This window comes from Streptomyces sp. NPDC001980 (genome assembly GCF_040296885.1).
Classification (GTDB): Bacteria; Actinomycetota; Actinomycetes; order Streptomycetales; family Streptomycetaceae; genus Streptomyces.
The window spans coordinates 57,672-113,471 of record NZ_JBEOYD010000007.1 but is presented as its reverse complement, the minus strand read 5'-3'; the positions used below and the strand labels follow the sequence as shown (position 1 = coordinate 113,471).

Genomic DNA, 55,800 nt, shown 5'->3' with positions numbered 1-55,800 from the left:
GTGCCTGCCGAGTTCACCGAGTACGGGCCCGCCGCCCAGGATCCCGAGACCATGGCGCCCGACAAGATCGCCGCCAACCGTGACCAGTGGGTCAAGACGTGGACGTCACTCGTACTGAAGTAGCCGCAGCAGCCGGCCGGCGCGGGAGCGCGGCGCGGCTCGGGCTGATGCTCGGGCCGGTCGCGTTCTTCGCCGTCTTCTTCGCCTGGCCGGTCGCGGCGATCGTCACGCGCGGGCTGAGGGTCGACGGGGTGTGGCGGTTCGGCCGGATCGCCGATGTGGTGGCGCAGTCCGACATCCGGCATGTGCTCTGGTTCACCACCTGGCAGGCGCTCGCCTCCACCGCGCTCACCCTGCTGGCCGCGCTGCCCGCCGCCTATGTCTTCGCCCGCCTCGACTTCCCGGGCAAGCAGGTGCTGCGGGCCGTGGTGACGGTTCCCTTCGTGCTGCCGACGGTGGTGGTGGGGACCGCGTTCCTCGCGCTCGTCGGGCGGGGCGGCCTGCTGGACGAGCTGTGGGGCGTACGGCTCGACACCACCGTCTGGGCCATCCTGCTGGCGCACGTCTTCTTCAACTACGCGGTCGTCGTACGGACCGTGGGCGGGCTGTGGGCCCAGCTGGACCCGCGGCAGGAGGAGGCCGCCCGGATGCTCGGCGCGTCTCCGCTCGGCGCCTGGCGGAAGGTCACCCTGCCCGCGCTCGCGCCCGCCGTGGCCGCCGCCGCGCTGATGGTCTTCCTGTTCACCTTCACCTCCTTCGGCGTGGTGCAGATCCTCGGCGGGCCGACGTTCTCCACCCTCGAAGTGGAGATCTACCGGCAGACCTCCGAGATCTTCGACCTCTCCACGGCCGCCGTCCTCACCCTCGTGCAGTTCGCCGCGGTCGGCGCGATCCTCGCCGTGCACGCGTGGACGGTACGGCGGCGGGAGAGCGCGCTGAGGCTGGTGGACCCGGCGGGGACGGCGCGCCGGCCGCGCGGGGCCGGGCAGTGGACGCTGTTCGGCGGGGTCCTCGCCACCGTCGCCGTCCTCCTCGTGCTGCCGCTGGCCGTGCTGGTGAGGCGGTCGCTGGACGGCGGGTTCGGGTACTACCGGGCGCTGGGCGATGCCGACGGCGGGACCTTCCTGGTCGCGCCGATCGAGTCGGTCGTCAACTCGCTGCAGTACGCGGTCGTCGCCACCGCCGTCGCGGTGGTGATCGGCGGGCTCGCCGCCGCCGCGCTGGCCCGGCGGGACGCGGGGCGCCTCGTACGGGGGTTCGACGCGCTGCTGATGCTGCCGCTCGGGGTGTCCGCGGTGACGGTCGGCTTCGGGTTCCTGATCGCACTCGACAAGCCGCCGCTGGACCTGCGCCAGTCCTGGATCCTCGTCCCGCTCGCCCAGGCGCTGGTCGGCGTGCCCTTCGTCGTACGGACCATGCTGCCCGTGCTGCGTGCCGTGGACGCGCGGCTGCGGGAGGCGGCGGCCGTGCTCGGGGCGTCGCCCTGGCGGGTGTGGCGGGAGGTCGATCTGCCGTTGGTGCGGCGGGCGCTGCTGATCGCGGCGGGCTTCGCGTTCGCGGTGTCGCTGGGGGAGTTCGGGGCGACGGTGTTCATCGCGCGGCCCGACAACCCGACCCTGCCGGTCGCCGTGGCCCGGCTGCTGTCCCGCCCCGGAGATCTCAACTACGGCCAGGCGATGGCCCTTTCCACGATTCTGATGGTGGTGTGCGCGGTGGCGCTGCTGGTCCTGGAGCGGCTGCGGACCGACCGGACGGGGGAGTTCTGATGCCGCTTCTCGAACTGGAGCAGGCCACCGTGCGGTTCGGCGGGCGGGCCGTGCTCGACGCCGTGGGCCTGGAGGTGGCCGAGCACGAGGTGGTGTGCGTGCTCGGGCCGAGCGGGAGCGGCAAGTCGACATTGCTGCGGGTGGTGGCGGGGCTGCAACCGCTCGGCTCCGGGCGGGTGTTGCTTGACGGCCATGACCAGGCGCGGGTGCCGGCGCACCGGCGGGGCGTCGGGCTGATGTTCCAGGACCACCAGCTGTTCCCGCAGCGGGACGTGGGCGGGAACGTGGCCTTCGGGCTTCGGATGCGGGGCGCCGGAAAAGCGCAACAGGCCGAGCGTGTGGGCGAGTTGCTGGAGCTGGTGGGACTTCCGGGGGCGGCCCGGCGGGCCGTCGCCGGGCTCTCCGGCGGTGAGCAGCAGCGGGTCGCGCTCGCGCGGGCGCTGGCGCCCCGGCCCCGGCTGCTGATGCTCGACGAACCGCTGGGGCAGCTCGACCGCTCGCTGCGGGAGCGGCTCGTGGTCGAACTCCGGGAGCTGTTCGGGCGGTTGGGCACCACCGTGCTGGCGGTGACGCACGACCAGGGCGAGGCGTTCGCGCTGGCCGACCGGGTGGTGGTGATGCGGGACGGGCGGATCGCCCAGTCCGGCACGCCCCTGGACGTCTGGCAACGGCCCGCGGACGAGTTCGTGGCCCGTTTCCTCGGCTTCGGCAACGTGGTCCCGGCGACCGTCGAGGGAACGGTCGCGGTGACGCCGTGGGGGAAGCTGCCGGTGCCCGAGGGCTCGGCGCAGGGCCCGCGGACGCTGCTGGTGCGGCCGGCGGGGGTACGGCTCGTCGCCGCCGACGCGGGGCTGCCCTGCACGGTGGCCGCCCGCACCTTCCAGGGCACCCATGTCACCGTCCACCTCCAGCCCCAGGACGGGCCCCGCCTGGAGGCGGCCTGCGCGCTGCGGGCGGCGCCGGAGGCCGGGGACGCGGTGGGCGTCGAGTTCGACGCGGCGGAGACCGTCGTACTGGACTGAGGGCTTCGCCGGTACGGCCGAGGCCCGTCCCCCGGGGATACGGGGACGGGCCTCGACGGTGTACGGGTGAGCGGCGCGTCAGTTACCGCTGTGCGCCCCACGACGGCGCATGCCGAACCAGACGGCGCCACCGCCGACCACCACGAGCGCGGCGGCGATACCGGCGATCAGGCCGGTGTTGGAGTTCGCACCGGTCTCGGCGAGGTTCGACTCACCGACGGCCGGGGACGGGGCGTTGTCCGACGTGGTCGCCGGGGCGGTGGTGCTGTCCGAGGCCGACGGGGTCGGGGAGTCCGACTCGGCCGGGGTGGTCTCCGTGGCGGACGGCGACGGGGTGGTCGTGTCCGAGGGGGAGGGGCTGGAGCTCTGGGTGGACTTGCACGCCGTCGACGGGGTGGTCAGGTTGGGCGTGATGTCCGTGTCGATCTGGATCTTGCCACTGTCGACCTTGACGTGGACGCGGTACGTCGCGTCGGGCGCCCAGTCCTCGGAGAAGGTGACCGTCGTGCCTGCCTTGGAGCCCTTGACGGTCTGGGCGTCGCCGACCTGCTTCGCGTCGGCGCCGTTGCTCTCGAGGAAGACGGTGATGGTGGCCGGAGTACCTGAGGCGTCGATGTCCTTGACGTTGATGACACCGTTGGAGCCGTCGCAGGTGGCTTCGGCGGAGAACTCGGAGATGTTGCACGCGAGGGCGCTGCTGGAGACGCCCAGGACCAGCGCGGCCGACGCGGAGGCAACACCCAGGATGCGCACGGAACGACGTGCACTGCGGCGGGATATGGACACGTTTGTCCTTACTGAGTGCATAACTGCGGGGGGTAGTGAGGGAATTGACGCAACCGTGAGGTGAGGCATCAGAATCCCCTAGAGGCTCACAGGTCTATAAGCGCTCCGTAAGTAGTGTCAATGCATATGCGGTCCACGGGCGTTGACTTTGCCTGCTTATTAATCGCTGAGACGTTTCAGCGCTTGTGAAGCTTGCTCGATCCGGTCAACCAGGGCGATACGGGACGCCATCGCGCGCTCCCCCGCGAGCGAGGTCAGCAGCTGCCAGGCCGGCAGTTTCTCGCTCCAGTGCGCCTCGTTCACGAGCACCATCGGGGTCGGTTCGCCCCGTGACTCGTAGTAGTTGGGCGTCGCGTTGTCGAAGATCTCCTGGACGGTCCCGGCGGCGCCCGGCAGGAACACCACACCGGCGTTGGAGCGGGCCAGCAGGCCGTCCTCGCGGGTGGCGTTGGCGAAGTACTTGGCGATGTGCGCGGCGAAGGCGTTCGGCGGCTCGTGGCCGTAGAACCAGGTGGGGATGCCGACCGACGGGCCGCCGTCCGGCCAGCGCTCGCGGACCTCGAAGGCGGCGCGCGCCCAGTCGGTGACGGACGGCCGGAACGACGGTGCCTTGGCGAGGAGCTCCAGCGCCTCGTCCAGCATCCCGTCGTCGAAGGGCGCCGCGTACGCGCCCAGGTTCGCCGCCTCCATCGCGCCCGGGCCGCCGCCGGTCGCCACCGTGAAGCCGGCCCGTGCCAGCTCCCGGCCGAGCCGGGCGGCACCGGCGTACTCCGCGGTGCCGCGCGCCATCGAGTGCCCGCCCATCACGCCCACCACCCGGGCGCCGACGAGGAGTTCGTCCAGTGCGTCGGAGACCGCGTCGTCGTGGATGGAGCGCAGCATCGAGCCGAATATGTCGCCGTCCGCCTTGGTCTGCTGGAACCAGGCGTACGAGCGGGCGTCCGGGGTCGCCTCGTAGCCCGCGTCGAGCGAGTCGAACAGTTCATCGGGCGTGTAGACGAAGGCGCGGTAGGGATCGAAGGGGAGGTCCGGGACCGGCGGGAACACCAGGGCGCCGGACGCGCCGGCCCGGGCGGCGGCCTCGGGGGACATCGGGCAGCCGAGGAAGACGGCGCCGGTGGTGTCGGTGGTCAGCAGAACGTCCGTACGGCCCGTCAGATCGACGGCCTGGACGCGGTACTGGGCGAGCGTGCCGTGCGCGGCGACGACCTCGTCGAACTCGGCGAGGGACTCGATCTCACGGTCGCGGGCGGCCCGGTGCTGCGGCGCGGAGCCTGGCTGGACGGGGTGCGGCTGGGCGGGTGTCGGATGCACCCGCCCATGCTAGGCATCAGCCCCGCACCGCGGCCGGGAGACATCCGTCTCCCGGCCGCGGCGGGGCGATCAGTGGTGCCTGGGCGGCCTCACAGCAGCTGTCGGTTCAGCGCGTCGGCCTCCTCGGGGGTGAGGGCGTAGTTCCAGGCCTGGACGTGGCTGACGGCGCCCGGCACGAAGTCGGTGGCCGCGCCGTTGTACCGGCCCCGGCCGACGGTGAAGGCACCGGAGGAACTCCAGGAGGTGGCACCGGTGACGGTGGCGGCGAGGGTGCCGTTGACGTACAGCTTGGCTGTCTGGGTGGTGGCGTCGTAGGTGCCGAGGAGTTGTGTCCAGGTGCCCGCGGTGGCGCCGGCCGCGTAGGCGTTCCAGAAGTCGGTGCCGGCGGTGTCGCTCTTGCTGAGGCTGAACGACCAGCCGGGGGTGCCGGCGTAGTCGTTGTACTGGAGCATGAAGGGACTGGTCTGGGCGCCGTCCTGGGCGGCGATGGTGGCGTTGTGGCTGGGCAGGGAGGACATGTCGACCCACGCGGAGACGGAGTAGCTGCCGGTCGTGTTCAGCGCGCTGCTGGCGGAGGCGGCGTAGCCGCTGGTCCCGTCGAGGCTCAGCACCTCGCCGCGGGTCGTGTCGTTGGTCCAGGTGGTGCCTCCGCTCAGAGTGAGCGGATTGTTGCCCACCGTGGAGTCGGCCGTCGCATAGGCGGTGTCGGTGGGCGCGGTGTCGTTGGCGAAGGTGTAGCCGTCGCCGTCGCCGTCGTCCAGGTTCCAGGAGTTGTGCGGAGAGTTGTAGGCGCCGACGATGGCGCCGATGCCCGCCGGCTTCGGGTTGATGTGATCGAAGCTGTCGGCGCCGGGCGCCAGCTTCTCCTCGCCGTTCGTGGTGTCGATCGTGGCCAGGGCCGAGTCGACGTCGGTGACGAAGACGGGCGGGGTGTCCCACCAGCCACCGAGGTTGTAGCTGCGCAGCCAGTCGTTCACCGCCGAGCGGTACTGGTCGACGGTCGTGGTGCAGGGGTCGTTCACCGGGGACGACGTCGATGTGCCGCCGCCCGAGTAGCCGTCGCACGCGGACGCACCCTGGGAGGCCGACCAGCGGACTATGAGGACAATCTGGACGAGGACGGGAACATCGTCGTCGACGACGGCGCGGACACGCCCCCGGGTCTCTCGACCACCCAGGACGATCTGTCGAAGATGCACTATTCGAGACGGCCGAACTGGCTCCCGGGCGGTCAGTCCAAGGACCCGCTCTGGGTCATCAGGGGCAATGTGCTCTCCTCGCGCGGGCTGGCCGGACGGCAGGAACGCGACAACAGGTTCCACGTCATGCTCGGGCCGGACGAGAACGGCGTGTCACCCGACGGCTACAACGGCCGGATCCAGTCCACCCAGGGCGACTGGATGGCCGTCGACGCCCAGTCCATGGAGGAGGTCCAGGCGTTCCTGACGGAAGTCGAAGGCATGGAAGAGCAGCGGCGCCGGGCAGACCGCCCGGACGGACCCATTGGTGGTGAGGACTTGGTCTGGAGACTGGAAGACGGCATGGAGCTCAAGGATGTGCTGGCCGACTGGCTCGACGACGACGTCGCGGCGTACCGGCTCGGTGTCTTTCTGGGCGTCTTTCCGCGTGACCAGACGTTCTCCTCGGTGAAGCGGATGTTCTGGATCGACGGATATCCCCTGGGAGACATGCTGTTGGACATTCTTGACCGCATGGCGCAGGCCGGAGTGCTGCTCAAGAACGAGGACGACGTGCAGTACAAGTGGAATCCGGCGCCGACCGACCTGTCGTGAAGGCGCCGTGGGCCGCATGGGCCGGGCTCGTCCGCTCGGCCCATGCCAGGCACAGGGATTACGCTTCGCGGGCTCAGCCCTGCACCGCCGCCGGGTCCATCCACACGACCTCCCAGCTGTGGCCGTCGAGGTCCTCGAAGGAACGGCCGTACATGAAGCCCTGGTCCTGGACGTCGTCGTTCGCCGTGCCGCCGGCCGCGACCGCCTTCTCCACCAGCTCGTCGACCTTCTCGCGGCTCTCCGCGCTCAGGCAGATCAGCACCTCGCTGGTCTTCGTCGAGTCGGCGATCTCCTTCTTCGTGAAGTCGGCGTAGCGCTGCTTGCTCAGCAGCATCGCGATGATCGTGTCGCTGATCACGACGCAGGAGCAGTCGTCGTTGCTGAACTGCGGGTTGATCGAGTAGCCGAGCTCCGTGAAGAACTTCCGCGACGCGGCGACGTCGTCGGTGGCCAGGTTCACGAAGATCATCTGCTGGTACATGGGGTCTCTCCCTCGGGTGTCGTGCCGTTCGCGGGGATAGACCGGGGGGCGCGGCGAAAGTCATCGCCGGGTCCGGATTTTTTCGTACGGCTCGTACGGCCTCTCAGCGGGCGAGCGGGAGAGCGGCGAGCTTCGCGATCAGCAGGGTGAGGGGGCCGAAGAGGGCCAGCAGCGCACCGGCGCGCAGGGCCGCCGCGCTGCGCAGCACGGTCGCCGGAGCGCCCAGGCGGAGCAGGGCCGCGGTGGTGTCGGCGCGGGACTGGCGGGCCTCGACGGCGGCGGTGAGCAGGGTGGCGACCGTGCAGCCGGCCACCACGAGGCCGCCGAGGGCGGTGAGGGGGCCGAAGGCGGGGGCGCTGCCGTCGTCGCCGTAGAGGGCGGTGGCCGCGAAGGCGGCCGACGCCACCGCGCAGACGACGCCGAGGGGGCGGCCGATGCGGGTGGCTTCCGCCATCAGGACGCGGCCGGCGAGGAGGCGGCGGGCGCCGGGGCGGACGGACTGGAGGAGGCGGCCGCAGAGGTGGGTGAGGCCGGGGGCGGTGAGAACCAGGCCGAGGGCGGTGAGAGCCCAGCCGGCGAGGACGCCGGCGGGGCCGCCGGCCAGGCCGCCGGGGAGGGTGGTGTGCGGGGCGGTTTCGGTGACGCCGGCGTAGGACTCCACGGCGAGGCCTGCGGCGAGGACGGCGATGCCCCAGGGGAGGCCGGAGGGTGGGGCGGCAGTGGGTTGGGCGGCGGGGAGGTCGGGGAGCGGGGCCGGGGTGTCGTCGGTGAGGTCGGCTGGGGCCGGGGGGTGGGATTCGCTCACCGGCGCTTGCAGGGTGCCGTCCGCGCCCACCCGTGCCGCCCCAGCGGCACGACTGCCCGCGGGCTGAAGTGGTGGCTGGGTGCCCTCAGCGGGTTGGGTGCCGGTCGTCGGGCCGCGGAAGAAGCGGGCGCCGAAGCGGCCGTAGGTGCCGAAGGTTTCGGGTTTTGCGGTTCTGCCGTAGGCGCCGAAGCGGCCGTAGATGCGGGTGCGGGTGCCGGGGTGGGGCAGGTCGCGGGGGCGGAGGGTCAGGGCGACCGTCGTGGAGGCGAGGACCGGGAGGGTGGCCAGGAGGGTGAGGGCCGCCGGGACGGGCAGGGACTTGTCGGCTGCCAGGAAGTCCTTCGCCGCGCCGTCGAAGGGCATGCCCGTGAGGTCGCCGCGCAGGTGGAGGAAGACCAGGAGGGCCAGCAGGGAGCCCAGGGTGCAGGCGAGGGCCGTGTTGAGGGCGGCGATCGCCATCAGGCGGGCAGGGCCCAGGCCGAAGGCGGAGAGACCGGAGCGCGGCTTGGCGCCGGGGTCGGTGCGGGCCACCGCGACCGCGAGGTACACCGTGCTCGCGGCGGGGATCGCGCACCAGGACAGGCGCAGGAGCGCCGCCGTCGAGTGGTCCGGGTGGGCCAGCGCGTAGCCGAGGGCGGACAGCAGCAGGAAGCCCGTGCCGGCGGCCGCCGCGGCCACGAGGAGGCGGCGCAGGTGCACGGTCGGCCGGGCGGTGCGGGTCAGACGGAGACTGAGCACTCGGCCCGGCCTTCCGCTTCGGGGACCGGCGGCAGGTGGACCGTGTTCACCCGGCGGCCGTCCAGGAGATCGACCTTGCGGTCGGCGAGGGCCGCCGTCTCCGCGTCGTGCGTGGCGAGGACGACCGTGATGCCGTGCGAGCGGGCCGCCGTGGTGAGGGTGCGCAGGACGTGGGCGCGGTCGGCGCGGTGCAGCGGGGCCGTCGGCTCGTCGGCGAAGAGGACCGTGGGTGCGGGGGCGAGGGCGCGGGCGATGGAGACGCGCTGGCGTTCGGCCTGCTGGAGCTCGGACGGGTGCTTGCGGGCCTTGTCGCCGACGTCGAGGCGCTCCAGCCACTCCAGCGCGGCCACCTTGGCCCGGCGGCGGCCGGTGCCGCGCAGCATCAGGGGCAGGGCCGTGTTCTCCCAGACGTTCAGCTCGGGGACGAGGGTCGGGGCCGGGTCGATCCAGCCGAAGCGGTCGCGGCGCAGCCGCTCGCGGGTGAACGGGCCCATCCGGTGCACGGCCTTGCTGTTGAACCAGACCTCGCCGCCCTGCGCCGGGACCAGACCGGCCAGGCACCTCAGCAGCGTCGTCTTGCCGCTGCCGCGCGGGCCGCTGACGGCGAGGATCTCGCCCTCCCGCACGCCCAGCGAGATGCCGGTGACACCCGGTGAGCCGTCCGGGTGGCTGAAGTGCAGGGCGCGTGCCCACAGCACGTCGTTGTCCGGCGGGGCCTCCATGGGCGTACACCTCGGTTCTGATCCGTTTTGCCGTGCCTTCCCACGTCCGGGGGAACGAAGGCTGGGCCGATCGGTCACGTGCACGCTAGGCAGGTCCGCGAGCGGAGCCCGGACAGCACGCGGCCCCGGGCCGCCGTTCTCACTCGAACGGGCGGCGCCGGGGCCGGATGATCAGACCGCTGATCCGACGATCAGAGCTTGGTCCACGCCTCCGTGAGGGTGGCGCGCAGGATCTGCTCGATCTCGTCGAAGGTCTCCTGGTTGGAGATCAGCGGCGGGGCGAGCTGGACGACCGGGTCGCCACGGTCGTCGGCACGGCAGTACAGGCCGTTCTCGAACAGGGCCTTCGAGAGGAAGCCGTACAGGACGCGCTCGGTCTCCTCGTCGTTGAAGGACTGCTTGGTCGCCTTGTCCTTGACCAGCTCGATGCCGTAGAAGAAGCCGTTGCCGCGGACGTCGCCGACGATCGGCAGGTCGTGCAGCTTCTGCAGGGTGGAGAGGAAGGCGCCCTCGTTGTCCAGGACGTGCTGGTTGAGGTTCTCGCGCTCGAACAGGTCGAGGTTGGCGAGGCCGACCGCCGCGGAGACCGGGTGGCCGCCGAAGGTGTAGCCGTGCAGGAAGGTGTTGTCGCCCTTGTAGAACGGCTCGGCGACGCGGTCGGAGACGATGCACGCGCCGATCGGGGAGTAGCCCGAGGTCATGCCCTTGGCGCAGGTGATCATGTCCGGGACGTAGCCGAACTTGTCACAGGCGAACATCGTGCCCAGGCGGCCGAAGGCGCAGATGACCTCGTCGGAGACCAGGAGCACGTCGTACTGGTCGCAGATCTCGCGCACGCGCTGGAAGTAGCCGGGCGGGGGCGGGAAGCAGCCGCCGGCGTTCTGGACCGGCTCCAGGAAGACCGCGGCGACGGTCTCGGGGCCCTCGAAGAGGATCTGCTGCTCGATCTGGTCGGCGGCCCAGCGGCCGAAGGCCTCCGGGTCGTCGCCGTGGATCGGGGCGCGGTAGATGTTGGTGTTCGGGACCTTGTGGGCACCGGGGACGAGGGGCTCGAAGGGAGCCTTGAGCGCCGGGAGGCCGGTGATCGACAGGGCGCCCTGCGGGGTGCCGTGGTAGGCGACCGCGCGGGAGATGACCTTGTACTTGGTCGGCTTGCCCTGCAGCTTGAAGTACTGCTTGGCGAGCTTCCAGGCGGTCTCGACGGCCTCGCCGCCGCCGGTGGTGAAGAAGACCTTGTTCAGGTCGCCCGGGGCGTGGTCGGCCAGCCGCTCCGCCAGCTCGACGGCCTTCGGGTGGGCGTACGACCACACCGGGAAGAACGCCAGCTCCTGGGCCTGCTTGAAGGCGGCCTCGGCGAGTTCGACGCGGCCGTGACCGGCCTGGACCACGAACAGACCGGCGAGACCGTCGAGGTAGCGCTTGCCCTTGTCGTCGTAGATGTAGGTGCCCTCGCCCCGGACGATGGTCGGGACGGGCGAGTTCTCGTACGAGGACATGCGGGTGAAGTGCATCCACAGGTGGTCGTACGCGGTGCGGCTGAGGTCCTTCTGGGTCACGGTTATCGGGTTCCCCACATGTAGGTCTGCTTCTTCAGCTTCAGGTAGACGAAGCTTTCGGTGGAGCGCACGCCGGGCAGCGCCCGGATGCGTTTGTTGATGACGTCCAGCAGGTGGTCGTCGTCCTCGCAGACGATCTCCGCGAGGATGTCGAACGAGCCCGCGGTCATCACCACGTACTCGACTTCCGACATGGCCGTCAGCGCGTCCGCTATCGACTCGACATCGCCCTCGACGTTGACGCCGACCATCGCCTGCCGGCGGAAGCCCACGGTGAGCGGGTCCGTGACGGCGACGATCTGCATGACGCCCTGGTCCAGCAGCTTCTGGACGCGCTGGCGCACGGCCGCCTCCGACAGGCCGACGGCCTTGCCGATCGCGGCGTACGGACGGCGGCCGTCCTCCTGGAGCTGCTGGATGATGGCGAGGGAAACGGCGTCCAACTGCGGGGTGCCGTTCCTGGACTCGCGGGACGAGTCCCTCTGGTCTGCGCTTCGACTGGCCACGACCTCACTGTGCACGACGTCTCGACGGTTCCGCAAGGCCGTATCGATGAAATTCGTTGTTTGAGGTGTCGTGGATTGCGGATTTCGCAGACGCGGCGGCCGTGGGGGTGTTGAAAACGTGGGATCTCGGATTACTGTGGGTGTCTCAGTCAATGGACACCCGAACTTGGAGGGCCGGCAGTGAGCACCGAGCTGCGTCGTCTGCGCAATTACATCGACGGTGAGTTCCGGGACGCCGCCGACGGACGGACCACCGAGGTGGTCAACCCGGCGACCGGCGAGGTGTACGCCACCGCCCCGCTGTCCGGCGAGGCCGACGTCGACGCGGCGATGGCGGCCGCGGCCGCCGCCTTCCCGGGCTGGCGCGACACCACGCCCGCCGAGCGGCAGAAGGCCCTGCTGAAGATCGCGGACGCGTTCGAGGAGCGGGCCGAGGAACTCATCGCGGCCGAGGTGGAGAACACGGGCAAGCCGACCGGGCTCACCCGCTCCGAGGAGATCCCGCCGATGGTCGACCAGATCCGGTTCTTCGCCGGTGCGGCCCGGATGCTGGAGGGCCGGTCGGCCGGCGAGTACATGGAGGGCATGACCTCCATCGTCCGCCGCGAGCCGGTCGGCGTCTGCGCCCAGGTCGCGCCGTGGAACTACCCGATGATGATGGCCGTGTGGAAGTTCGCCCCGGCCATCGCCGCGGGCAACACGGTGGTCCTGAAGCCGTCGGACACCACCCCGGCGTCGACCGTCCTGATGGCCGAGATCATCGGCGGGATCCTGCCGAAGGGCGTCTTCAACGTCGTCACGGGCGACCGCGACACGGGTCGTGCGATGGTCGAGCACCCGGTCCCGGCGATGGCCTCCATCACCGGTTCCGTGCGGGCCGGCATGCAGGTCGCCGAGTCCGCGTCCAAGGACCTCAAGCGGGTCCACCTGGAGCTGGGCGGCAAGGCGCCGGTCGTCGTCTTCGATGACCTCGACAGCGCAGCCATCGCCAAGGCCGTCGAGGACATCTCCGTCGCGGGCTTCTTCAACGCCGGCCAGGACTGTACGGCGGCGACCCGTGTCCTCGTCCAGGAGTCCATCCACGACGAGTTCGTGGCCGCGCTCGCGAAGGCCGCGGCCGAGACGAAGACCGGGCAGCCGGACGACGAGGACGTGCTGTTCGGGCCGTTGAACAACCCGAACCAGCTCAAGCAGGTCGCCGGTTTCATCGAGCGGCTCCCCGCCCACGCCAAGGTCGAGACCGGCGGGCAGCGGGTCGGTGACAAGGGGTACTTCTACGCGCCGACCGTCGTCTCCGGCCTCAAGCAGGACGACGAGATCATCCAGCGGGAGGTCTTCGGGCCGGTCATCACCGTCCAGTCCTTCACGGACGAGGACCAGGCCGTGGAGTGGGCCAACGGCGTCGAGTACGCGCTCGCGTCGTCCGTGTGGACGAAGGACCACGGGCGGGCGATGCGGATGTCCAAGAAGCTGGACTTCGGCTGCGTGTGGATCAACACGCACATTCCGCTGGTCGCGGAGATGCCGCACGGCGGGTTCAAGAAGTCCGGGTACGGCAAGGACCTGTCGGGGTACGGGTTCGAGGACTACACGCGGATCAAGCATGTGATGACGTCGCTGGACGCCTAGTCCTTTCGGAGGACAGGGGACGGGTACAACTGCGCGGCCCCGGACGGGAGTTCACCGTCCGGGGCCGCGCTGTTCCCCCTGTTTCCCCCGCTGTTTCCCCGCCGTGGTGGTCAGACGCTCTCGCCGGCACTGTTCAGCGAGGGCTTCGCGGATGTGCCGGCCGGGTTCGGGAAGGTGATGCCCACCTGCTGCAGGATCGGACCGCAGACCTTGACGGCCTTCTTGTAGCCGGACGCCGTCGGGTCGAACTCCCCCTTGGTGACCTTCACCTGAAGGACGACGCGTGGCTGCGTCCGACGAGGGTGTGGGTTCCGCTGCGGCGGCTGCACGGGCCGCGTACCCCGCTCACACTCCAGCAGACGATCGTGGACGTCGCCCTCGCCGATCCGGACCCCTCCGAGGCCGGGCTGCGCGCGGCCCTGCTGCGGGTGCGCGCGGCCGGACAGGAGCAGGAGCGGCTGATCGACGCGCTGTTGACGCCGGCGCGCAGCCAACGGGGGCTGGAGGCGAGGGAGTACGTCGATCTGGCGGCAGTCGTCCGGGGCCGGCTGCCGGGGCGCTCGGACACCGGGGCGCCGACGACCGCGTACCCGCGCGTCGAGGCCCGACTCGAATCCGCTCCCGTCCTCGGCGATCCGCAGCTCATCGAGCGCCTGGTCGCCAACCTCACCGACAGCGCCGTCCGGCACAACCTCCCGGCGGGGGAGCGGGGCTGGGTCAGCGTCTGGACCGGGCTCGACGCACAGGGATGTCCCGGCCTGCCTGACGGTGGAGGTCGGCCTGCCCCGGTACGCGGCACCCGCCGTCCCGGCCCCGGCGCCCGCCCTGGCCGGAGCCTCGCACCGGGCGCGCGGTGTGTGAACAGGCGGTTACTTCAGGGGTAACCGATCGACAAGGTGTCCGGTCCACGTTCGGGTGCTCGACGCAGCGTCGATTGTCCGATCACCGGCGTCGGCGGCATGCTTCGAGGGTGCCCCAGACCTCTCCTCGAACGCCCGCGCTCTCCCGCCGCTCCCTGCTGCGCGCGCTCGGCGGCACCGCCGCGCTCGGCGCGCTGGCGGGCTGCGGGGTGCCCGCCGCCTACGTCAAGGCCGGCGACCGCGCCGTGACCGACGTGTCCGCCACGGACCACCGGCTGGTCTTCGCGAACTGGCCGCTGTACATCGACGTGGACGACGACAACCCGAACAAGCGGCCCACCCTCGACGCCTTCGAGAAGCGCACCGGGATCTCCGTCGACTACATCGAGGAGATCAACGACAACGACGAGTTCTTCGGCAAGATCAGCCCGGCGCTGATGAACCATCAGTCCACCGGCCGCGACCTGATCGTCATCAGCGACTGGATGTGCGCGCGGTTCGTCCGCCTGGGCTGGGTCCAGAAGATGGACCGCGCCCACCAGCCGAACGTGGCGAAGTACCTGGACCCGCTGCTCCGCTCGCCCGCCTTCGACCGGGGCCGCCTCCACACCGTGCCGTGGCAGTCCGGCATCACCGGCATCGCCTACGACCGCAGGAAGCTCGGCCGCGAGATCCGGCACGTCAAGGACCTGTGGGCGAGCGACCTCAAGGGCCGGGTGACCCTGCTCTCCGGCCTCGACGAGGCGTTCGCGCTGCTCATGCAGGGCAACGGCGTGGACATCACCAAATGGACGGCCGACGACTTCTACACCGTCTGCGACGAGGTGCAGCAGCAGGTCGACCGGGGCCAGATCCGTCGCTTCACCGGCAACGACTACACGAAGGACCTGGTCAGCGGGGACGTCCTGGCCTGCCAGGCGTACTCCGGCGACGTCATCCAGCTCCAGGCCGACAACCCCGACATCCGCTTCGTCGTCCCCGAGGAAGGCGCGGAGCTCTGGTCGGACTCCCTGATGATCCCGGACCGCGCCGCCCACAAGACCAACGCGGAACGCCTCGTCGACTACTACTACGAGCCGGAGGTCGCCGCCGAACTGGCCGCCTGGGTCAACTACGTCTGCCCCGTCCCGGCCGCCCAGCAGGTCCTCGCCGACTCCAAGGACAAGGACACCGCGGCCCTCGCCGAGAACCCCCTGATCTTCCCGAACACGGCGATGCGCAAGCGGCTCGCGATCGCCCGGGACATCACGTCGACGGAACGGGTCGAGTTCGCCAAGCGGTGGAACAAGATCGTGGGGTTGTAGGGGGTCGGGCCGGTTGTTGTGACGAGGATTCTTGGTCGGCACAAAAGAGGGATGGTTGACACCGGTCAGACGTTCGATCCGCGAGGAGCGGAACCTGAGGTTTGCTGTCGAGGAACCGCTGACCGTTTGCTCCAGTGCTGCGGATCCGCGGCGTGCATGCCTGGTCCGTCCGCGCCGGCGCGGCAGCGCGGCGTTCTGGTAACTCCCTTGCCGGGACCAGGGTTACGGTGCGAAGTGCGTGCGTGGGAGTCGTGAAGAGTTCCCGCATGGTTCTGGGGAGTCGGTCACGGGAACGGAAAGATCCGGGGGGCTTTCTCGGCGCCCGCGAACAGGTCGGGCGCCGCTCCATGCGATGGGAGACCGATCAACGATGTTCACTCCGGTGCGGAGCAGAATACGGACGGCCGCGCTCGCGCTCTCGGCCATGACGGCCCTCGCCTTAGGCGCGACCGCCACGACCGGCGCGGCAGCGGCCCCCGCTCCCGCGAAACAGGGACCGACCTCGGTGGCGTACGTCGAGGTGAACAGCAACAGCATGCTGAACGTCGGCAAGTACACCCTCGCCAACGGCGGCGGCAACGTCTTCGACGTCGCCGTGATCTTCGCGGCGAACATCAACTACGACACGGGCACGAAGGCGGCGACCCTGTACTTCAACGAGAACGTGCAACGCGTCCTCGACAACGCCGCCACGCAGATACGGCCGTTGCAGCAGAAGGGCATCAAGGTCGTCCTCTCGGTGCTCGGCAACCACCAGGGCGCGGGCTTCGCCAACTTCCCGTCCCAGCAGGCGGCTTCGACGTTCGCGAAACAACTGTCGGACGCCGTGTCCACATACGGCCTCGACGGCATCGACTTCGACGACGAGTACGCCGATTACGGCAACAACGGCACCGGACAGCCCAACGCCAGCTCGTTCGTGTACCTGGTGTCGGCACTGCGTGCCAACATGCCGGACAAGATCATCAGCCTCTACAACATCGGCCCGGCCGCGTCGCGCCTGTCCTACGGCGGCGTCGACGTCTCGTCCAAGTTCGACTACGCCTGGAACCCGTACTACGGCACCTGGCAGGTCCCCGGCATCGCACTGCCCAAGTCGAAGCTGTCGCCGGCGGCCGTCGAGATCGGCGGAACCTCACAAAGCACGACCGCCAGCCTCGCCCGCCGCACGGTCAGTGAGGGGTACGGCGTCTATCTGACGTACAACCTCGACGGCGCCGATCGCAGCGCCGATGTCTCCGCGTTCACCAGGGAGCTGTACGGCAGTGACGCCCACTACACGCCGTAGGCCGACCACACTCCCCGGCGTCCGGTGTCCCCTCGGGGCGTGCTGCATCCCGTAGGGCCGCGCCTCGGGCAGGCCGCGCTTTCGACAACGATGTCGGAGGCGCGGTCGCCACAGGTACCGTGACCTGCGCTGTGCCAAAGTGCCAACCATCTCCCTGATTCTGCGCTTCCGGTCGCTGAACCTGGTTGGCATCAGCGCAGGTAACGAACGTCGCCCGATGTCAACTAGCAATCTTCGTCACAGCCGGTCGCCTCTCACCGGATGTCGGAGGGGTGCCGGGCCAGTGGTGTGACCGTGATGTCCATGTGGGGGAAGAGCGGCAGGCCCCACAGGATGTCGTTGAGGCGGTCGTTGTCGGTGACGTCGAAGATGCTGAGGTTCGCGTACTGACCGGCGCAGCGCCACAGGTGCAGCCACTCGCCGGAGCGCTGGAGGTGCTGCGCGTACTCCTGCTCGGCGGTGAGGGTCGCCGCCCGGACGTCGGTGTCCATGTCGGGTGGCAGGTTCACGGTCATCCGGACGGCGAAGAGCATGGGGACTCCCGGTGGTCAGAGGGCGGCGGGGGCGAGGGCGAAGTCGTAGGTGACCTCGTTGCCGCCGGTGCCGGACGGCCGCGGGTCGAGGACCAGTTCGGGCTTCACGGCGGAGGCCACGTCGGCCTCGAGGTAGGCGCCGTCCTTGAAGTAGAGCTGCGTGGTGAGGGTCTGGTGGCCGGGCGCCGACACCTTCAGATGCAGGTGGGCCGGGCGCCAGGCGTGCCAGCCGGCCGCGGCGATGAGCCGGCCGCAGGAGCCGTCGGTGGGGATCTGGTAGGGGGCGGGCTGGATCGTGGTCACCGCGAACCGGCCCTCGTCGTCGGTGACGATGCCGCCACGGAGGTTCCACTCGGGGATGCCGGGGGCGAACTGGGCGTAGAGCCCGTCGTCGTCGGCCTGCCACATCTCCAGCACGGCACCGGGGAGCGCCTGACCCGTGGCGTCGGTGACCTGCCCCTGGAAGACGAGCGGGGTGCCGGCCTCGCCGTCGCGCATCGGCAGGGTGGCCACGCTGGGCAGCGCCGGGGCGTCCGGCACGTAGTACGGCCCCTCGATGGTGCCCTTGCTGCCCTCACGGGACCCGGTGACCACCTCCTCGACGACGTGCTCCACCCACACGTCGAGGAAGAGCGGCCACTCGCCGTCCTGCCCGACGGAGATCAGCCACGACTTGAGGGCGTTGTACTCGTCGTACGTCACCTGGTGACGGCGGATGACGTCGTGCACGGCGGTGATGACCGCGGCGGCCAGGGTGTCGACGCGTGCGGTGTCGACGTCCTCGGCGGGCGTGCCGGTTTTGTCGGTCAGGAAGCGTTCGGTGGCCGAGGCTCCGGACGCGGCGGCGGTGGCTGTGGGAGTGGTTTCGGACATGGTGGGGCGGCTCCATTGCCTGGTGGTTGGTTGTTTCAGCGGTCCTGGCGGTAGCGGCCGAGCTTCTCCGGGTCGATCGCCACGCCGAGGCCGGGGCCGTCGGGCACGGCGAGCGTGCCGTCGGTGATGGCGATCGGTTCGGTGAGCAGGTCGCCGCTCATGTCCAGGAAGTTGGAGAGTTCGCCGGCGCGGCGGGACGAGGAGGCGTGGGCGGCGCCGAAGACGACCGTGCACACCGTGCCCAGCTGGCCGTCGATCTGGTTGCCCATCACCACCTCGGCGCCCAGGCCCTCGCACTGGAAGAGGACCCGCTGGGAGTGGGTGAATCCGGTGCGGGCGGTCTTGATGCTGATCGCGGTCGCGGCGCCGTCGAGCAGTGAGCGGGTCACCTCGGCCGGCGTGGTCGCGGACTCGTCGGCGACGAATGGCACGGGGCTCTGCCGGACCAGCCACCGGCGGCCGAGCACGTCGTCGGCGGGGCACAGCTCCTCGGCGAGGGTGATGCCGAGGCCGGCGAGCTCGCGCAGCGCCGCCGCTGACTCGGAGGCGGTCCAGCCGCGGTTGCCGTCCACGTACAACTCGGCCTCGGCACCGAGTACTTCGCGCAGGGCCCGGCACACGTCGAGGTCGAGCCGGGCGGGGCGGCGGCCGACCTTCACCTTGAAGACGGTGATGCCGTACGTGTCCCGCATCCGCTCGGCCTCGGCCGCCATCCGCTCGGGGGCGTCGAAACCGAGCATGTGCGCCACGCGCATCCGGTCGCTCCAGCCGCCGAGCAGGGTGGAGACGTTCAGGCCGAGAGCCTGTCCCGCGATGTCCCAGAGGGCCATGTCGATCGCGGACTTGGCCGCCGGGTTGCCGACCGTGCGGTGCAGCAGCGCGTGGACCTGTTCGCGGGCGAGGGCGTCCGTGCCGGTGAGCTGCGGGGCGAAGATCTTCTCGATCACGCCGGTCACGGACGCCTGTGTCTCGCCGTACGTGAACGGCCGGGGCGGGGCGTCGGCCACGCCGGTCAGGCCCTCGTCGGTGTGGACCCGGACGAGGACGTGTTCGGCGGTGTGCACCTCGCCGCTCGCGAAGCGCAGGGGCTTGGTGTAGGGGATCGCGTACGGGACGGTCTCGATCGCGGTGATCTTCACCGTACGGCCTCCTCGACGGCACGGGCCACGCCCAGCAGGCGCCCGACCCGGTCGGGGTGTCCGACGAGTTGCAGGCCGAGGGGCAGGCCCTGCGGGTCGCGGTGGCCGGGGACGGTGACCACGGGCAGGCCGAGCAGTTGCCAGGGGCGGCTGAGGAGGGGGTTGCCGGTGGCGGCCAGGCCCTTTGGCGCGGGACCGGGAGCGGCCGGGCCGAGGATCGCGTCGACGCGGGTGAGGAGGGCCAGGGCGGCGGTGCGTGCGGTGTGCGCCGTGGCGAGCGCGGCGCGGTACTCGCCGTCGGTGGTCCTGCGCCCGCGTTCGAGGAGTTCGTTCAGGTGCCGGCTCAGCGACTCCGGGCGCCCGGCCTCGGCGGCGAGGCTGCGGGCGGCCTCGTAGGCCATGACGACGGCGTGGGCGTCGGCCAGTTCCACGGTGCTGATGGGCAGTTCCGTGCCGTCGGCGCGCAGCGCGTGCCCGGTGTGCCGCACGGCGTCGAGCATCGACGGTTCGACGTCGGTGAGTTCGACGCCCTGCCATACCAACAGCCTCACGGAATCGATGCCTTCGGCGGTGGTGCCGTCGACGGCCTCGATCACCGTGGCCAGTTCCGAGACGCCGGGCGTGAGCAGACCCGGCGCGTCCAGGCTCGGGCTGAGCCCGGTGAAGCCCGCCGTGGACCAGGCGCCCACGGGGGCGACGTATCCGGCGACCCCGCAGAAGGAGGCCGGCCGGGTCAGCGAGCCGGCGGTCTGTGAGCCCAGGGCGAGGGGCACCACGCCGGCGGCGACGGCGGCGGCCGAGCCGCTGGAGGAGCCGCCCGGCGTGTGGGCGGGGTTGTGCGGGTTGCGGGTCGGGCCGGGCTGGAAGTAGGCGAACTCGGTGGTGACCGTCTTGCCCAGCGGCACGGCGCCCGCCCGGCGCAGCCGGTCCACGAGCCAGGCGTCGGCGGCGGCGATCCGGCCCCGGCGCAGGGGGGAGCCGCATTCGGTGGGCAGTCCGGCGACGTCGATGATGTCCTTCACCCCGAACGGCATGCCGTGCAGCGGCCCGGCGGGAGCGTTGAGCGCCCCCGCGCGGGCGCCCTCGGCGTCCACCCGTACCCAGGCGCGGATATCCGGTTCGGTCTGCTCCTGACGCCGCAGCGCTTCCTCGACGGCGGCGGTCACGACCGGGCGCCTTCCGGTACGAAAGGGTCGGCGTCGAGGCGGTGGAAGGCGCGGTTGAAGTAGACGAGGCTCTGGCCGCCGGAGCGGGTGCGGATCTGCTCGATCTCGACGAAGAGCACGCTGTGGGAGCCCGTCGGGACCGTGTGCTTGATCGTGCCGACCGCCGTGACCAGGGCGTTCTTGAGGACGGGAACGTCCTGGGTGCGGTCCCAGATGTCCCAGGTGAAGCGTTCGGCCATGGGCACCTTGGTGGCTCCGGCGAAGTGCAGGGCGAGCTCCTGCTGCTCCCCGCCGAGGACGTTGAGGCCGACGCGTCCGTTCGCCTTGAAGACGTCGTGCATGGCGCTGGAGCGGTTGACGCACACCAGGACGGTCGGCGGGGCGTCGGTGACCGAGCAGACGGCGCTGAGCGTGATGCCGCAGCGGCCGTTCGGGCCGTCGGTGGTCAGGATGTTCACGGCTGCCGGGAGGTGCGCCATCGCCTCGCGGAACTCGCTCTGGTCGGGGGTCACGGCGGTGCCGCTCCTCTCGTGGTTCGGTTCGGGCCGGCTCACCACAGCTCCACCACCAGCCGCGGCGACTTCGCCCGTGAGACGCAGGCGGCGATCTGGTCGCCTGCCGCCTTCTCCTTGGCGGACAGGCAGTGGTCGCGGTGGTCGGGTTCGCCCTCGATCACCCGGAGGACGCAGGTCCCGCAGATGCCCTCGCGGCAGGAGGTGTCCAGCGGGACGCCGTTCTCCTCCAGCACCTCGGCGATGCTCCTGCCGGGCGGGACCGGGTAGACCTCGCCGGTGTCGAGTTCGACCTCGAAGGAGGTGTCGCCGGACGGGTCCTGCGGGGAGTCCACCTGGAACAGCTCCGAGTGGATCCGCTCCTCCGGCAGGTCACGGGCGGCGAGTTCGCGGACGTACGTCATGAAGTCGTGCGGTCCGCAGGTGTAGACGTGGCTGTCCGCCCCCAGCCCCGTGAGCGCGGTGGCCAGTGCGTCGCGGGACGCCGGCCGGCCGAGCCCGAAGTACTGGACCACCCGGTCCGCGAAGGGCGACTCCTCCAGCAGCCCGGCGAAGGCCGCCTCCGCACGGCTCCGCGCCACGTAGTGCAGCGTGAACTCGGCTCTCCTGGCGTGCAGTTCGTACGCCATCGCCAGCAGCGGTGTGATCCCGATGCCCGCCGCCAGCAAGTGGTGCCGGGCCCCGTCCGTTGCGAGGCCGAACAGCTGCCGGGGTGCGCCGACGGTCAGCTCCGTGCCCGGTTCGGCCTTGTCGTGCAGGGCCTGGGAGCCACCGCGGGAGTCCGCCTCCCGTTTGACGGCGATGGTGTAGGCACCGGAGTCGTCCGGCGGGCCGCACAGGGAGTACGGGCGGGTTACCCCGGTGGGTCCGGTCACGTCGATGTGCGCGCCGGCCGAGTAGGGGGCGAGGGCGACGCCGTCGGAGCGGACGAGCCGGAGGACCTTGATCGTGTCGGTTTCGTCGTGGGTGTCGGTGACGGTGACGGTGACGGTGACGGTGACTGTGAACATCCGTCTGCCTTTGGGTGATTCGAGTGATTCGGGTGGGGAGCTGACGGCGCTGTCAGCGCATGTAGAGGCCGCCGTTGGCGTCCCAACAGGCGCCGGTGACCGCGTCCGCGTGGTCGGAGGCGAGCAGCACGGCCATGTCGGCGATGAACCGCGGACGGCCCAACCGCCTTACCGGAATGGACTCTTCGATGGCGGCGAGCTGCTCCGGCGGGACCATTGCGCGGACGATCGGCAGGTCCTGCGGGCCCGGCGAGATGGCGTTGACCGTCACTCCGGACGGGCCGAGTTCACGGGCGAACACCTTGGTGAGGGTGGCCACCCCGCCCTTGGCCGCCGCGTAGTGCGCGCCGGTCGCGGTGCCGCCGTTCTGGCCGGCGAGCGAGGCGATGTTGACGATGCGCCCGTAGCCGCGTCCGGCGAAGTAGGCGCCGAAGACCTGGCAGCCGAAGAAGGTGCCGTTGAGGTTGGTGGACACGACCTCGTCGAAGCTCTCCGGGCTGATCTCCATCAGCTTCTCGACCTTGGCGCGTCCGGCGTTGTTGACCAGGACGTGCACGGCGCCCCAGCGTTCGACGAGCTGGTCGCGGGCCCGGGCGAAGGCGTCCTTGTCGCGGACGTCCAGCGCGAGTCCGACGGCGTAACGGCCCTCCGGGTCGAGCTCGGCCGCCGCCTTCACGGCGGCCTCCTCGTCCAGGTCGGTCAGGGCGACGCAGTAGCCGCGGTCGTAGAGGCGTGCGGCGATGCAGGCGCCGAGGCCGCGGGCCGCGCCGGTCACCAGGGCGACGCGGCGGGGTTCCTCGTCGTGCGCGTGCGGGTGCGGGCTCACAGCAGGAACCCCGATGCCGTGACCGCGTCCTCGGAGTTGACCAGGCGCACGATCTTGCGGGCGATGCGCGGGCCGTCCGGGCCGGACACGATCCGGTGGGTGACGTCGGCGGCGAGGACGAAGGTCTCCTCACGCTTGTAGCCGACCAGGACCTGCGCCGAGCACAACTCGATCGCGTCCTCCTCACGGCCGGTCTCCACGAACCGGGACACCGTGCGGACCGTACGGGCGGCCGCCGCGGCGGAGATGGAGAACCCGCCGGTGAGGCGCTCGATGCGCATGCGACGCATCCGGTCGTCGTCATAGACGAGGTTGAGGCGGTCGGCGAAGTCGGTCGCCTCGCGGTCGATGGGGACGACGTACTCGCCGCCCTCGGCCCACAAGCCGTCCCACTCCTTGTAGCGGCGGCTGTCGAGGAGGTGGGCCTCGCGCCAGATCAGGGAGACGGCGGCGAGGGCGGTAGGGTCGTCCAGCGGGATTTCAACCGCCGTGCCGGCCACTTCAGTCGCCATCGGTCATCATCCTCTTCCACATGTCGTACGCCTCCCGCATCCCGGTCTCGTCGGTCGCGTGGGAGGTGGGCTGTCCTAGGTCGTTGGGCTTCTCCCGGCCCAGGCCCCGGTTGACCAGGATCGGCATGTCGACCCCGCCGGCCACACCGCGCTGGACGCGGTTCCACGCCTCGGCGTCGTCGGGGCTGCCGAAGCCGAAGGGGCCCTGGAAGTGCTCGTGGATGCGCAGCCGTTCGCGGTTGACGATCTCCGGGCCGCCGTCCAGGCCGAGCGCCACGTGCCGGATCTCCGTCTCGCCGACCGAGATCGGGCGCAGGACGCGGAAGAAGGACATCGACATGGCCACGTTCGGGAACAGGTTGAGGTTGAACCCGGCGCCGTGCAGGGAGCGGACGATCCGCCGCACCTTCTCCGGCGGCATGTCCTCGGACAGTTCCTGGACGATGTGGCTGAAGCGGTCCTGGAGTTTCTCGGTGCCGTCGTCGACGTCCAGGTCGGCGTGTTCGGCGACGGAGACGGAGACGCTGTGGCCGTTGCCCAGGGCGTGGGTGACCGCGGTCTCGTCGGTCATGATCGACAGCATGCTCGCGGTCTCCGCGTCGACCGAGGCCATCCACGAGCGGTGCACGATCGGGAAGTGGTACCAGTCGGTGGTGTTCTCCAGCTGGATCTTCCAGTTGCCGTCGAAGCGGAACCGGTGCTCGCCCTGCACCTTGATCGGGTAGCCCGCGCCCTGCTTCATGAAGCGGTCGATCCACAGCCGGGCCCCGCCGAGGAAGTCCTCCAGCGGCTCGATGTCCTCGGTGAAGCTGGCGAAGACCATGCCCCCGTACGAGCCGACCTTCAGGCGCTGCAGCGGCAGGTCCTTCTTCTCCACGACGTCCTCGTAGCCCTCGGGGTACGGGATGCCGCGCAGGCTGCCGTCCAGGCTGTACGACCAGGCGTGGTAGGGGCAGGTGAAGCCGTTGCCGTTGCCCTTGGGGGTCTCGCAGACGCTGGCGCCGCGGTGCCGGCAGCGGTTGAGCAGGACGTTGACGCCGCCCCGGCGGTCCCTGGTGACGATGACGGGACGGCGGCCGACCCAGGCCGTCTTGAAGTCGCCGGCCTTGGCGATCTCGCTCTCGTGGGCGACCCACACCCAGGTGCGGTGGAAGATGCGGTCCATCTCCCGTTCGAAGAGGGCCGGGTCGGTGTAGAGGCTGCCGGCGACGCGGTCGGACTCGACGAGCGGCGGGTTCGTCATCGGGTCACCTCCGGCTCGGGCAGTGGACGGCCGAGGCGGGCCTCGATCTTCATGTACCGCCACAGGCCGTGCTCGCCGACCTGGACGGTGCGGAAGAGGTTGCAGGCGGCGGCGACGGCCGGCTGGTCGACGACGTCGGCGAGGACGTAACAGGTCCACGGCCAGGAGTCGGACGGGCCGACCATGTGCTGGTCGTCGTCGATGGTGCCGAGGACGGTCACGCCGGGCAGTTCGTGCAGCTGGGTGAGCATGCTGGTGAAGCCGTCCCAGACCGACTTGCCCTGGCCGGTGGGCAGGTCGAAGAAGTTCTGGTTGACGCCGATGCAGAACAGCACCCGCAGTGGTGCGTCGGACATGGGTTCCCTGCCTTTCAGAGGCCTTGCGGAGGCCTGTCAGAGATAACCGGGGAAGGGCTGGACGCCCATGAGGACCGCGCCGGCGCCGTCGTACATGCCTTCCTGGAGGAAGGCGTGCTGCGGCACCACCGAGGCGTCGCGCAGGTAGCGCTGGAGGGGGCTGCCATCGGTGATGGCGCCGATGCCGCCGAGCTGGTAGGCGGCCCGGACGACCTCGAAGGAGGTCTTGGCGAGGTGCGCGGAGGCCAGGCGCAGTGAGCTCGCCTGCACGTCCGACGCCGGGTCGCCCGCCGCGACGGTCGCCCAGGCCTCCTCGGTGGCCTCGTAGAAGTAGGCACGCGCGGAGCGGAGTTGGGCCTCCGCCTGGCCCACTGCGATGCGGTAGGTGGCGCGTTCGGCGGGCTTGGGGGCGCCGGTGTAGCCGGAGCGGCCGCCCTGGGCGATGACGAGGTCAAGGGCGGCGCGGGCCACCCCGAGACCGACGACGGCCAGGACCTGGGCGGCGTAGGGGACGGTCGGGTAGTGGTAGAGGGGTTCGTCGACGGTCGGTTCGCCGCCGCGGACGAACGTCCACTCCTCGGGTACGACGGCCCCCTCGACCACCAGGTCGTGGCTGCCGGTGCCGCGCATGCCGATGACGTCCCAGTTCTCGGCGATCTCCACCTGCTCGGGCCGCAGTACGGCGGTCAGGGGCCGGCCGGCCTGGTTCTCACCCGCCTTGATGCCGACACCCAGGACGTCGGCGCCCTTGCAGCCGCTCGCGAACTTCCAGCGGCCCGAGACCCGGTAGCCGCCCTCGACGCGTGCGGCGGGCTGGACCGGGAACAGGCCGCCCGCGAAGGCGACATCGGGTCCGTCCGCATACAGCTCGGCCTGCGTGTCGAGCGGCAGGGCGGCCAGGTAGATCGCGGAGGATCCGAAGCTCGCGACCCAGCCGGCCGAGCCGTCGACCACCGATATCCGCTCGATGAGCCGGAGGAATTCGGCGGGCGGAAGTGCGTCGCCGCCGAAGCGCTTCGGAACGCCCGCCCGATAGATTCCCGCACGCTTGAATTCAGCGATCACATCCGGCGGGACGTGCCGCTTCTCCTCGAACTCGGCCCGTCGTCCGGCCACCAGCGCCAATAGCTGATCGAAATGCGCCATGAGGGATTCTCCTCGCATTGCCGGGCGGTTCTCTCGCCCGCCACACCATCACGCTATGCTCGGCAACCTGCTTCCCACCATGGGGAATTGACCGCGTCCGGTAGGGGAAATCCCCTATTTGCCGACGCCCAGAAGGTTCTTCCGCACCGTTCCCGACCTCGCCACCAGCACCACGTTCTCCGGCCGGCCGAGGACAGTGATGTCCTGCGACGGATCTCCGTCCACGACCACGAAGTCGGCCGACTTCCCGGCCTCCAGGGACCCCAGCTGCTCGTCGAGACCAAGGAGCCGGGCCGCGTTGAGCGTGCCCGCCGTGATCGCGTCGAGCGGATTCATCCCCAGTTCCACGAGGTACGACAGCTCCAGCAGGTTACGGGCGTGCGGAACGACTCCGGCGTCCGTGCCCAGGGCGATCGGGACACCGCGGGCGATCGCGTGCGCGATGTTCTCCTTGCTGATCCCGGACCAGCGGCTCTTCTTGCGGAAGTGGTAGTCGGGCATGGCGGCCCGGTCGAGCGGGGCGAAGACGGTGGACAGGGTCGGGACGAGGAACGCGCCCTGTTCCAGGGCCAGGTCGCACAGTTCGTCGGTGATTCCGTAGCCGTGCTCGATGCTGGTGACCCCGGCCTGGAGGGCGTTGCGGATACCGGCGGTGCCCTGGGCGTGCGCGGCGACCGGCTTCCCGCGGTGTCGTTTCGCCTCCTCGACGACGGCGCTCAGCTCGTCCCGGGTCAGTCCCTCGTCGTCGGGGTCGTCGTGCGGGCTGCCCATCCCGCCGGTGGCGCAGACCTTGACGAGGTCCGCGCCCGCGCGCAGCATCCGCCGGACCGCGATCCGGGCCTCGTCCGCGGTGTCGGCGATCTCGCCCAGGTACGGGGCGGCGTCGATCCCGCCGGGGAGTGTGCAGTCGGCGTGTCCGCCGGTGTGGCCGATCACCTTCACGGCGACCTGGAGCCGGGGGCCGTCGATCAGGCCCCGTTCCACGGCGGTGCGGTATCCGGCGGGCACGCCCCCGAGGTCGCGCATGGTCGTCACGCCCGCGTGCAGGGTGGCGCGCATCCGCTCGGCGATCTCGAACGTCTCCACCGTCGGGTCGGCGGCCAGTCCCGCGAGCAGGCCGCGCCCCGGGGTCATGCACAGGTGCACGTGGCAGTCGAAGAAGCCGGGCAGCAGGGTCCGGCCGCCCAGGTCGGTCTCCGTCGCCGCCGGGGCGGGCGGTGCGTCCGACGCGGGGCCCGCGTAGGCGATGACCCCGTCGTCGTCCACGACGAGGACGGCGTCGGGGATCGGGGCGGCTCCGGTTCCGTCGATGAGCGTGGCGTTGTGGTAGCGGGCGGGCATCACGGCTCCGTGGGTGACAGGTGGGTGGGGACGGCCGGCAGCGTGAACCGGAAGACCGAGCCGCGAGGCTCGTTCGCGTGGATGTCGATGGTGCCGCCGTGGCGGGTGATGATGCGGTGGCTGAGGGCGAGGCCGATACCGCTGCCGTTCTCCTTGGCGGTGAAGACGCCTTCGAAGATCCGCTCGTCGGGCGGCGGCCCGTGGCCCCGGTCGCGGACCGCGAGTTCGGCCCGGCCGTCCTCGGCGCGCCGGGTGGTGACCGTCACCGTGCGTTCGCTCTCCGGCAGGCGGGCCATCTCGTCCACCGCGTTGAAGGCGAGGTTCATCACGACCTGCCCGATGAGCACGTTCTCGCAGCGCACCGGCAGCGGCTCGGCGGTGAGGTCGAACTCGACGGTCACCGCGTGCTCCTGGGCCCGCAGTTCGACGAAGTACGCGCAGTCCCGCACGATCGCGTTGAGGTCGGTCAGCTGCTCCGACTGCTCCAGGCGGCCGACGTACTGGCGCAGGCTGGTCAGGATCCGCCGGGCCCGGTCGATCTGCCGGACGGCGTTGTCCAGCCCCCAGAGCACGGACTCCTGGTCGGCGCCGAGCCGGCCGCGCGTTCCCTCGACGAAGTTGTAGGCGGCCGCCAGCGGTTGGCTGACCTCGTGGGCGATCGCCATCGCCATGTCGCCCATGGCGTTGTAGCGGGCCAGGTGGTCGAGGTGCTGGGTGTCGCGTCGGTGCCGCTCCTCGGCACGGACCCGGTCGGTGATGTCGTAGAAGAGAAGCATCCGGCCGCGCAGGTCGCTCTCGATCTCGATGTGCTGGCAGGTCGCGGCATACCAGCGGGGCGTCGCGCCGGGTGCGGCGAACCGGTAGCGGCCCTCGCGCTCGGGGACGCGTCCGTCGCAGCAGTAGATGCCGAAGTCGGCCCCGTCGAGACCGCCGTCGAGCAGTCTGGTCGCGGACTCGCTGGCGAAGAGCACGCGGTCCGCGTCGTCGAGGACGACGATCCCCTCGGCCAGGCCGCCGAGGAAGGCACGCAGCCGGTGCTCGGTGCGGAACAGATCGCGCTGGACCGCCTTCTCCTCGGCGATGTCCCGGAACTGGACCATCACCGCCGTCCGCGCCGCCAGTTCGACCCGGATCGCGATCGCCTCGGTGAGGATCTCCTCGCCGCTCTTGGCGCGGTAGCACCACTCGGTGGTACTGACTCCGTGCTCGACCGCGCGGCCCAGCCAGCGGTGGCCGAGTTCGCGGCTGTACTGGCGGGCGTTCTTGCTCATGTCCGGCGCTTTGAGGGGCCTCAGCTCGTCGACGGTCCAGCCGAGCAGGTCACAGGCGGCCTGGTTGGCCCAGAGGATGTCGAAGGTGCGGGCGTCGTGCAGCAGGACGCAGTACTTGAGGGCATCGGTCAGTTCACGGAAGTCGGCCGGCGCGAGCCCCTCCTCCGGGATCACCGGGCGTCCAGCCGCAGCACGTCCCGGACCAGGGCGGCCATGCTCTCCGCGCCGGTCTTCTCCCGGATGCGGGCCCGGTGTACGTCGACCGTCTTGGCGCTGATGCCGAGCCGGCCTGCGATCTGCTTGTTCGGCACGCCCTCGACGGACAGGGCGAGCACGTCCCGCTCCCGTGCGGTCAGGGTGTCCAGTCTGGCGTGCAGCTCGCCGCGCCGGGCTGCGCGGGTGAAGCGCTCGCGGGCGGTGCGCCGTGCGGCCTGGACCACGTCGAGCAGGTGCTGGGGGTCGTACGGCTTCTCCAGGAAGTCGACGGCGCCGTTCTGCAGGGCGCGGACGGACATCCGGATGTCGCCGTGCGCGGAGACGAAGACGACCGACAGCGGCGACCCCGTCCCGTTGAGGAGCTGCTGGACGTCGAAGCCGCTGAGTTCGGGCATGCGGACGTCCAGGACCAGGCAGGCCGGCCGGGCGCGGTCGTAGGACCGCAGAAAGGTCCGGGCGTCCTGGAAACGCTCCGAGCGGATACCGACCGACTCCAGGAGCCAGGCGAGCGACGCGCTCAGCTCCTCGTCGTCGTCGACGATGTACACGAGGCACATCTCAGCCGTCCCAGTCCGCCCGCGCGGTCCAGTACTCGCTGCCGTCGGCGCTGACGCCGCGCCGCCACTCGGTGGTGCGGCGCAGGCCGGGTTCGACACGGGCGGTCGCCGCGTCGGCGCCGGCCGGCCCGTCCTCGTCGACCGTCCAGTGGACCCAGTTGACCTCCCGGCCGGTGTGGTCGTGGGTGAACAGGTCGACGTGGTGCCAGCCGTAGCCGTGCGTGTCGGCGTAGCAGGTCAGGAGCATGGTGCGGTTGTTCGTCGCGGTGGTCATCGCTCCTCCGGCAGCGGTGCGGTGAAGAGTCGTTCGGTACGGAAGACGGAGATACGGGGGCGGTCCCGGGCGAGACGGAAGGTCACGTCGAGACGTGCCACCGTCATTTCGGCGTCGCCGGACTCGTACCGCGACAGCTGCTGCATGAGCCAGCTGCCGTGCGCGGTGTCGCCGTCGCCGTCCACCGTGCCGGGGAACAGCAGGTGGACGTTGGTGCGGAAGTGCGGTCTCGGCGGCAGATAGCCCGACAGCATCGAGACGATCGCCGCGCGGCCCTCGGTGCGGCCGAACTTCTCGGCGTAGGCACCGCCGCCGCCCTCCCAGACCGCGTCCTCGGTGAACAAGTCCCCCAGGTCACCCGGATCGCCCGCCACCCGCGCCGGCACGTCGCACAGCGCGAGGTAGCGGGTCAGGGTGTCCACCACGTCGGTGCCCGTCACGAGGCGGCCGGCTTCAGGCGTTCGGCCCGGCGCCGCGCCTGCCGCTCCGGGTCCGGCACCGGAGCGGCGAGCAGCAGCCGCTTGGTGTAGGGGTGTTCGGGGCGCTCGGTGACCTGGGCCGCGTCGCCGGCCTCGACGATCTCGCCGCGGTAGAGCACGGCCACCCGGTGGCTGATGTGCCGTACGACGGACAGGTCGTGGGTGACGAAGAGGTACGCCACGCCCGTCGTCTCCTGGATCTCGATGAACAGGTCCAGGACCCGGGCCTGGGTGGTCAGGTCGAGGGCGCTGACCGGTTCGTCGCAGACGATCAGCTTGGGGTCGCGGCACAGGGCGCGGGCGATGGCGATGCGCTGGCGCTGGCCGCCGGAGAACTCGCGGGGCAGCCGGCGGGCCGCGTCCTGCGGGAGGTACACGTGATCGAGCAGCTTCTGCACCCGGCGTTCCGCCTCGGCGCGGGCCACTCCGGTCACCTGCAGCGGTTCGGTGAGGATGTCCATGACCGTCATGGCCGGGTTCAGCGAGGTGTAGGGGTCCTGGAACACGACCTGGATGTCCTTGCCGAGTTCCCGTCGCTCCCGCTTGCCGAGCCGGGATATCGGGTTGCCCTGGTAGCGGATCTCGCCGCCGGTGACGGGGGCGAGGCCGAGGACCGCCCGGCCCAGGGTGGTCTTGCCCGACCCGGACTCGCCGACCAGGCCGAGCGTCTCGCCGGGCGCGATGGACAGGGAGACGCCGTGCAGGACGGGGAACGGCTTTCTGCCACGGCCCTTGCCCGGGTACTCCACGACGACGTCGTCGACTTCGAGCAGCGGGGAGGTCATGACGTCATCTCCTTGAGGGACTTGAGGGGCTTGAGGGGCTTGAGGGGCTTGGTGGGAACGCCCAGGGCACCGCGGGCGGGGCCGCCTTCGAGCGTCGAGTCGAGGAGCATCCGCGTGTAGGCGTGCTCGGGCGACGCGAAGATCTGCCCTGCCGGGGCGGTCTCGACGATGCGTCCCTGCTGCATGACGGTGACCCGGTCGCAGATGTCGGCGACGACACCGAAGTCGTGGGTGACCAGGATCATCCCCATCTCGCGCTCCTGCTGGAGCGAGCGCATCAGGTCGAGCACCTCGGCCTGGACGGTGACGTCGAGCGCGGTGGTCGGTTCGTCGGCGATCAGCAGCTCGGGGTCGCAGGAGACGGCGCCGGCGATGAGGACGCGCTGGGCCATGCCTCCGGATATCTGGTGCGGGTAGGACGTGAACACCCGCTCGGGGTCCGGGATGCCGACCCGGGCGAGGAGCTCGAGCGCCTTGGTGCGGGCTTCGGCCCGGGACAGCCCGAGGTGCTTGCGCATGGGCTCCACGAGCTGGAAGCCGATGCGGAAGCAGGGATCCAGGTTGGACATGGGCTCCTGCGGGATGTAGCCGATGCCGCGCCCGCGCAGCGCGTTGATCGCGGCGAGGTCCAGGCTCAGCAGTTCCTTCCCGTCGAAGACGAGCCGGTCGGCCGTCACGTCCGCCTCGTACGGGAGCAGTCCGAGGACGGAGAACGCGGTCTGGCTCTTGCCGGAGCCCGACTCTCCCACCAGGCCGAGGACCTCGCCGCGCGAGACGGTGAGGCTCACCCCGTCGACGACGGTCTTCTCGCCGTAGACGACCCGCAGGTTTTCCACGGTGAGCAGCCGGTCGGGCGAGGGCGCGGCGGCAGGGGCGGCCTCGCGGGGCGCGGTCCTGGGGGGCGCGGCCTTGCGGCGTACCACCGCTCCCCGGGGCTGGGAGGTGCCGAGCGCATCGCGCACCGCGTTGCCGAGCAGGCTTGACGACAGGATGGTCAGGCCCATGGCGAGGCCGGGCCACACCAGGAGCATGGGCTCGTTGTAGACGTTGGTGAAGGCGTCGTTGAGCATCGCGCCCCAGCTGGCCTGGGAGGCCTTGCCCAGGCCGAGGAAGGCGAGGCCGGCCTGGATGCCGATGGCCAGGGCGAACACCTGGGTGGCCTGGATGACGGACGGCGCGACGACCACGGGCAGGATGTGCCGGCGCATGATGCGCGCGTCGCCGAGTCCGGAGACGCGGGCGGCGTCGACGTAGAGCTCCTCGCGGACCGCGAGCACGGAGGCGCGGATGAGGCGGAAGACCATCGGCGCCATGATCACCCCGAGCACGGCCATGGCGACGTTGAGGTCCTGCGAGACGGCCGCCATGACCACGAGCATCACGATGATCGCGGGTACGGCCATGATGACATTGACGATCCAGCCGGCCACGGCGTCGAACCAGCCCCGGTAGAAGCCGCTGACCAGGCCGAGCGGTGCACCGACCGCGAAGGCGACGAGGACGGCGATGGTGCCGCCGACTAGGCTGGTGCGGCCGCCGTAGAGCAGGCGGGCCAGGACGTCGCGGCCGACGCCGTCGCCGCCGAGCGGGTGGGCGCCCGACAGGGGGGCCAGGGTGTCGGCGAGGACGCTGCGGGCGGGGTCGTGGTCGGTGAGCAGCGGGGCGGCGATGCTCGCCGCGATCACCAGGCCCAGGATGACCAGACAGACGACGGCGACCGGGTCGCGCAGCGCGCGGCGCAGCAGACCGTCCCGCCGCGGGAGGGCGGTCGGGGTCTCCACGGCGGTCATGAGACACGTACCTTCGGGTTGAGCCAGCCGTACGCGATGTCCAGCAGCAGGTTGACGGCGACGACGATCACGACGGTGACCACGACCGTGCCGAGCAGCACGGGGGCGTCGCCGCGGACGGCGGCCGAGTTGGCGAGGGTGCCGATGCCCGGCAGGCCGAACACCTTCTCCACGACGACGGCTCCGCCGATCAGGCCGATGAACTGCAGGGCGAGCACGGTCAGGGCGGGCGGGGCCGCGTTGCGCAGGGCGTGCCGGAACACCACGCTGCGGGTGGTGAGGCCCCGGGCGCGCAGGGTGCGGACGAAGTCGGCGCGCAGGACGTCGATCAGGGCGCCGCGCACCTGCATGGCGGTGGCCGCGGTGGCGGCGACGGCCAGGGACAGGGCGGGCAGGGTGATGGACCGCAGCCAGTCGCCGGGTGAGTCGCCGAGGGCGACGTAGCCGGTGGCCGGCAGCCAGCCGAGCTGCACGGCCAGGGTGACGGCGAGGACCAGGGCGATCAGGAAGCTGGGTACCGCGGTGCCGAGCACCGCGGCGAACTGCACCACGCGGTCGATCCAGCCGCCGCGCAGGGCCGCCGCGGTGCCCAGCGCCACGCTGAGCACCGCTGCGACGAGCATTCCGGCGAGCACGATGGAGAGAGTCACCGGCAGGGTGTCCGTCAAGGACTGGTTCACCGAGTCACCGCTGAACCACGAGGTGCCCAGATTTCCCTGCGCCGCCTGTTCGATCCAGTGCCAGTAGCGCTCCACCAGGGGCTGGTCGAGGCCGAGTTCATGGCTCTTGGCGGCCACCGCCGACTGCGTGGCGGTCTCCCCCAGGATGTTACGGGCGACGTCGGTGCCGGTGAGGCTGAGCAGCAGGAACGTCACGGTGGCCACGACGACCACCAGGACGGCGCCGGCGGCGATGCGCCTCAGCAAGAAGACGAGCACAGTCGGTTCCTCCTTCCGTGTGCCGGAACGTACCGGCGGCTACTGCCCGGCCGCCGGGGAGTAGTTGTAGACGGGCGGGTACTGGGAGCCGGGCTGCGGGGTCACCTTGACGTCCTTGGAGGTGGCGTACGCGTAGGTGATCACGTTCCAGGGGGCGTCCCAGGCCTGGTCCACGACGTAGGTGTTGAGCTCGCCGAAGAGCTTCTCCCGCTCGGCTCCGGTCGACCGACCGATGCGCGAGATGAGGTCGTCGGACTTCGCGTCCCCGTACTTGAAGGGGTTCCAGGTCGACGTCTTCGTCAGCTGCAGCTGGACCTTGTCCCAGGCGTTGGCCGCGCCGAGCTTGAAGTACGACATCGCGTACTTGCCGGAGAGGATGGAGCTGAAGATCTGGTCGCCGGGCACGTTGTCCAGCTTGACCTTGATGCCGATGTCCTCCAGCGCCTGGTCGAGGGCGGCCTGCTCCTGCGGAAAGAACGAGGACAGGTCCGGCATGGTGACCGTGAAGCCGTTCGGGTAGCCGGCCTCCGCCAGCAGCTGCTTCGCCTTCGCGGGATCGTACGAGTACGTGTTGTCCAGGTCGGACGAGTAGCCGTCCTCACCCTTGGCGAACAGCTGCGTGGTGGCCGTGCCCAGCCCGGTCTTGGCCGACTTGATGATGGCCTGCTTGTCGAAGGCGTGGTTGAGCGCCTGCCGGACCTTCACCTTGCCCAGGGCGGGCACCTTCTTGCCGGCCCGGTCCCAGATGAACAGGCCCTCGACGTCGCCGGACTGGTACGTGATCACGTTCAGGCCTCGGCCCTTGACGGTCTTGACCCGGTTCAGGTTGACGGTGCCGCCGTTGACCTGACCGGACAGCAGCGCGTTGGTCCGCGCGGTCGGGTCCGACATGTACTTGATGACGATCTTGTCGTAGGGGAACGCTTTGGCGTTCCAGTAGTCCGCGTTGCGCGTGTAGGTGTAGGTCTGGCCGGCGATGGTGGCCGAGGTGTCCAGCTTGTACGGGCCCGAGCCGACCGGGGTCTTCGGGTCGGTGAGCGCCTTGGGGCTGACGATCATGCCGGAGACCTGGCCCAGTGCGGGCAGCAGGGACGCACTGGGATGACTCAGCTTGATCGCCACGGTGTGGGAGTCGATGACGTCGACACCGGTGATGTCCTTGATCTCGCCGGCGGCCGAGGCGGTGCCACTCCTGGTGTGCAGCAGGTTCTGCTTGACGGCTTGTGCGTCGAGCGCGGTGCCGTCGGTGAACTTCACGCCGCTGCGCAGCTTCAGCGTCAGGGTCGTCTGGGGTTTGTCGTACGACCAGGACGCGGCCAGGTTGGGGGTGGCGTCCCCCGTGCCGTCCAGCCGGACCAGCGTGTCGTAGACGGGCTGGTAGTACTGGGCCTCGGGGCCCATGCTGGCCTTGGCCAGGTCCCACGGCGTGGCCGTGACCGACTCGGCGAGGGTCAACGTCTTGCTGCCGCCGGAGGCCTGGGTGCCGCCGCCACAGGCGGTCACCGACGCCGTCAGAAGTCCGGCGCCGACCAACACCAATGTCTTGCGCATGATCTCTCCACTTGTCTCATCCCTCAGATTCTGCTGTGTCTCCCGGGGTCACCGCGTTGCCGGACCTCCCCGGGCTGCACCACATGCGCGCCGCGTAACCAGGTCATGGCTACGCGTGCTGCTTCACGGCCCACTCTCCGCAGAGCCGTACGCTTTCCTCCGGCGTCGGCCGGGCTCCCCGGTCGACCTCGATGATCAGCCAGCCGTCGAAGTCCTCGGGCAGCGCGCCGACGAAGCCCTCGATGTCGGCGTTGCCGTGGCCCGGTTCCGACCAGAGCCCGGCCAGCACCGTCTTGCGGTAGTCCCAGCCGGCCTCCCTGGCCTGGGCGGCGAGGCCGAGGTCCAGGTCCTTGATGTGCACGCTCGCGACCCGGTCCGCGTAGTCGCGCACCAGCCGGGCGGGGTCCGCGCCCGCCCAGGCCAGGTGGCCCATGTCCGGTCCGAAGGCGAGGACGGAGGCATCGACGGTGTCGAGGACGAAGCGGGTCTCCAGTTCGGTCTCCGCCCAGGTGCCGACGTGCGGGTGGAAGGCCGGGGTGATCCCCTCCGCCCGGACGATGCCGGCGATCTCGGCGAGCAGGTCCCGCACCCGCTCCAGCCGGCCCTGCTCTGCGAGGTGCCCGACGGCGGGCCGGGTCACGCGCTCGGCGTCCTTGGCCATCCCCATGGCGAGGAAGACGGTGGGCACGCCGAGTTCCGCGTGCTGTGCGGCGACCCGCGCCGCCGCGTCCCGGAAGCCCTGCTGCTCGCTCTCGTCGTCGGTGAGGCGGACGGGTATGTAGCCGGGCGCGGCGCTGATGCCGTACTCGGCGAGCTTCGCCGCGTACGCCTGCGGGGTCAGGTCACCGGGAACGGCGCTGTGCAGGGCGGTGATGCCCGCGTCGCGGACGGCCGTCAGCTGCTCGTCGAGCGAGGGGGCCAGGGTGGGGTCGATCCAGCCGTCGGCGCTCGCGACCCACTGGAGGGGGTTGATGGCGAGGCGGTCCTGCCTGATCTTCATGGTCTGCGGTCCTCTCGGAGGGTGGGGCGGGGCGCCGGTCAGAGGGTGGGGCGGGGCGCCGGACGGTCGCAGCTGCTCTGCAGGGTGACGAAACGGTTCTCTCGCTGGGAGGTCTCGAAGCTCTCCAGCACCTCCAGGGTGTGGAAGGCGAACTGCGCGTCGGCGCGGTGCGGTCCGCCGTCGACAGCGCCGGCGAGATCGGCGACGCCGAGTCCGCGGCGGTGCTGTTCCGGGGTGTCGACAGCGCCGAAGAGGGCGGTGACCGGGGTGAGGACCTGCCAGTCCGTGTCCCCGTGCCGCTTCAGTCGTACGTCGCCGTCGAAGAAGTTGGGGTTGGGCAGCGCGAGGGTGCCCTCGGTGCCGTAGATCTCGATGCGCGGGAGTTCGGTGTCCCAGACGTCGAAGCTCATCAGGGTGGTGCCGATGGCGCCGGAGGCGAAGGTCAGGGTGGCCGAGGCGTGGGTGGGGACCTCGACGGTGACCTCGTCCACCACCCGTCCGGGGCTGGTGACCTTGCGGACCGGCGCGCCGATGCGGGTGGCGGCCGAGACCTGGGCGACCGGGCCGAGGCAGTTGATGAGCGCGGCCAGGTAGTACGGGCCCATGTCGAGGACGGGGCCGCCGCCCGGTCCGTAGAAGGCGCGCGGGTCCGGGTGCCAGGTCTCCGAGCGGCTGGAACGGACGAAGGCGGTGGCGCCGACGGGCTCGCCGATCCGGCCGGTGTCGATCGCGTGCCGGGCGGTCTGCACGGCGCTGCCGAGGAAGGTGTCAGGGGCCGACCCCAGCAGCGCCGTGCCACGCCCGGCCGCGTCGAGGACCTCGCGGGCCTCGGCGACCGTGGCCGCGACCGGCTTCTCGACGTAGACGTGCTTGCCGGCCTCCAGCGCGGCGATGACGGTCTTGGCGTGGAACTGCGGCGGGGTGATGTTGACGACGATCTCGACGGAGTCGTCGGCCAGCAGTTCCTCGCCGCCGCCCCAGGCGGGGACGGCGTACTCGGCCGCGGCCGCCCGGGCACGGGCCGTGTCGACGTCGGCCACACGGACCACCTCGAGCTCCGGGATGGTGCGCAGTCCCTCGACGTAGCGGCCGAAGATGTTGCCGGCACCGAGGATCCCGATGCGGTGCCGTGCCTGCTGCTGAGCCATGAGACTCCTGTGGTCCGTGAGGGGCTGACGAGGTGCCGTGTGGAGGGGCCCACTCGGGCGACGACCGATCGGACCGGGGCACTCAAGGGCGCTCCGTCCGAAGGCGACCGCGGGCTGAACGCCGCGTTGCGCATCACCATCGTTTAGTTCGCGAGCAAGGCACAAGAGGAGTCATTTAATTTTTTTCAAGGCCTAAATACGATCGAATTCCGGGAGCATGTCCGCTTAGATCCTTAATCGTCGCCAGGCGGGCCACGGCTCTTGACGGGCTTAAAGCAACCGCATTACGTTCACGTGAATGCATAAAGATGAGAGTCGTCCTGATGACGCGGCGGGCAGCATGGCGGTGCCCCACGCGCTGCGGCGGGTGCTGGGGCTGGTGGTGTCCGGAGCCGCGACCAACCGGGCCGAGATCGCCCGGCGCAGCGGCCTGGCCCGGTCGACCGTGGGACAGCAGGTGGATCATCTGGTCGGCACCGGAATCCTGGAGGAGGTCGAGTCCAGACGGTCCGTGCGCGGCCGGCCCCCTCGGGTACTGGAGATCAGTCCACAGGCCGGAACCGTCGCCGTCGTGGACGTCGACACCGCGGAGTCGCAGGTCGCGATCGCCGATCTCAGCCGCCGGGTGATCGCGCGGGACACCGTGGCCATCCCGATCGGCTCCGGCCCCCAGCCGGTGCTGGACGCGGTGACCGGCAAGCTGCAGGAACTCCTGGAGAAGCATCGCCGTGATCCGGCGCGGGTGCGCGAGGTGGTCGTCGGCCTGCCCGGCCCTGTCGACTTCCAGCAGGGCTGCTCGGTGCAGCCGACGGGCATGCCCGGATGGGACGGTTACCCGGTCGCCGAGCATCTCCGGGGGCGCTTCGGTGCCCCGGTCGTCGTCGACAACGACGTCAACCTGATGGCGCTGGGCGAGGTCGCACAGGCGGGCATGGAGTCACCGCTGCTGTGCATCAAGATCGCCGGCGGAATCGGGTCGGGCCTCATCACGGCGAGCGGTGACGTCTACCGGGGTGCTGACGGGGCCGCCGGCGACATCGGCCACATCCGGGCCCCCGGCGGCGGCAACGTCCTGTGCGGGTGCGGGAACGTCGGCTGCGTCGGCGCGATCGCCTCCCACCGGGCCGTGCTGCGCGGCCTGGGCATCCCCGAGTCGACCGACGAGGACCCGCTGTACGGGACCCGTGAACTCGCCCGGCGCATCGCCGACAGCGACCCGACCGCGCTGCACGCCGTGCGTCAGGCCGCCACCGAGATCGGCGAGGTGGTGGCGATGCTCGTCCACATGTTCAACCCGCGCACCCTGGTCCTGTCCGGCCCGCTCAGCGAACTCCGCGACGACCTGGTCTCCGCCGTACGGGCCGCCGTGTACCAGCGCGCCCTGCCCCTGGCCACCCGCAAACTGACCATCACCGCGACCCAGCTCAAGGGCACCTCCGGACTCCACGGCGGCATCGCCCTCGCCACCCAGGACGTGTTCAGCCCCGCCGGCATCGCCGGACTCCTGGCCGACGAGCCGCGAATCGAAGGTTCGCCGGGTTGATGGTGGCTTCTTGCTTCCCTGGTCGCGATCCGGCACGTATGGGCTGCCCCCCCCACCTGTGCGGTTGATCAGGGCTGGACAGGCATGCTGGAGCAGTTGGAGGTGGCCGTCCTGCCCGCGAGCCGGTCGGTCAGCCAGCCGATCGCGTCGCTCTGGTCGGTGAGGAGCGGGGCGAAGTGGTTGAGGAGCGCGCTGACGAGATTGGGCAGTGCGACGGCCTTGTAGGTGACATCGCCTCCCTTGTGGCACCAGTCGACGGCGAGTTGCCGCGCCTGGGCGTGCGGAACGAGGTTGTCACTGACGCCGGTTGCGATGCGGACGGGCCCGGACGGTTCGAGGGTGCCGATGCGCTGGCTGTCCAGGAACGACTGGAGCGCGGGCGTGTCGGCGATGATGTCGCTGATGGACCGTCCGTCGGTCGTCCACTTGGTGCTCTTCGAGTAGGCGTAGCCGAAGATCGCGTCTCCGACGCACATGGTCGACAGGTCGGCGAGGGCGGCCTTGCCGGCGGCGTTGAGATGCGCCTCGGCGATCGGCTTCAGAGCGGGGTCGGACTGGAGGAAGCCGTTGAGTGACCAGCCCAGCGCGCCGGCCAGTTCGCTTCCGTCGATGGCTTTGGTGACCGAGGTCAGGTCAGCGGGCGGAGCGCCTGCGTAGGTGCCGGCGAGCGTGACGTCGGGGGCGTACGACGCCTGGAGTTCGGCTGCGGCGGCGGTCGCCCCGCCGCCCTGGCTGTAGCCGAACAGCCCCACCCGGGACGCCTCGGTGACGGAGGCTCCGCCGACCGAGCGGGCGGCGCGGGCGGCGTCCAGCACCGCGTGGCCCTCGTCGACGCGGTTGACGTAGGTGTGCAGCCGGTCGGTCGCGCCGAGGCCGACATAGTCGGTGACGACCACGGCGATGCCCTTCGCGAGCAGACGGTAGATCGCGAGATCCTCGTAACCGACGGACACCGTCTGGCCGTTGACCGTCAGCGGGTGTTCGAGCCCCATGGACGCGGCGCACTGGTCGCCCTGTCCCATGGTGCCGGGCGCCACCACGACCAGGGGACGTGCCCCGCCGCCCCGCCATGCGGCGGTCGGTTCGATGTAGGCGCCGGTGACGGCCACCGGCTGACCGCCCGAGTCCGTGGACTTGTACATCAGACGTGTCGCGGTACCGGGGAGCGGCCCGTCGAGGCCGGGCAGGCTGAGGGCGAGCGTGAGCGGCTCGCTGCGGATCAGAGTGCCGTCGGCGCTGGGCAGGTCGGTGGGCGGGTCGTAGAACGCGGGGATGGTGACTCCCCTGGAGACCACCTCGCCCGCCGCCGATGCGGGGGAGGACGACAGGGCCTGGACGCCCAGGCAGGCGGCAGCGGTGACTGCTGCGACCAGAAGTCGTCTGCGTGCGGGCATGGCAAACCTCCTGTGAAGCGGCCGGCAGTGAGGTGCACAGGTGAAAGCGGCATGGGAACGCGGCCGTCCCATGGCGCGTTCATGCCGCTCGGTAGCGGTTCGCCAGAACCTTACGCGTGAGTAAGTTACTCGTGATAGCAGCCGGTAGGTTACGGTTCAGTAATGTGATGGCACGTCCGACACGGAGGTGCGGCGGTCACCGACCGTCATCGGGGCGGGTCTCTGACGTGCGCGTTCTCGGATGTCGGAGCCCCGCCTACGCAGAGCACGCCGGAGCGACGAGGGAGGCCGCGGCCTCCCTCGTCGCCCCACTCTCCACGCTCAGCTGTCGATCTCGTACTGGCCGACGGTGCGGAAGTAGCGGAGGGCTTCCGGGCTGCCGTCGTCGAGGACCGCCTGGATCGCGTCGTACATGGCGTCGCTGATGTTCGGGTCCGTGAGCATGTGGGTGATGTACACGCGGTCGTCCTCGGCCTGCGCGAGCCGGTATCCGGTCCACCGGAAGTAGCTCAGGGCTTCGGCGGTACCGGCATCGAGGGCGGCGTTGGCCTCCGCTATCACCCTCTTGTCACCGTTCTGCGTGGCCACATACAGGATGTGTGCCACGGCCACGGAGTCGTCCTCGACCTGGGCCTGGGCGTACCCCGTCTCCAGGAAGGCACGCAGCGCTTCCGGGGTGTTGGCGTCGAGGGCTGCGTTGGCCGCCTTGATCACCCGCTTGTCACCGTTCTGGGTGGCCACGGCGAGGACATGGGCGACCGCGACGGAGTCGTCCTCGGCCTGGGCGAGGCGGCATCCCGTCTCCAGGAAAGCACGCATGTCCTCCGCCGTACCGCTCAGCGCCTCGTTGGCCTCGCGCAGCACGCCCGCCCCGGCGTTGTCGTCCGTGAGGATGTCCTGGATCGCGGCCCTGACTTGGTCGTCCGTCAGCTCGTCGACCGGGGTCCCGGTGCCGGACGAGACGTCCGGGCAGGCCGTGGCAGACGTGGTGGTGACGGGCGTGGTCGGCGTGGACGCGTCGGCGGCGAAGGCCGGTGCGGTGAAGAGAAGGGCGGGCGTCAGAACGGTTGCGGCGATCAGCATTACGGCGCGGGTCGGTCTCATGGATGTGCCTCCGGAGTCGGTGGGTTGATGCGTATGAAGCATCCACATGCCAGGTGCACGGATCAACACGTTTCTCGGCGGCTGACGGTCCTCAACTGTGCGTATGTGATGGTGAGTTCGGACTTCACCGACGCCGGCGTGCGCTGTCCGTCCCGGGTTCTCGGTCGGGTTCGGGGCGGGCAGGGAGCCGCTGGAGGTGGCGGCCGGTGGCCGGCGTTCGCGCGGCCCGAGCGGCGTCCGCGATCGAGCAGGAACGGGTCGAGGACCGGCCCGGCGCCTTCCGCCCGGCGGAAGTCGTAGAACGAGCGCCGCGTATTGCGGTGGGTTGCGGATCGGGCCTGGACCGAGAACCCCTGAGGCCAACTCCTGGAAGCGGCTCTTGAGGCGCTGTTACGGGTGCGGTTCCGGGCCCGCAGCGGACCGACCCCGTGTCAGGTGGCGTGGCGGCGTCGATCGTCACCTGGATCGGTGCCGGCCTGGTCCAGGGCGCAGAGGAAGCCGTAGGTCTGCGGCACGCCAGGATGGCCGGGTGACGCAGATGCAGGAACAGGATGGGGCACGGGCCCTGTGATTCCCCCGCGACCCGGATGGCGCTCCTGGCGAAGGCGATGGCTTGACGTTGACCGCCTGACAGAAGTTCCACCGGGCGAACCATCGGCGCGGTGCGGACACCGAGTTTGTCGAGCTGCTCCTCCGCTTGGCGACGTTGCGGCGGCCGTGCCCGGCGGAAAGCCTTGTGCGGCGCCGCCGGCGGAGCGACGTCCGCAGCGCCGACATCCCTGTGGACGACATCCCTGTGGGCCCTGACGCCGACCCACGGCTCGTCAACAGCGGCCGGACCGGTTACCGCAGCAGCGCGGCGGCGGTCCGGTGGGCCGCTTCGGCCGCCTCCCGTACCGGCAGCGCCCGGTGCGCGTCCGACAGGATCTCCACGCCCCAGGGGCCGGCCCAGCCCGCCGTACGGAGTGCGGCGATGATCCCCGGCAGGTCGAAGGAGCCTTCGCCGCACAGGCGGCGCCGCCGTACGGTGTCCTCGAAGAGGGTGCCGACGACCTGACGGTCGGCGTCGTTGAGCTCCACGCCCACGATGCGCGAGAGCGGTACGTCCGCCAGCTCGGCCGGGGGAGTGTGTGCGCGCTCGGTGTGCCAGACGTCGATGATGACACCGCCCGCCGGGTGGCCGGCGGCCTCGACGAGCCGGAGTCCGTCGCGGACGGTCTTGACGTTGGACCAGGGCAGGAACTCGATCCCGACCCGGGCGCCCACGGCATCCGCCTCGGCCGCCAGCGCGGCGAACTCCTCGGCCCAGGCGTCGAGGTGCAGCGGGCCGTCCTCGACGTCGCCGTGGATCTTGAGGTGGTGGGCGCCGAGCGCCTCGGCGGCCCGCAGCAGGTCGTGGCGGACGGTGTCCGACGCGGCCCGCCGGGGGCCGTCGGCCCACCAGCCGGCCAGGGCCTCCAGTTCGATGTGGGCGAGGCCGTTGTCGTCGAAGATCGACCGGATGCCCGCGAGTCCGTGTTCGCGCTCGGCGACCAGCAGATCCGCGTGCAGCAGCCCGAAACCCGTGAAGCCGGCCGCGGACGCCGCCTCGGCCCGCTCCCGGAGGCCGAGCGGACTGCGCTGGTCGGCGCCGGCCGGGTCGGCGGCACCGGCCGTGGTCCAGCAGGTCGCCAGCAGATCCTCGGTGTCCATGTTCCCTCGCCGTCCCTCGCCTCGTCACTGGTGCCTTCCGGGGATCTCCCGCTTTCGCCGCCTCTGCCGACCGCACGGCCGCGCGGCCGCGCGGGGCTATACGGCGCCGCGCAGGACCGAGCGCAGGTGTTCGGCGCTGGCCCACACGTCCTCGACCGGGCCCTTCTCCTTGGGTTCCGTGGTGAGGATGGTGTCCTGTTCGAGGACGTACCAGCCGTCGTAGCCGTGGCTGGTGAGGTGGGTGACGATGGCCTGGACGTCGACGTCGCCGGCGCCCAGTGGGCGGTACATGCCGGCGCGGACGGCGTCGGTGTAGGTGAGGCGGCCGGACTGGACCTTGGCGGCGAGGGAGGCGTCCACGTCCTTCATGTGGGTGTGGGCGATGCGTTCGGGGGCCTGGCGGGTGAGTTCGGCGGGGTCGGTGCCGCCGATGAGGAGGTGGCCGGTGTCGAGGCAGAGGGAGATCGAGGAGTGCTCCAGGACGCGGCGGACCTCGTCGCCGTTCTCGATCATCGTGCCGACGTGCGGGTGCAGGACGGCGCGCACGCCGTGTTCGGCGGCCAGTGCGGTGAGCCGGTCGAGGTTGGACAGGAGCAGTTTCCAGCCGTCGGCGTCGAGTTCGGGGCGGGAGTCGTAGCCGTCCTGGCCGGTGATGGCGGACAGGACGAGGACCTCGGCGTCGGAGGCGGCGTAGTTCGCCAGGAGCTGTTCCGCCTCGGGCAGCGGGTCGTGGCCGGGGACGTGCAGCAGGAGCGGGGTGAAGCCGCCGACGGCGTGCAGGTCGTGGTCGGCCAGGACGCGGGCCATCGCCTCGGGGGCGGCGGGCAGGAAGCCGTCGGGGCCGAACTCGGTGGCGGCCAGACCGACCTCGCGCATCTCCTTCAGCACCCGCTCGGGCGTCAACTGGTAGCCCCAGCCGGGCACTTCGCACACGCCCCAGGAGATGGGCGCGCCGGCGATCCGGTTCAGCTGTGGGGTGGTCATGCCGTGGCCTTTCGATGGTTCCAGTGGGGGCCGGCGACGCCGCGGGCGGCGTCGACGAGGACGGGATTCGTCGCCGGGCGCGAGGGGCAGGCGGTCCCGGCCACGCTCGACAGGGATCGCTCCGGGACGGGTGGGCGCGTGGCGGGATGCGCATCCGCTCCTGGGCGGACGTACGGCATCGCACCGCGGGTCCGCTTCCGGCCGCCGATCAGCAACGCCACGGGCGCCATCGCCCTCTCCGTTCAGGAAACTGTCAGAGCACTGCCGTGGCCGGCGCGCCGATCGGTCGCGCTCGGCCGACGGCCAGGCCGTTCACGTGGTCGCAACGCTAGGGTCGGGAAGGGATCTGGTGAAGCCCTCGAATCCCTCAATTGGCCATCATCGGGACCGTCATTTGCCCGTCATCGCGTGGGCCGTCATCGCCCGGCCTGTTCTATCTCCAACCTGTGTTGTTCCTAGAATGGCAGGGTGAACGACATCGACGCGATCGCGGCGTTGCAGGATCCGGTGCGACGCCGACTGTACGAATACGTGGCCGCGCAGGGCCGCGAGGTCGGCCGTAACGAGGCCGCCGAGGCGACCGGGGTGGCGCGCACGCTCGCCGCGCACCACCTGGACAGGCTGGCCGAGGCCGGGCTGCTCGACACCGGGAGCCGGCGGCTGACCGGGCGCTCGGGGCCGGGCGCGGGCCGGCCGGCCAAGGTGTACACGCGGGCCCGGGAGGAGCGGGCGGTGTCGCTGCCCGCCCGCGACTACCGCACCGCCGCCGAACTGCTCGCCGAAGCCGCCGAGCACGCGGGGCTGGACGCCGGGCTCTGCGCGGCCGCCCGCCGCCGCGGCGAGGCCCTGCGCGGCTCGGCGGCACCCTGCGGCGGCCTCGAAGAAGCCATGGAGACGCTCGCGGCCCGAGGTTACGAACCGCACCTCGAAGCCGCCGGGAGTGCGCAGGACGCAGGGGGCGTCGAGGGTGCCGAGGGGGCGACCGCGACGACCGCCGCTGTCGTCCGTATGCGCAACTGCCCCTTCCACGCCGTCGCCGAACGCTTCCCGCCGCTGGTCTGCGGCATGAACCTCGCGCTGCTGGAGGGCCTGCTCGGCACCGACGGCCCGGTCCGGGCCCGCATGGCCGCCCGGCCGGGCGAGTGCTGCGTGGTGGTGGAGGCCGTCGGCGAAGAACTCTAAAAACAACGGTGATTGACATAGAAAGAGGCGCGTGCTGGTATGAGGCCATGACCGCATCCGCGCACGCAGTCCACCTCGCCCAGCTGAATGTCGCCACGCTCCGCTTCCCCCTCGACGACCCGCGCATGGCGCCGTTCGTCGACATGCTCGACACGGTCAACGCCGCTGCCGACGACGCGCCCGGCTTCGTGTGGCGGCTCGTGGAGGACGGGGCGGCCGACGCCACCGCCCTGCGCCCGGCGGGCGAGGACGTCATCGTCAACCTGACGGTGTGGGAGACCCAGGACGCGCTGTGGGGCTTCACCTACCGCAGTGGGCACCTGGACGTGATGCGGCGCCGGCGCGAGTGGTTCGAGCGGCACGTCGAGGCGCATCTGGTGCTCTGGTGGGTCCCCGCCGGTCACCTTCCGACCACCGGCGAGGCCCTGGAACGGCTGGCCGACCTGCGCGCGCACGGACCCTCGGCGCGCGCCTTCACCTTCGCCTCCTCCTCCGCGGACGAGGCCGCCCGCGCACCGCGCCACGTCGCGGACGTCGGTACCGCTCCTGCCGGACGCGGGTGAGGGACGATCGGCGGACGTCCCTCACCCGCGGCTCACGATGCCTGGGCGGTCTCCGGCCGGCCGTCGACGGGCAGCCGGGCCGCGGCGGCTGAGTCCGCGCCGGTGAGATCGGTGCGGCCGGTCTCGCCCAGCAGGGCCAGGCACACCACCGTCACCAGGCAGAACGCGGCGATGATCGCGGAGATGAGCGGCGTCGCCCCGGTACCGGCGTCGGCCTGTACCTCGGTGAAGATCAGCGGGGCGAAGCCGGCCCCCAGCCCCGCGATCTGGTAGCCGAGGGAGGCGCCGGTGTAGCGGCTCCGGGTGGCGAACAGCTCCGTGTACAGCGCGGCGAGCGGGCCGTACATCATCGGGTGGACCAGCGACTGCCCGAGCACGAGGGCCAGGACGAGCAGCCCCGTGCTGCCGGTGTCGACGAGCGGGAACAGGGCGAAGGCAAAGGCGCCCACCGCCAGCGCCCCCGCCATGACCACCGGACGCCTGCCCTGCCGGTCGGACAGCGCCGACCAGCCGATGATGCCGAACACCGCCAGCGTGGACGAGAACGCCAGGCTGTTGAGCACCGTCTGCCGGGAGAAGCCGTCCTGGACCGCGTAGGAAATGATGTACGTGGTCACCGTGCCCTGGAAGACGAACGCGGACAGGCCCACCCCGATGCCCAGCAGCAGCACCCGGGGGTGGTTGCGCAGCACGTCCCACAGGGGAAGGGACCGGCGCGGCGACTCCTGGATCCGCCGCGTCTTCTGCTCCTTCTCCGCCTCGGCGAACACCGGGGTCTCGGAGACGCGCAACCGGATGAACAGGCCGACGGCCAGCAGCACCACACTGAGCAGGAACGGGATGCGCCAGCCCCAGGAGAGGAAGGCGTCCTCGCCGACCGCGGCCGACGTCGCCGACATGGCCACCGTGGAGACGGCCATGCCGAAGGGGGCGCCGGCGTTGGTGAAGCTCGCCCACAGCCCGCGCCGGCGTCCGGTCGCGTGCTCGGCGGACAGCAGCACGGCGCCGCCCCACTCGCCGCCCACCGCCACGCCCTGGACGATGCGCAGGAGCAGCAGGCAGACCGGGGCCAGCGTGCCGGCCTGGCCGTACGTCGGCAGGACGCCGATGAGGAAGCTGGCGACGCCCATGAGGGACATCGTCACCACGAGCATCCGCTTGCGGCCGAGCCGGTCCCCGAAGTGCCCGAAGACGATCCCGCCGAGCGGCCTGGCCAGGTAGCCGGTGGCGAAGGTGGTGAAGCTGGCGAGGGTGCCGGCGGTGGGGCTGAGGTCGGAGAAGAAGACCTGGGGGAAGATCACCGCTGCCGCGGTGGAGTACAGCAGGAAGTCGTAGTACTCGATGACGCTCCCCAGGAAGCTGGAGGTCACCGCCCGGCGCAGTTGCCGGGGATCGTGTGGTGCGGGGCGGGGAGAAGCGGCGTGCATGTCGTGAGCTCCCTTGCTGACGCGGAGGTGGATCAGCCCGACGCGGGCGGGGTGGGGCATCGGGGGCGGATGACGGGAGTTCCCGTCGGGCGCGGGGGCTCGCAGCGTGGAGCGGCGAGGGACTGGCGTCGGCCTCCGGTCGGCCGACTCCGTGATGTAGGGCAGATTTTTTGCCTGCGTCGAGATTCTGACCAACATCGGCCCGCTCGTCTACCCTCCGGACGCGACGTTCCCAGAGGGCGGGGAACGCACGGCGCCCACCCCGGCCGCCGGGAGGGGAAGTCCCGGGCGGCGAGGCGGGCGCCGGTAATGCGCGAGGCGTCGTCGGGGAGCGGGAACGCGACCGCCGTGACGGACACCTCGCCGCGTCGGATGCGGTCCTGAGGTGTCCCTGGCTCGGGGACCGAAGGCCGCCGTGGTCAGTGCGGCGGCCCGCTCGGCGAAGCGGCGGGTGGCCATGGGCAGGGTGCGGGAGGCCGGGCGGCCGCGTGGCCTCCCGGCTGCTCGGACGGCCGCCAGGCCTCCCGGTCGGTCAGACCGCCTTGACGGGCGGGTACACCGGCTGCCACATGGCGGCCCTGACCCGCTTCTCGACGGCGTCGTCGACGGTCGTGCCGGCCACCCCGTCGGCGGCCGCGGCGCGGGCCACCGCCACGGCGACCGCCACCGAGGTCTCGCGCAGCTGGTCGGTGAGGGGCAGGATCGGCGCGCCGGGGCCGTCGGCGTCCGTCTGTCCGGCGACGGCGTGCGCGGCGGCGACCAGCATGCCGTCGGTGACCCGGGTGGCCCGGGCGACGATCGCGCCAAGGCCGAGGCCCGGGAAGACCAGCGCGTTGTTGGCCTGCCCGATCAGGTACCGGACCCCGTCCCGCTCGACCGGGCGGAACGGGCTGCCGGTGGCGATCAGGGCGCGGCCGTCGGTCCAGGCCAGCAGGTCGGCGGGGACCGCCTCGGCCAGGTCCGTCGGGTTCGACATCGGCAGGATGATCGGCCGCTCGACGTGGGCGGCCATCGTACGGACGATCTCCTCGGTGAAGGAGCCGCCCTGCCCGGAGGTGCCGATCAGGACCGTCGGCCGGACCCGCGCCACGACCTCGGCCAGCGCGATGCCGCCCACCTTCGCGTCCCGCTGCCAGTCGGCGACCTCGGCGGCCGGGCGGGCGTAGCGGACCTGGAAGTCGCGCAGGTCCTGCTGGTCCTCGGTGAGCAGGCCGTGACGGTCGACGCCGAAGATGCGGGCGGTGGCCTCCTCGGCGGTCAGCCCGTCGGCGACCATGGCGTCCCGCAACTGGTCGGCGACGCCGATGCCGGCGGTGCCCGCGCCGAAGATCACGACCCGGTGGTCGCGCAGTGGGGTCCCGCTGGCCTTCACCCCGGAGAGCACGGCGGCGAGGTTGACCGCACCGGTGCCCTGCACGTCGTCGTTGAAGGTGAACTCGGTCGGGCGGTAACGCTCCAGGATGCGGCGGGCGTTGGCGGGACCGAAGTCCTCCCAGTGCAGCAGGGCGTGCGGGAAGAGGCGGCGGGCGGTGGCGACGTAGGCGTCGATGAAGGCGTCGTACGTCTCCCGGTCCACGCGCGGGTGCCGGTTGCCGAGGTAGAGCGGGTTGTCGAGGAGCTCCTGGCGGTTGGTGCCGACGTCCAGCATGACCGCCAGGGTGCGGTTCGGGTCGATGCCGGCGGCGGCGGTGTAGACGGCGAGCTTGCCCACCGAGATGTCGATGCCGCCCACTCCCCAGTCGCCGATGCCGAGGATCGCCTCGCCGTCCGTGGCGACGATCAGGTCGACGTCGTCGGGGCCCAGACCGGCGGCCGTGAGCGCGCCCTCGATCTCCTCCGGGGCGTCCACCGACAGGTACACGCCGGCCGGGCGCCGGTACTCGTTGCTGTAGCGCTGGATCGCCTTGCCGACGGTGGGGGTGTAGACGATGGGCAGCATCTCGTCGAGGTGGTCGCAGAGCAGGCGGTAGAAGAGCACCTGGTTGCGGTCGTGCAGCGCGGTGAGGTTGACGTTCTTGGCCAGGTCGGTCGGCTGTGCCGCGTACTGCTGGTACGCCCGCTCGGCCTGCTGCTCCAGGGTCAGCACCGCCGGCGGCACCAGGCCCACCAGGCCCAGCATCCGCCGCTCCTCGGGAGTGAACGCGGTGCCCCGGTTGAGGCGGGGCTGGGAGAGCACGGCACGGCCGCGGGCGGTGGTCTCGACGTGTCCTTCGCCGGCGTTCCACTGGGTCGTCATGATCGGCTCCTTGCCGTTTCCGTATCGCTTCCAGGATCGCGTGCGGGACGTCCCGAGTCGCCCCGGGTCGCTCCGAGCCGCTCTGGGTCGCCCCGAGTTGCTTCCGGGACCGGTCAGCCGCGGCGGGCCGTGGCGTAGGCGCGTTCCAGTTCCGCGACCGTGCTGAGGAAGTCGGCGCCCTTCAGCCGGTGCAGGGTCTCGGTGGCGAGGTGGTCGAGGGTGGTCCAGAGGCCGGCGAGCGGCTCGCGGAGCGCCTCGCCGTCGGCGGTGAGCGAGACGATGAAGGCCCGGCGGTCGTGCTCGGCGCGGGCCCGGGCGACCAGGCCGGCGTCCTCCATGCGGCGGATCGACCGCGAAACCGTGGAGTGGTCGAGCCCGACCGCCTGCTGCAGCTCGGCCTGGGTCTGGCCGTCCCGGTCGAAGAGCCGCATCAGGATCAGTTCCTGGCCGGGGTGCAGGCCGAGCTTCAGGAGGAGCTCGGCGCCGTAGCCGTGCAGTTCGCGGGAGAGCGCGAAGAGCGCGAAGCTGACCGGGGCGCGCTCGACGAGGCTGGGTCGAGGCATCACCGGGTCGGGCTTCGCGGCTGGCATGACGCTCCTCTTCTGGCGGGCGATGGCGGGCGACGGCGGACGGTGGCGGGCAAGGGCGGGCGGCGGGGGCGGAAACTCGCTGCCCGGCTGCTTCCGGGGCTGGGAATACCTTAGTCGCAGCGGGTGTTGACGGCCGGATCTCCGACGAGCCGCCCAGGGGTGCCGCCTGTCCGGGGCCGCTCCGGCTCTCGAAACAGATTGCTTGCGTAGGCAAGTTGTTCGAGGTTACGGTGAGCGCGTTGCACCGGGCGGGAGCCGATGGGGCGCGGACCGCCCCGGCCTTCCCGGAACCGTTCCGAAGGGAATCGACATGTCATCCAGCTCCGCATCCGGAACCGACCGCCGTTCGTTCCTCGCCAGAGTCGCCGCGGCCACCGCCGTGCCCGCGGCCGCGGCCCTGGTGGCCGGGGGTACCGCGACGGCGGCCTCGGCGGCCACCCCGCGCACCTCGGCCGCCGGATCCTCCGGTGCCGGCCTGCCGGACTACGCGCCGGTGCCCGCCGGCTCCCTCGGCCCGGCGGTGAACAGCCAGGGCTACTACGTGGGCCGCGTCCAGCGCAATCTCTACTGGGTGACCGACGGCGACTACCAGGCCGCCTTCCTCACCACCCGGGACGGGGTCGTGCTGTTCGACGCCCCGCCGACCATCGGCCACAACCTGCAGCGCGCGGTCGACGAGATCGCCGCCGCCAACGGCACCAGCAACAAGGTCACCCACATCGTCCACACGCACCACCACTCCGACCACGTCGGCGCGTCCGGGCTCTTCGGCCGCCACGTGGTCCGGATCGGGCACGAGGAGAACCGCCGGCTGCTGCTGCGCGACAACAACCCGAACAAGCCCGCTCCCGACGTGACCTTCGCCGACCGCTACACCCTGCACGTCGGCGGCGAGCGGGTCGAACTCGCGCACCACGGCAGCAACCACGCGCCGGACAACATCTACATCCGGTTCCCGCACCACGACACTCTGATGCTGGTCGACATCACCATCCCGGGCTGGGCCCCGTTCGGCGCGCTCAACTACAGCGAGGACATCCAGGGTTACCTCGCCGCCCCGGCCAAGGCGCTGTCGTACCCGTGGAAGCACCACATCGCCGGTCACATGGGACGGCTCGGCACCCGGGCCGACGTCGCCGTGCACCAGCAGTACATCGACGACCTGACCGCGTCGCTCCAGCAGGCCCTCGGGACCGTCGACTACGGCGTCTACGCGGCCAAGTACGGGAACAACATCTGGGCCGTCGTCAAGACCTGGCTCGACGAGGTCTGCCGGCAGGCGGCGGCCCCGGTCGCGGCCAAGTACACCGGCACCCTCGCCGCCGCCGACGTCTTCACCGAGAGCAGCGCCTTCTCGCTGGTGGAGTCCCTCCGGCTGGACCTCGGCCTGGGCAGCGCCATCCACGACTGACAGGGTTTTGCATCGACAGACAGTTGCTCGTGCGAGCAATAAAGAAGGCGGTACGCCGACGGCGCGGGGCAGCCGTCGGCGTACCGCACCGGCGCGTCCGCCGCCGACCCCCTTCCCTCGCCCCACTCCCACTCCCACCTTCACCATGATCAGGAGCACTTGATGCCTGAGAACCCCACCACCCCCAGGGTCGCCGTCGTCGTGGGCGGAGCCGGGGCCATCGGCGGCGCCATCGCGCGCGAGCTGACCGGGCGCGGCCATGTCGTCCGGGTCCTGGACCGCGCCGGTGACATCGCCTGCGACCTGGCCGACGCGGAGGACGTACGGGCGGCCGCGCGCCGGGTACTGGCCGAGAACGGGCGGTGCGACGTCCTGGTGCACGCGGCCGCCGCCACCGACCTGATGGACGTGGAGACCGTGGACCTGGACGCCTGGCGCCGGGTCCAGGCCGTCAACGTCGAGTCCGCGGTGCTGCTCGCCCAGGCGTTCGTGCCCGGGATGCGGGAGCGCGGCTTCGGCCGGATCGTGCACATCGTCTCCGACACCTTCTGGAAGCCGCCGAGCCCGGACCTCCTCGCGTACGTCACCAGCAAGGGCGCGCTGGTCGCCCTCACCCGGTCGCTCGCGGCCTCGCTCGGGCGGCACGGGATCGCGGTGACCGCGGTGGCGCCCGGCCTGACCCGGACCGCGTCCACCGCGTACCAGCCGGACGCCGCCTTCGAGGCCTCGCGGGCCGGGCAGGCGCTGCCCCGCGCGCTGACGCCCGAGGACGTGTCGGCGACGGTCGGCTTCCTGGCGAGCGACGCCGCCGAGGCGCTGACCGGCCAGATCCTGACCGTGGACGGCGGCGGAATCTTCACGTGACCGCGGAAGCGCCGACTGCGGTTGACTTATGTGGCTAGCCAAGTAATTATGTGGCTAGCCACATTAATGGGTGGCCCACCTCGCATCACGATGGGAACGGACGAATCATGAGTGAGACCCTTACCGCCGCCGACCTGGTGCGGCGCAGCCTCGACACCTTCCTCGCCAAGGACATGAAGGCCTGGGCGGACCAGTGCGACGAGAACGTCGTCGTCGAGTTCCCCTTCGCCCCCGAGGGCAGCCCCGCCCGGCTGGAAGGCCGGAGTGCCGTCTACGAGTACCTGAAGGGCTACCCCGACCTCATCGACGTGCAGCGGATCACGTCGCTGACCGTCCACGCGACCGACGACCCGGACACGGCGGTCGCCGACTGGAGCGTCACCGGCCGGGTGCTGGCCAACGGGAACCCGTACGACATGAGTTACGCGACGTTCGTGACGTTCAAGGACGGCAAGATCGTCAAGTACCGCGAGTACTGGAACCCGTTGGCGTTCCTCAAGGCGCTGGGCGGCGAGAGCTTCTGAGCGCTCCGTCGGAATTGCCGCGATGTGCCGTCTGCCGTCTGCGGCGCCGTCGTGGCTGGTCGCGCAGTTCCTCCCCCAGCCTTCGGCCGGGGGTACCCCCAGCGCCCCTTCGGGGGCGCTCCGCTCACGCCGCCGGCCGGATCAGCCCCGACTCGTAGGCGAAGGCCACCGCCTGTACCCGCGCGCGGGCGCCGATCTTCGCGAGGACGTTGCTGACGTGGGTCTTCACGGTGGTCGGGGCGATGGACAGCCACTGCGCGATCTCGGCGTTGGTCCAGCCGGAGGCGACCGCGATCAGGACGTCGCGTTCGCGCCCGGTGAGGGTGCCGAGCCCCGAGGTGCGGGGGAGGGGGCGGACGGTGTGCTGCTGGCGGACGGCGTCGATGAGCGCCCGGGTCAGACCGGGCGTGATGACGGCGTCCCCGGCGGCCACCACCCGGATCGCCGCGGTCAGTTCGGCCGGGTCGGCGTCGTTGGGCAGGAAGCCGCCGGCGCCCGCCCGCAGGGCCGCCCAGGCGTCCGCCTCCTGCTCGGCCGCGGTCAGCATCAGGACCCGCGGGGCGCGGGAGGTGGCCGCCGCCTCGCCGGTGAAGCCGGGGGAGGGGGTGCGGGTCCGGGCGGCGGGGCGGGCGATGCGCCGGATGGTGTCGATGGCGTCCGCCCGGGTCGGCTGGCTGTCCATGAGAACGATGTCGGGGCGGAGCGCGGCGCTCGCACGGATCGCCTCGTGCCCGTCCGCCGCCTCCCCGACCACCGTCAGCCCGGGCTCGGCGGTGAGGAGCATGCGCAGGGCGAGGCGTTGGAGGGATTGGTCGTTGACGACGAGTACGGAGACCGTGCCTGTCTTCTCCATGCGAGGTCCGTTCCGTGAACGAAACTGTTTCGTTCACATGCTACGCCTGGAGCCGCCGCACCGGGAGAGGGGGGTCCGACTACTTGGCCCGGACCAGTCCGGCGTCGTACGCCGTGATCACGGCCTGGATCCGGTCGCGCGCCCCGATCTTGGCGAGGACCCGGCCGACGTGCTTCTTCACGGTCGACTCGGTGAGGACGAGGCGCTCGGCGATCTCGGTGTTGTTCCAGCCCCGGCCGATGGCGACCAGCACCTCGCGCTCGCGGTCGGTCAACGAGCGCAGCCGGGGGTCCTCGACGGGGGCGGTGGGCGCCAGGACCCGGTGGGCGTAGGCGTCCAGGAGACGCCGGGTCAGCGAGGGGGCCACCACGGCGTCGCCGCTCGCCACCGCGTGGATGCCCGCGACCAGCTCCTCCGGGCGGGCGTCCTTGAGCAGGAAGCCGCTGGCCCCCGCGCGCAGCCCGTCGTACGCGTATTCGTCGAGGTCGAAGGTGGTCACGATGAGGACGCGGGTGCGGCCGCCGGTGGCGACGATCCGCCGGGTCGCCTCCAGGCCGTCCATGCCGGGCATCCGGATGTCCATGAGGACGACGTCGGGCCGCAGTTCGGCGGCGAGCCGCACGGCCGCCGCGCCGTGCTCCGCCTCGCCGACCGGCTCCAGACCGGGGGTTCCCTCCAGCAGCATCCGCACGCCCATCCGCTGCAGGGGCTGGTCGTCGGCGATGAGTACGGTCGTCACAGCTGCTCTCCCGGAGCCGGCGGGGCGGGTGGTACGGGCGGTGCCGACGGCACGTCGAGGACGACGTCGACCAGCCAGCCGGGGCCGCCCGCCCGCGGCCCGGCGGCGACCGTGCCGCGGTACATCGCGGCCCGCTGCCGGATGCCGACCAGGCCGTGCCCGGTGGTGCCGGTGGTGCGGGTGGTGCCCTCGGACGGCTCCGGCTCCGGCGCCGTGCCGGTGTCCGCGACCCGGACCCGCACCTCGCCCGGCGCGACGGCGACCGTCACCTCGGCGGACGCGCCGGGCCCCGCGTGCTTGAGGGTGTTGGTCAGCGACTCCTGGACGATCCGGTAGACGGTGAGCTGGACCCCGTCGCCCAGCGCGTCCGGGTCGCCCACCGTCCGGTACGTCACCGGCAGCCCCGCCGCCCGGACCCGGGCCAGCAGCGGGTCCAGGTCCCCGATGCCCGGCTGCGGCGCGAGCGGCCGCTCCTCGTCGGCGCCCTCGCGCAGCACGCCGAGGACCCGGCGCAGTTCGCTCATCGCCTGCCTGCCGGTGTCGCCGAGGATCCGCAGGGCCTCCGCGGACCGCTCGCCCCGGTTGCCGGCGAGGACCGCCGCGCCGTCGGCGACGCTGACCATCACGGAGAGGTTGTGGCCGACGATGTCGTGCATCTCCCGGGCGACCCGGGAGCGCTCCGCGGCGGCGGTCAGCCGTACCCGCTGCTCCTGTTCGATCTCCAGCTGCCGGGCGCGGTCCTCCAGGGCCGCCAGGTAGAGCCCCCGGATCCGGACCGTCAGGCCGACGGCGACCGCCGCGGTCATCGTGCCCAGCAGGAAGAAGACGCCGAGCAGCGGATGGTCGGTGGGCGCCAGGACGTAGACGCCCAGGGCCAGCGCTCCGACGCTCAGCCCGACCGCCCAGCCCAGCACGCGCAGCGAGCCGTTGCGAGCCAGGGTGTAGAGGGCGATGAGGGTGGCGGTGCCCGCCCGCAGCCAGACCCCCGCCGACCACTCGGCCAGGTTCACCGCGAGGATCGTGAAGTACACGGCGGCCGGGGCCCGGCGGCGCCACCACAGCGGTACGACCAGCGCGGCGACGAAGCCGTACAGGACGCCGGGCGGCAGCGTGTCCCGGGCGGCCTCGTTCCCGAAGGGGGACCCGTGGTCGACCATCAGCAGGTCGGGCAGGCTGACCAGCACCATGAACAGCACCGTCGCGGTGTCGAGCAGCCACGGATGCCGCCGGTCCAGCTGCCGTCGGCGGCTGCGGTCGCGCAGCATCCGGCCCAGCAGCGGATGCGCCCAGGCCGCGTCGAACCCGGGAGACGGCGTGCTCGCCGTCCCCCGGGCGGTGTCCCCGGCGGCTGCCGCACGGTGCGGCGGACTCATGCCGACCATTGTCCTCGGCTCCAGGGGTGCCTCGTGTGCCGATCCCGGGTCAGACGTCGGTCCTGACCAGCCGGTACGCCGCCCC

The 55,800-nt window shown here is 71.3% G+C and carries 56 protein-coding genes (2 of these 56 running past the window's edge); 14 read left to right on the top strand and 42 right to left on the bottom strand.

The features are described 5' to 3' along the window. The 3 genes in view from ABT137_RS13000 to ABT137_RS12990 are tightly spaced (at most 44 nt apart) and all read left to right on the top strand, a layout consistent with a single transcriptional unit that may run on beyond the window. Positions 1-123: the 3' end of a thiamine ABC transporter substrate-binding protein gene (locus tag ABT137_RS13000; protein WP_351706950.1), read on the top strand. 945 nt of this gene lie to the left of the window's left edge; only the last 123 of its 1,068 coding nucleotides appear in the window; its start codon lies beyond the left edge, outside the window; the stop codon is at positions 121-123. A 44-nt stretch (positions 124-167) separates the two neighbouring features. Next, positions 168-1,766 (top strand): ABC transporter permease, encoded by a 1,599-nt coding sequence (locus ABT137_RS12995; protein ID WP_351706947.1) that lies wholly within the window; start codon positions 168-170, stop codon positions 1,764-1,766. Then, positions 1,766-2,788, top strand: coding sequence for an ABC transporter ATP-binding protein (locus tag ABT137_RS12990; RefSeq protein ID WP_351706944.1), 1,023 nt, complete (start codon positions 1,766-1,768; stop codon positions 2,786-2,788). The genes ABT137_RS12995 and ABT137_RS12990 overlap by 1 nt, the downstream gene beginning before the upstream one ends. 78 nt (positions 2,789-2,866) lie before the next feature. Here ABT137_RS12990 and ABT137_RS12985 read toward each other — a convergent pair whose 3' ends face one another. From ABT137_RS12985 to ABT137_RS12975, 3 genes are all read right to left on the bottom strand, one after another. Next, positions 2,867-3,595 (bottom strand): LAETG motif-containing sortase-dependent surface protein, encoded by a 729-nt coding sequence (locus ABT137_RS12985; protein ID WP_502984508.1) that lies wholly within the window; start codon positions 3,593-3,595, stop codon positions 2,867-2,869. Between the two features lie 138 nt (positions 3,596-3,733). After that, a complete protein-coding gene (locus ABT137_RS12980) occupies positions 3,734-4,888 on the bottom strand; it encodes an LOG family protein (RefSeq protein WP_502984507.1) in 1,155 nt (384 codons plus the stop codon). A gap of 89 nt (positions 4,889-4,977) precedes the next feature. Next, positions 4,978-6,087, bottom strand: coding sequence for a LamG-like jellyroll fold domain-containing protein (locus ABT137_RS12975; RefSeq protein ID WP_351706938.1), 1,110 nt, complete (start codon positions 6,085-6,087; stop codon positions 4,978-4,980). Between the two features lie 69 nt (positions 6,088-6,156). Here ABT137_RS12975 and ABT137_RS12970 point away from each other — a divergent pair, with 69 nt between their 5' ends. After that, entirely contained in the window at positions 6,157-6,681 is a 525-nt protein-coding gene (locus ABT137_RS12970; protein WP_351706935.1) for a hypothetical protein, read from the top strand. 73 nt (positions 6,682-6,754) lie between these two features. Here the strand turns inward: ABT137_RS12970 and ABT137_RS12965 are convergent, their stop codons facing one another. The 5 genes from ABT137_RS12965 to ABT137_RS12945 form a co-directional block, all read right to left on the bottom strand. After that, positions 6,755-7,162, bottom strand: a complete 408-nt coding sequence (locus ABT137_RS12965) for a VOC family protein (protein WP_123973823.1) — start codon at positions 7,160-7,162, stop codon at positions 6,755-6,757. Positions 7,163-7,265: 103 nt separating this feature from the next. Further along, on the bottom strand, positions 7,266-8,705 hold the full coding sequence (locus tag ABT137_RS12960; protein ID WP_351706931.1) for a hypothetical protein: 1,440 nt from the start codon (positions 8,703-8,705) through the stop codon (positions 7,266-7,268). Beyond that, positions 8,687-9,427, bottom strand: a complete 741-nt coding sequence (locus ABT137_RS12955; RefSeq protein WP_351706928.1) for an ABC transporter ATP-binding protein — start codon at positions 9,425-9,427, stop codon at positions 8,687-8,689. Before ABT137_RS12955 ends, ABT137_RS12960 begins: the two co-directional genes overlap by 19 nt. Before the next feature lie 191 nt (positions 9,428-9,618). Continuing rightward, on the bottom strand, positions 9,619-10,983 hold the full coding sequence (locus tag ABT137_RS12950) for an aspartate aminotransferase family protein (protein ID WP_351706925.1): 1,365 nt from the start codon (positions 10,981-10,983) through the stop codon (positions 9,619-9,621). 2 nt (positions 10,984-10,985) lie between these two features. Then, on the bottom strand, positions 10,986-11,504 hold the full coding sequence (locus ABT137_RS12945) for an Lrp/AsnC family transcriptional regulator (protein ID WP_089098474.1): 519 nt from the start codon (positions 11,502-11,504) through the stop codon (positions 10,986-10,988). A gap of 165 nt (positions 11,505-11,669) precedes the next feature. Here ABT137_RS12945 and ABT137_RS12940 point away from each other — a divergent pair, with 165 nt between their 5' ends. Then, the gene (locus tag ABT137_RS12940; protein ID WP_351706922.1) at positions 11,670-13,118 is read left to right on the top strand and encodes a gamma-aminobutyraldehyde dehydrogenase; all 1,449 of its coding nucleotides are present in this window, start codon (positions 11,670-11,672) and stop codon (positions 13,116-13,118) included. A 110-nt stretch (positions 13,119-13,228) separates the two neighbouring features. Here the strand turns inward: ABT137_RS12940 and ABT137_RS12935 are convergent, their stop codons facing one another. Next, on the bottom strand, positions 13,229-13,387 hold the full coding sequence (locus ABT137_RS12935; protein ID WP_351706919.1) for a hypothetical protein: 159 nt from the start codon (positions 13,385-13,387) through the stop codon (positions 13,229-13,231). A gap of 33 nt (positions 13,388-13,420) precedes the next feature. Here ABT137_RS12935 and ABT137_RS12930 point away from each other — a divergent pair, with 33 nt between their 5' ends. The 3 genes from ABT137_RS12930 to ABT137_RS12920 all read left to right on the top strand — a co-directional run bounded on the left by ABT137_RS12930 (position 13,421) and on the right by ABT137_RS12920 (position 16,570). Continuing rightward, positions 13,421-14,002, top strand: coding sequence for a histidine kinase (locus ABT137_RS12930; protein WP_351706916.1), 582 nt, complete (start codon positions 13,421-13,423; stop codon positions 14,000-14,002). 86 nt (positions 14,003-14,088) lie between these two features. Further along, on the top strand, positions 14,089-15,282 hold the full coding sequence (locus ABT137_RS12925) for a polyamine ABC transporter substrate-binding protein (protein ID WP_351706913.1): 1,194 nt from the start codon (positions 14,089-14,091) through the stop codon (positions 15,280-15,282). 370 nt (positions 15,283-15,652) lie between these two features. Continuing rightward, positions 15,653-16,570, top strand: a complete 918-nt coding sequence (locus tag ABT137_RS12920; protein WP_351706910.1) for an endo-beta-N-acetylglucosaminidase H — start codon at positions 15,653-15,655, stop codon at positions 16,568-16,570. Positions 16,571-16,824: 254 nt separating this feature from the next. Here the strand turns inward: ABT137_RS12920 and catC are convergent, their stop codons facing one another. From catC to ABT137_RS12810, 22 genes are all read right to left on the bottom strand, one after another. Further along, positions 16,825-17,103 (bottom strand): muconolactone Delta-isomerase, encoded by a 279-nt coding sequence (gene catC, locus ABT137_RS12915; RefSeq protein ID WP_351706907.1) that lies wholly within the window; start codon positions 17,101-17,103, stop codon positions 16,825-16,827. Between the two features lie 15 nt (positions 17,104-17,118). Beyond that, complete coding sequence (gene catA, locus ABT137_RS12910) at positions 17,119-17,976, bottom strand: catechol 1,2-dioxygenase (RefSeq protein ID WP_351706904.1); 858 nt, start codon at positions 17,974-17,976, stop codon at positions 17,119-17,121. A 35-nt stretch (positions 17,977-18,011) separates the two neighbouring features. Beyond that, positions 18,012-19,115, bottom strand: a complete 1,104-nt coding sequence (locus ABT137_RS12905) for a mandelate racemase/muconate lactonizing enzyme family protein (RefSeq protein WP_351706901.1) — start codon at positions 19,113-19,115, stop codon at positions 18,012-18,014. Beyond that, the gene (locus tag ABT137_RS12900; protein WP_351706898.1) at positions 19,112-20,281 is read right to left on the bottom strand and encodes an amidase; all 1,170 of its coding nucleotides are present in this window, start codon (positions 20,279-20,281) and stop codon (positions 19,112-19,114) included. The genes ABT137_RS12905 and ABT137_RS12900 overlap by 4 nt, the downstream gene beginning before the upstream one ends. After that, positions 20,278-20,793, bottom strand: coding sequence for a flavin reductase (locus tag ABT137_RS12895; protein WP_351706895.1), 516 nt, complete (start codon positions 20,791-20,793; stop codon positions 20,278-20,280). Before ABT137_RS12895 ends, ABT137_RS12900 begins: the two co-directional genes overlap by 4 nt. Positions 20,794-20,831: 38 nt before the next feature. Beyond that, on the bottom strand, positions 20,832-21,803 hold the full coding sequence (locus tag ABT137_RS12890) for a PDR/VanB family oxidoreductase (protein WP_351706892.1): 972 nt from the start codon (positions 21,801-21,803) through the stop codon (positions 20,832-20,834). A gap of 52 nt (positions 21,804-21,855) precedes the next feature. Next, positions 21,856-22,629 carry an SDR family NAD(P)-dependent oxidoreductase gene (locus tag ABT137_RS12885; protein WP_351706889.1) on the bottom strand — a complete coding sequence of 258 codons (774 nt, stop codon included), beginning with the start codon at positions 22,627-22,629 and terminating at the stop codon, positions 21,856-21,858. Further along, positions 22,626-23,141, bottom strand: a complete 516-nt coding sequence (locus tag ABT137_RS12880; protein WP_351706886.1) for an aromatic-ring-hydroxylating dioxygenase subunit beta — start codon at positions 23,139-23,141, stop codon at positions 22,626-22,628. Before ABT137_RS12880 ends, ABT137_RS12885 begins: the two co-directional genes overlap by 4 nt. Further along, on the bottom strand, positions 23,131-24,384 hold the full coding sequence (locus ABT137_RS12875; protein WP_351706883.1) for an aromatic ring-hydroxylating oxygenase subunit alpha: 1,254 nt from the start codon (positions 24,382-24,384) through the stop codon (positions 23,131-23,133). The genes ABT137_RS12880 and ABT137_RS12875 overlap by 11 nt, the downstream gene beginning before the upstream one ends. Further along, complete coding sequence (locus ABT137_RS12870; protein WP_351706880.1) at positions 24,381-24,740, bottom strand: hypothetical protein; 360 nt, start codon at positions 24,738-24,740, stop codon at positions 24,381-24,383. Before ABT137_RS12870 ends, ABT137_RS12875 begins: the two co-directional genes overlap by 4 nt. Positions 24,741-24,776: 36 nt before the next feature. Further along, positions 24,777-25,886: an acyl-CoA dehydrogenase family protein gene (locus ABT137_RS12865; RefSeq protein WP_351706877.1), complete on the bottom strand. Its 1,110-nt coding sequence runs from the start codon at positions 25,884-25,886 to the stop codon at positions 24,777-24,779. Positions 25,887-26,000: 114 nt separating this feature from the next. Continuing rightward, complete coding sequence (locus ABT137_RS12860) at positions 26,001-27,227, bottom strand: metal-dependent hydrolase family protein (RefSeq protein WP_351706874.1); 1,227 nt, start codon at positions 27,225-27,227, stop codon at positions 26,001-26,003. Then, positions 27,227-28,672 carry an ATP-binding protein gene (locus ABT137_RS12855; protein ID WP_351706871.1) on the bottom strand — a complete coding sequence of 482 codons (1,446 nt, stop codon included), beginning with the start codon at positions 28,670-28,672 and terminating at the stop codon, positions 27,227-27,229. Before ABT137_RS12855 ends, ABT137_RS12860 begins: the two co-directional genes overlap by 1 nt. Then, a complete protein-coding gene (locus ABT137_RS12850) occupies positions 28,669-29,271 on the bottom strand; it encodes a response regulator transcription factor (RefSeq protein WP_351706868.1) in 603 nt (200 codons plus the stop codon). Before ABT137_RS12850 ends, ABT137_RS12855 begins: the two co-directional genes overlap by 4 nt. Before the next feature lies 1 nt (position 29,272). Beyond that, complete coding sequence (locus tag ABT137_RS12845; protein ID WP_351706866.1) at positions 29,273-29,545, bottom strand: hypothetical protein; 273 nt, start codon at positions 29,543-29,545, stop codon at positions 29,273-29,275. Then, positions 29,542-29,985 (bottom strand): nuclear transport factor 2 family protein, encoded by a 444-nt coding sequence (locus tag ABT137_RS12840; RefSeq protein WP_351706864.1) that lies wholly within the window; start codon positions 29,983-29,985, stop codon positions 29,542-29,544. Before ABT137_RS12840 ends, ABT137_RS12845 begins: the two co-directional genes overlap by 4 nt. Continuing rightward, entirely contained in the window at positions 29,982-30,809 is an 828-nt protein-coding gene (locus ABT137_RS12835) for an ATP-binding cassette domain-containing protein (protein WP_351706862.1), read from the bottom strand. Before ABT137_RS12835 ends, ABT137_RS12840 begins: the two co-directional genes overlap by 4 nt. Continuing rightward, positions 30,806-32,599, bottom strand: a complete 1,794-nt coding sequence (locus ABT137_RS12830; protein ID WP_351706859.1) for an ATP-binding cassette domain-containing protein — start codon at positions 32,597-32,599, stop codon at positions 30,806-30,808. The genes ABT137_RS12835 and ABT137_RS12830 overlap by 4 nt, the downstream gene beginning before the upstream one ends. Then, positions 32,596-33,537, bottom strand: a complete 942-nt coding sequence (locus tag ABT137_RS12825) for an ABC transporter permease (RefSeq protein ID WP_351706856.1) — start codon at positions 33,535-33,537, stop codon at positions 32,596-32,598. Before ABT137_RS12825 ends, ABT137_RS12830 begins: the two co-directional genes overlap by 4 nt. Positions 33,538-33,576: 39 nt before the next feature. Then, positions 33,577-35,088, bottom strand: a complete 1,512-nt coding sequence (locus ABT137_RS12820) for an ABC transporter substrate-binding protein (RefSeq protein ID WP_351706853.1) — start codon at positions 35,086-35,088, stop codon at positions 33,577-33,579. Between the two features lie 109 nt (positions 35,089-35,197). Then, positions 35,198-36,088 carry a sugar phosphate isomerase/epimerase family protein gene (locus tag ABT137_RS12815; protein WP_351706850.1) on the bottom strand — a complete coding sequence of 297 codons (891 nt, stop codon included), beginning with the start codon at positions 36,086-36,088 and terminating at the stop codon, positions 35,198-35,200. Between the two features lie 38 nt (positions 36,089-36,126). Next, positions 36,127-37,236 (bottom strand): Gfo/Idh/MocA family protein, encoded by a 1,110-nt coding sequence (locus tag ABT137_RS12810; protein ID WP_351706847.1) that lies wholly within the window; start codon positions 37,234-37,236, stop codon positions 36,127-36,129. A 340-nt stretch (positions 37,237-37,576) separates the two neighbouring features. Between ABT137_RS12810 and ABT137_RS12805 the strand changes: the two genes are divergently transcribed. Further along, positions 37,577-38,779, top strand: a complete 1,203-nt coding sequence (locus ABT137_RS12805; protein ID WP_351706845.1) for an ROK family transcriptional regulator — start codon at positions 37,577-37,579, stop codon at positions 38,777-38,779. A gap of 68 nt (positions 38,780-38,847) precedes the next feature. Here ABT137_RS12805 and ABT137_RS12800 read toward each other — a convergent pair whose 3' ends face one another. The 4 genes from ABT137_RS12800 to ABT137_RS12785 all read right to left on the bottom strand — a co-directional run bounded on the left by ABT137_RS12800 (position 38,848) and on the right by ABT137_RS12785 (position 43,953). Then, on the bottom strand, positions 38,848-40,173 hold the full coding sequence (locus ABT137_RS12800; RefSeq protein ID WP_351706842.1) for a lipase family protein: 1,326 nt from the start codon (positions 40,171-40,173) through the stop codon (positions 38,848-38,850). 321 nt (positions 40,174-40,494) lie between these two features. Further along, positions 40,495-41,277, bottom strand: coding sequence for an ALF repeat-containing protein (locus tag ABT137_RS12795; RefSeq protein ID WP_351706840.1), 783 nt, complete (start codon positions 41,275-41,277; stop codon positions 40,495-40,497). 843 nt (positions 41,278-42,120) lie between these two features. Beyond that, the gene (locus tag ABT137_RS12790) at positions 42,121-42,969 is read right to left on the bottom strand and encodes a sugar phosphate isomerase/epimerase family protein (RefSeq protein WP_351706837.1); all 849 of its coding nucleotides are present in this window, start codon (positions 42,967-42,969) and stop codon (positions 42,121-42,123) included. Positions 42,970-43,065: 96 nt separating this feature from the next. Further along, positions 43,066-43,953 (bottom strand): sugar phosphate isomerase/epimerase family protein, encoded by an 888-nt coding sequence (locus tag ABT137_RS12785; RefSeq protein WP_351706834.1) that lies wholly within the window; start codon positions 43,951-43,953, stop codon positions 43,066-43,068. A 468-nt stretch (positions 43,954-44,421) separates the two neighbouring features. Between ABT137_RS12785 and ABT137_RS12780 the strand changes: the two genes are divergently transcribed. Both ABT137_RS12780 and ABT137_RS12775 read left to right on the top strand, forming a co-directional pair. Then, positions 44,422-45,135 (top strand): helix-turn-helix transcriptional regulator, encoded by a 714-nt coding sequence (locus ABT137_RS12780; protein ID WP_351706831.1) that lies wholly within the window; start codon positions 44,422-44,424, stop codon positions 45,133-45,135. A 47-nt stretch (positions 45,136-45,182) separates the two neighbouring features. Then, entirely contained in the window at positions 45,183-45,698 is a 516-nt protein-coding gene (locus ABT137_RS12775; RefSeq protein WP_351706828.1) for a DUF3291 domain-containing protein, read from the top strand. 32 nt (positions 45,699-45,730) lie between these two features. On the opposite strand, the gene ABT137_RS12770 is transcribed toward ABT137_RS12775, so the two are convergent. From ABT137_RS12770 to ABT137_RS12760, 3 genes are all read right to left on the bottom strand, one after another. After that, positions 45,731-47,125, bottom strand: a complete 1,395-nt coding sequence (locus ABT137_RS12770; RefSeq protein WP_351706825.1) for an MFS transporter — start codon at positions 47,123-47,125, stop codon at positions 45,731-45,733. Between the two features lie 532 nt (positions 47,126-47,657). Then, positions 47,658-49,361, bottom strand: coding sequence for an NAD-dependent malic enzyme (locus ABT137_RS12765; RefSeq protein ID WP_351706822.1), 1,704 nt, complete (start codon positions 49,359-49,361; stop codon positions 47,658-47,660). A gap of 113 nt (positions 49,362-49,474) precedes the next feature. Continuing rightward, on the bottom strand, positions 49,475-49,951 hold the full coding sequence (locus ABT137_RS12760; protein ID WP_351706819.1) for a MarR family winged helix-turn-helix transcriptional regulator: 477 nt from the start codon (positions 49,949-49,951) through the stop codon (positions 49,475-49,477). Between the two features lie 310 nt (positions 49,952-50,261). On the opposite strand from ABT137_RS12760, the gene ABT137_RS12755 reads away from it, so the two are divergent. The 3 genes from ABT137_RS12755 (at position 50,262) to ABT137_RS12745 (ending at position 52,750) form a co-directional block, all read left to right on the top strand. Continuing rightward, positions 50,262-51,362, top strand: a complete 1,101-nt coding sequence (locus ABT137_RS12755) for an MBL fold metallo-hydrolase (RefSeq protein ID WP_351706816.1) — start codon at positions 50,262-50,264, stop codon at positions 51,360-51,362. A gap of 162 nt (positions 51,363-51,524) precedes the next feature. Beyond that, positions 51,525-52,226 (top strand): SDR family NAD(P)-dependent oxidoreductase, encoded by a 702-nt coding sequence (locus ABT137_RS12750; RefSeq protein WP_351706813.1) that lies wholly within the window; start codon positions 51,525-51,527, stop codon positions 52,224-52,226. Between the two features lie 107 nt (positions 52,227-52,333). Further along, entirely contained in the window at positions 52,334-52,750 is a 417-nt protein-coding gene (locus ABT137_RS12745; RefSeq protein ID WP_351706810.1) for a nuclear transport factor 2 family protein, read from the top strand. 124 nt (positions 52,751-52,874) lie between these two features. On the opposite strand, the gene ABT137_RS12740 is transcribed toward ABT137_RS12745, so the two are convergent. From ABT137_RS12740 to ABT137_RS12725, 4 genes are all read right to left on the bottom strand, one after another. Further along, positions 52,875-53,603 carry a LuxR C-terminal-related transcriptional regulator gene (locus ABT137_RS12740; RefSeq protein WP_351706807.1) on the bottom strand — a complete coding sequence of 243 codons (729 nt, stop codon included), beginning with the start codon at positions 53,601-53,603 and terminating at the stop codon, positions 52,875-52,877. A gap of 79 nt (positions 53,604-53,682) precedes the next feature. Continuing rightward, on the bottom strand, positions 53,683-54,342 hold the full coding sequence (locus tag ABT137_RS12735; RefSeq protein ID WP_351706804.1) for a response regulator: 660 nt from the start codon (positions 54,340-54,342) through the stop codon (positions 53,683-53,685). Then, positions 54,339-55,715: a sensor histidine kinase gene (locus tag ABT137_RS12730; protein WP_351706801.1), complete on the bottom strand. Its 1,377-nt coding sequence runs from the start codon at positions 55,713-55,715 to the stop codon at positions 54,339-54,341. The genes ABT137_RS12735 and ABT137_RS12730 overlap by 4 nt, the downstream gene beginning before the upstream one ends. A gap of 49 nt (positions 55,716-55,764) precedes the next feature. Further along, on the bottom strand, positions 55,765-55,800 hold the 3' end of the coding sequence (locus tag ABT137_RS12725) for an ABC transporter permease (RefSeq protein WP_351706798.1). Its footprint extends 789 nt past the window's final position; the window shows 36 of its 825 coding nt (coding positions 790-825); the start codon falls outside the window, past its right edge — the gene reads right to left on this strand; its stop codon occupies positions 55,765-55,767.

Bases quoted from the DNA above. Each gene is read 5' to 3' on its own strand.
- ABT137_RS12995 (WP_351706947.1), top strand. From the start codon at position 168: ATGCTCGGGCCGGTCGCGTTCTTCGCCGTCTTCTTCGCCTGGCCGGTC.
- ABT137_RS12990 (WP_351706944.1), top strand. From the start codon at position 1,766: ATGCCGCTTCTCGAACTGGAGCAGGCCACCGTGCGGTTCGGCGGGCGG.
- ABT137_RS12985 (WP_502984508.1), bottom strand. From the start codon at position 3,595: ATGCACTCAGTAAGGACAAACGTGTCCATATCCCGCCGCAGTGCACGT.
- ABT137_RS12965 (WP_123973823.1), bottom strand. From the start codon at position 7,162: ATGTACCAGCAGATGATCTTCGTGAACCTGGCCACCGACGACGTCGCC.
- ABT137_RS12955 (WP_351706928.1), bottom strand. From the start codon at position 9,427: ATGGAGGCCCCGCCGGACAACGACGTGCTGTGGGCACGCGCCCTGCAC.
- ABT137_RS12920 (WP_351706910.1), top strand. From the start codon at position 15,653: ATGTTCACTCCGGTGCGGAGCAGAATACGGACGGCCGCGCTCGCGCTC.
- catC (WP_351706907.1), bottom strand. From the start codon at position 17,103: ATGCTCTTCGCCGTCCGGATGACCGTGAACCTGCCACCCGACATGGAC.
- catA (WP_351706904.1), bottom strand. From the start codon at position 17,976: ATGTCCGAAACCACTCCCACAGCCACCGCCGCCGCGTCCGGAGCCTCG.
- ABT137_RS12890 (WP_351706892.1), bottom strand. From the start codon at position 21,803: ATGTTCACAGTCACCGTCACCGTCACCGTCACCGTCACCGACACCCAC.
- ABT137_RS12880 (WP_351706886.1), bottom strand. From the start codon at position 23,141: ATGGCGACTGAAGTGGCCGGCACGGCGGTTGAAATCCCGCTGGACGAC.
- ABT137_RS12875 (WP_351706883.1), bottom strand. From the start codon at position 24,384: ATGACGAACCCGCCGCTCGTCGAGTCCGACCGCGTCGCCGGCAGCCTC.
- ABT137_RS12870 (WP_351706880.1), bottom strand. From the start codon at position 24,740: ATGTCCGACGCACCACTGCGGGTGCTGTTCTGCATCGGCGTCAACCAG.
- ABT137_RS12865 (WP_351706877.1), bottom strand. From the start codon at position 25,886: ATGGCGCATTTCGATCAGCTATTGGCGCTGGTGGCCGGACGACGGGCC.
- ABT137_RS12860 (WP_351706874.1), bottom strand. From the start codon at position 27,227: ATGCCCGCCCGCTACCACAACGCCACGCTCATCGACGGAACCGGAGCC.
- ABT137_RS12850 (WP_351706868.1), bottom strand. From the start codon at position 29,271: ATGTGCCTCGTGTACATCGTCGACGACGACGAGGAGCTGAGCGCGTCG.
- ABT137_RS12845 (WP_351706866.1), bottom strand. From the start codon at position 29,545: ATGACCACCGCGACGAACAACCGCACCATGCTCCTGACCTGCTACGCC.
- ABT137_RS12835 (WP_351706862.1), bottom strand. From the start codon at position 30,809: ATGACCTCCCCGCTGCTCGAAGTCGACGACGTCGTCGTGGAGTACCCG.
- ABT137_RS12830 (WP_351706859.1), bottom strand. From the start codon at position 32,599: ATGACCGCCGTGGAGACCCCGACCGCCCTCCCGCGGCGGGACGGTCTG.
- ABT137_RS12820 (WP_351706853.1), bottom strand. From the start codon at position 35,088: ATGCGCAAGACATTGGTGTTGGTCGGCGCCGGACTTCTGACGGCGTCG.
- ABT137_RS12815 (WP_351706850.1), bottom strand. From the start codon at position 36,088: ATGAAGATCAGGCAGGACCGCCTCGCCATCAACCCCCTCCAGTGGGTC.
- ABT137_RS12810 (WP_351706847.1), bottom strand. From the start codon at position 37,236: ATGGCTCAGCAGCAGGCACGGCACCGCATCGGGATCCTCGGTGCCGGC.
- ABT137_RS12805 (WP_351706845.1), top strand. From the start codon at position 37,577: ATGGCGGTGCCCCACGCGCTGCGGCGGGTGCTGGGGCTGGTGGTGTCC.
- ABT137_RS12800 (WP_351706842.1), bottom strand. From the start codon at position 40,173: ATGCCCGCACGCAGACGACTTCTGGTCGCAGCAGTCACCGCTGCCGCC.
- ABT137_RS12795 (WP_351706840.1), bottom strand. From the start codon at position 41,277: ATGAGACCGACCCGCGCCGTAATGCTGATCGCCGCAACCGTTCTGACG.
- ABT137_RS12790 (WP_351706837.1), bottom strand. From the start codon at position 42,969: ATGGACACCGAGGATCTGCTGGCGACCTGCTGGACCACGGCCGGTGCC.
- ABT137_RS12785 (WP_351706834.1), bottom strand. From the start codon at position 43,953: ATGACCACCCCACAGCTGAACCGGATCGCCGGCGCGCCCATCTCCTGG.
- ABT137_RS12775 (WP_351706828.1), top strand. From the start codon at position 45,183: ATGACCGCATCCGCGCACGCAGTCCACCTCGCCCAGCTGAATGTCGCC.
- ABT137_RS12770 (WP_351706825.1), bottom strand. From the start codon at position 47,125: ATGCACGCCGCTTCTCCCCGCCCCGCACCACACGATCCCCGGCAACTG.
- ABT137_RS12765 (WP_351706822.1), bottom strand. From the start codon at position 49,361: ATGACGACCCAGTGGAACGCCGGCGAAGGACACGTCGAGACCACCGCC.
- ABT137_RS12760 (WP_351706819.1), bottom strand. From the start codon at position 49,951: ATGCCAGCCGCGAAGCCCGACCCGGTGATGCCTCGACCCAGCCTCGTC.
- ABT137_RS12755 (WP_351706816.1), top strand. From the start codon at position 50,262: ATGTCATCCAGCTCCGCATCCGGAACCGACCGCCGTTCGTTCCTCGCC.
- ABT137_RS12750 (WP_351706813.1), top strand. From the start codon at position 51,525: ATGCCTGAGAACCCCACCACCCCCAGGGTCGCCGTCGTCGTGGGCGGA.
- ABT137_RS12745 (WP_351706810.1), top strand. From the start codon at position 52,334: ATGAGTGAGACCCTTACCGCCGCCGACCTGGTGCGGCGCAGCCTCGAC.
- ABT137_RS12740 (WP_351706807.1), bottom strand. From the start codon at position 53,603: ATGGAGAAGACAGGCACGGTCTCCGTACTCGTCGTCAACGACCAATCC.
- ABT137_RS12730 (WP_351706801.1), bottom strand. From the start codon at position 55,715: ATGAGTCCGCCGCACCGTGCGGCAGCCGCCGGGGACACCGCCCGGGGG.